General features: G+C 41.2%; 60 protein-coding genes and 1 pseudogene (2 of these 61 cut by a window edge). 17 read left to right on the top strand and 44 right to left on the bottom strand.

Annotated elements, in window-relative coordinates:
* Positions 1-808, top strand: partial view of an NAD(P)/FAD-dependent oxidoreductase gene (locus EZJ28_RS00555; protein ID WP_131393798.1) — the 3' portion only. 401 nt of this gene lie to the left of the window's left edge; only the last 808 of its 1,209 coding nucleotides appear in the window; its start codon lies off the left edge, out of view; its stop codon occupies positions 806-808.
* Here the strand turns inward: EZJ28_RS00555 and EZJ28_RS00550 are convergent.
* Positions 798-1,277: a TspO/MBR family protein gene (locus tag EZJ28_RS00550; RefSeq protein WP_131393796.1), complete on the bottom strand. Its 480-nt coding sequence runs from the start codon at positions 1,275-1,277 to the stop codon at positions 798-800. The genes EZJ28_RS00555 and EZJ28_RS00550 overlap by 11 nt on opposite strands.
* A 97-nt stretch (positions 1,278-1,374) precedes the next feature.
* Between EZJ28_RS00550 and EZJ28_RS00545 the strand changes: the two genes are divergently transcribed.
* The 9 genes and pseudogenes from EZJ28_RS00545 to EZJ28_RS00505 all read left to right on the top strand — a co-directional run bounded on the left by EZJ28_RS00545 (position 1,375) and on the right by EZJ28_RS00505 (position 11,222).
* A complete protein-coding gene (locus tag EZJ28_RS00545; protein WP_131393794.1) occupies positions 1,375-2,466 on the top strand; it encodes a diphosphomevalonate/mevalonate 3,5-bisphosphate decarboxylase family protein in 1,092 nt (363 codons plus the stop codon).
* A 6-nt stretch (positions 2,467-2,472) separates the two neighbouring features.
* Positions 2,473-2,826, top strand: a pseudogene (locus tag EZJ28_RS00540) (four helix bundle protein).
* Between the two features lie 38 nt (positions 2,827-2,864).
* Positions 2,865-3,803 (top strand): mevalonate kinase, encoded by a 939-nt coding sequence (locus tag EZJ28_RS00535; protein ID WP_131393792.1) that lies wholly within the window; start codon positions 2,865-2,867, stop codon positions 3,801-3,803.
* Between the two features lie 9 nt (positions 3,804-3,812).
* Positions 3,813-4,718, top strand: a complete 906-nt coding sequence (locus EZJ28_RS00530; protein ID WP_131393790.1) for a geranylgeranylglycerol-phosphate geranylgeranyltransferase — start codon at positions 3,813-3,815, stop codon at positions 4,716-4,718.
* 79 nt (positions 4,719-4,797) lie between these two features.
* Positions 4,798-5,682, top strand: coding sequence for a pseudouridine synthase (locus tag EZJ28_RS00525; RefSeq protein ID WP_131393788.1), 885 nt, complete (start codon positions 4,798-4,800; stop codon positions 5,680-5,682).
* 277 nt (positions 5,683-5,959) lie between these two features.
* Complete coding sequence (locus tag EZJ28_RS00520) at positions 5,960-7,363, top strand: arginine decarboxylase (RefSeq protein WP_131393787.1); 1,404 nt, start codon at positions 5,960-5,962, stop codon at positions 7,361-7,363.
* 40 nt (positions 7,364-7,403) lie between these two features.
* Positions 7,404-8,279, top strand: coding sequence for an agmatinase (gene speB, locus EZJ28_RS00515; protein WP_131393785.1), 876 nt, complete (start codon positions 7,404-7,406; stop codon positions 8,277-8,279).
* Positions 8,272-9,243 (top strand): deoxyhypusine synthase family protein, encoded by a 972-nt coding sequence (locus EZJ28_RS00510; RefSeq protein ID WP_131393783.1) that lies wholly within the window; start codon positions 8,272-8,274, stop codon positions 9,241-9,243. The genes speB and EZJ28_RS00510 overlap by 8 nt, the downstream gene beginning before the upstream one ends.
* A gap of 203 nt (positions 9,244-9,446) precedes the next feature.
* The gene (locus EZJ28_RS00505) at positions 9,447-11,222 is read left to right on the top strand and encodes a serine hydrolase (protein ID WP_131393781.1); all 1,776 of its coding nucleotides are present in this window, start codon (positions 9,447-9,449) and stop codon (positions 11,220-11,222) included.
* On the opposite strand, the gene EZJ28_RS00500 is transcribed toward EZJ28_RS00505, so the two are convergent.
* The 14 genes from EZJ28_RS00500 to EZJ28_RS00435 form a co-directional block, all read right to left on the bottom strand.
* Positions 11,212-12,648 carry a mannosyltransferase gene (locus tag EZJ28_RS00500; RefSeq protein ID WP_131393779.1) on the bottom strand — a complete coding sequence of 479 codons (1,437 nt, stop codon included), beginning with the start codon at positions 12,646-12,648 and terminating at the stop codon, positions 11,212-11,214. The two genes, EZJ28_RS00505 and EZJ28_RS00500, sit on opposite strands and share 11 nt — an antisense overlap.
* Positions 12,649-12,678: 30 nt before the next feature.
* Entirely contained in the window at positions 12,679-14,154 is a 1,476-nt protein-coding gene (locus EZJ28_RS00495; RefSeq protein WP_131393777.1) for a cellulose synthase family protein, read from the bottom strand.
* Positions 14,151-14,843, bottom strand: coding sequence for a glycosyltransferase family 2 protein (locus tag EZJ28_RS00490; protein WP_131393775.1), 693 nt, complete (start codon positions 14,841-14,843; stop codon positions 14,151-14,153). Before EZJ28_RS00490 ends, EZJ28_RS00495 begins: the two co-directional genes overlap by 4 nt.
* Positions 14,844-14,884: 41 nt before the next feature.
* A complete protein-coding gene (locus EZJ28_RS00485) occupies positions 14,885-16,468 on the bottom strand; it encodes a 4Fe-4S dicluster domain-containing protein (protein ID WP_131393773.1) in 1,584 nt (527 codons plus the stop codon).
* 2 nt (positions 16,469-16,470) lie between these two features.
* On the bottom strand, positions 16,471-17,757 hold the full coding sequence (locus EZJ28_RS00480) for an NAD(P)/FAD-dependent oxidoreductase (RefSeq protein ID WP_131393771.1): 1,287 nt from the start codon (positions 17,755-17,757) through the stop codon (positions 16,471-16,473).
* A gap of 92 nt (positions 17,758-17,849) precedes the next feature.
* The gene (locus tag EZJ28_RS00475; RefSeq protein ID WP_131393769.1) at positions 17,850-18,539 is read right to left on the bottom strand and encodes a TIGR04283 family arsenosugar biosynthesis glycosyltransferase; all 690 of its coding nucleotides are present in this window, start codon (positions 18,537-18,539) and stop codon (positions 17,850-17,852) included.
* Between the two features lie 7 nt (positions 18,540-18,546).
* Positions 18,547-19,347 (bottom strand): DUF547 domain-containing protein, encoded by an 801-nt coding sequence (locus tag EZJ28_RS00470; RefSeq protein ID WP_131393767.1) that lies wholly within the window; start codon positions 19,345-19,347, stop codon positions 18,547-18,549.
* Positions 19,348-19,404: 57 nt separating this feature from the next.
* The gene (gene arsM / locus EZJ28_RS00465; protein ID WP_131393765.1) at positions 19,405-20,373 is read right to left on the bottom strand and encodes an arsenosugar biosynthesis arsenite methyltransferase ArsM; all 969 of its coding nucleotides are present in this window, start codon (positions 20,371-20,373) and stop codon (positions 19,405-19,407) included.
* Between the two features lie 53 nt (positions 20,374-20,426).
* A complete protein-coding gene (locus tag EZJ28_RS00460) occupies positions 20,427-21,239 on the bottom strand; it encodes a purine-nucleoside phosphorylase (protein ID WP_131393763.1) in 813 nt (270 codons plus the stop codon).
* The gene (locus tag EZJ28_RS00455; RefSeq protein WP_131393761.1) at positions 21,239-21,844 is read right to left on the bottom strand and encodes a TIGR04282 family arsenosugar biosynthesis glycosyltransferase; all 606 of its coding nucleotides are present in this window, start codon (positions 21,842-21,844) and stop codon (positions 21,239-21,241) included. Before EZJ28_RS00455 ends, EZJ28_RS00460 begins: the two co-directional genes overlap by 1 nt.
* A complete protein-coding gene (locus EZJ28_RS00450; RefSeq protein WP_242670038.1) occupies positions 21,845-22,396 on the bottom strand; it encodes a rhodanese-like domain-containing protein in 552 nt (183 codons plus the stop codon).
* A complete protein-coding gene (gene arsS, locus EZJ28_RS00445; RefSeq protein ID WP_131393759.1) occupies positions 22,347-23,402 on the bottom strand; it encodes an arsenosugar biosynthesis radical SAM (seleno)protein ArsS in 1,056 nt (351 codons plus the stop codon). The genes EZJ28_RS00450 and arsS overlap by 50 nt, the downstream gene beginning before the upstream one ends.
* A gap of 48 nt (positions 23,403-23,450) precedes the next feature.
* Complete coding sequence (locus EZJ28_RS00440) at positions 23,451-23,786, bottom strand: arsenosugar biosynthesis-associated peroxidase-like protein (RefSeq protein WP_131393757.1); 336 nt, start codon at positions 23,784-23,786, stop codon at positions 23,451-23,453.
* A gap of 59 nt (positions 23,787-23,845) precedes the next feature.
* A complete protein-coding gene (locus EZJ28_RS00435) occupies positions 23,846-24,028 on the bottom strand; it encodes a hypothetical protein (RefSeq protein WP_131393755.1) in 183 nt (60 codons plus the stop codon).
* Between the two features lie 296 nt (positions 24,029-24,324).
* Here EZJ28_RS00435 and EZJ28_RS00430 point away from each other — a divergent pair, with 296 nt between their 5' ends.
* Positions 24,325-25,380 (top strand): AraC family transcriptional regulator, encoded by a 1,056-nt coding sequence (locus EZJ28_RS00430; RefSeq protein ID WP_131393753.1) that lies wholly within the window; start codon positions 24,325-24,327, stop codon positions 25,378-25,380.
* Here EZJ28_RS00430 and EZJ28_RS00425 read toward each other — a convergent pair.
* Entirely contained in the window at positions 25,369-26,850 is a 1,482-nt protein-coding gene (locus EZJ28_RS00425) for an SLC13 family permease (protein WP_131393751.1), read from the bottom strand. The genes EZJ28_RS00430 and EZJ28_RS00425 overlap by 12 nt on opposite strands.
* A 149-nt stretch (positions 26,851-26,999) precedes the next feature.
* Between EZJ28_RS00425 and EZJ28_RS00420 the strand changes: the two genes are divergently transcribed.
* Entirely contained in the window at positions 27,000-27,458 is a 459-nt protein-coding gene (locus EZJ28_RS00420; RefSeq protein ID WP_131393749.1) for an SRPBCC family protein, read from the top strand.
* Positions 27,459-27,564: 106 nt separating this feature from the next.
* Here EZJ28_RS00420 and groL read toward each other — a convergent pair whose 3' ends face one another.
* The 7 genes from groL to miaB all read right to left on the bottom strand — a co-directional run bounded on the left by groL (position 27,565) and on the right by miaB (position 34,342).
* A complete protein-coding gene (gene groL / locus EZJ28_RS00415) occupies positions 27,565-29,205 on the bottom strand; it encodes a chaperonin GroEL (RefSeq protein WP_131393747.1) in 1,641 nt (546 codons plus the stop codon).
* Positions 29,206-29,309: 104 nt separating this feature from the next.
* Positions 29,310-29,585 (bottom strand): co-chaperone GroES, encoded by a 276-nt coding sequence (groES, locus tag EZJ28_RS00410; RefSeq protein ID WP_131393745.1) that lies wholly within the window; start codon positions 29,583-29,585, stop codon positions 29,310-29,312.
* Between the two features lie 152 nt (positions 29,586-29,737).
* Positions 29,738-30,082 carry a preprotein translocase subunit SecG gene (secG, locus tag EZJ28_RS00405; RefSeq protein ID WP_131393743.1) on the bottom strand — a complete coding sequence of 115 codons (345 nt, stop codon included), beginning with the start codon at positions 30,080-30,082 and terminating at the stop codon, positions 29,738-29,740.
* A gap of 2 nt (positions 30,083-30,084) precedes the next feature.
* Positions 30,085-30,969, bottom strand: coding sequence for a hypothetical protein (locus EZJ28_RS00400; RefSeq protein ID WP_131393741.1), 885 nt, complete (start codon positions 30,967-30,969; stop codon positions 30,085-30,087).
* Complete coding sequence (locus EZJ28_RS00395; RefSeq protein WP_131393739.1) at positions 30,969-31,472, bottom strand: LptE family protein; 504 nt, start codon at positions 31,470-31,472, stop codon at positions 30,969-30,971. Before EZJ28_RS00395 ends, EZJ28_RS00400 begins: the two co-directional genes overlap by 1 nt.
* 97 nt (positions 31,473-31,569) lie before the next feature.
* A complete protein-coding gene (locus EZJ28_RS00390; RefSeq protein ID WP_131393738.1) occupies positions 31,570-32,832 on the bottom strand; it encodes a sigma-54-dependent Fis family transcriptional regulator in 1,263 nt (420 codons plus the stop codon).
* 64 nt (positions 32,833-32,896) lie between these two features.
* Positions 32,897-34,342, bottom strand: a complete 1,446-nt coding sequence (gene miaB, locus EZJ28_RS00385) for a tRNA (N6-isopentenyl adenosine(37)-C2)-methylthiotransferase MiaB (protein ID WP_131393736.1) — start codon at positions 34,340-34,342, stop codon at positions 32,897-32,899.
* Positions 34,343-34,486: 144 nt separating this feature from the next.
* Here miaB and EZJ28_RS00380 point away from each other — a divergent pair, with 144 nt between their 5' ends.
* On the top strand, positions 34,487-35,713 hold the full coding sequence (locus tag EZJ28_RS00380; protein WP_131393734.1) for an LVIVD repeat-containing protein: 1,227 nt from the start codon (positions 34,487-34,489) through the stop codon (positions 35,711-35,713).
* Positions 35,714-35,770: 57 nt separating this feature from the next.
* Here the strand turns inward: EZJ28_RS00380 and EZJ28_RS00375 are convergent, their stop codons facing one another.
* The 9 genes from EZJ28_RS00375 to mutY all read right to left on the bottom strand — a co-directional run bounded on the left by EZJ28_RS00375 (position 35,771) and on the right by mutY (position 43,641).
* The gene (locus EZJ28_RS00375) at positions 35,771-37,339 is read right to left on the bottom strand and encodes a carboxylesterase/lipase family protein (protein ID WP_131393732.1); all 1,569 of its coding nucleotides are present in this window, start codon (positions 37,337-37,339) and stop codon (positions 35,771-35,773) included.
* 184 nt (positions 37,340-37,523) lie between these two features.
* Positions 37,524-37,784: a 50S ribosomal protein L27 gene (rpmA, locus tag EZJ28_RS00370; protein WP_131393730.1), complete on the bottom strand. Its 261-nt coding sequence runs from the start codon at positions 37,782-37,784 to the stop codon at positions 37,524-37,526.
* Positions 37,785-37,810: 26 nt separating this feature from the next.
* Positions 37,811-38,329, bottom strand: a complete 519-nt coding sequence (gene rplU / locus EZJ28_RS00365; protein ID WP_131393728.1) for a 50S ribosomal protein L21 — start codon at positions 38,327-38,329, stop codon at positions 37,811-37,813.
* A 115-nt stretch (positions 38,330-38,444) separates the two neighbouring features.
* Entirely contained in the window at positions 38,445-38,909 is a 465-nt protein-coding gene (locus EZJ28_RS00360) for a DUF4199 domain-containing protein (RefSeq protein WP_131393726.1), read from the bottom strand.
* 230 nt (positions 38,910-39,139) lie between these two features.
* Positions 39,140-40,045: a DMT family transporter gene (locus EZJ28_RS00355; RefSeq protein WP_131393724.1), complete on the bottom strand. Its 906-nt coding sequence runs from the start codon at positions 40,043-40,045 to the stop codon at positions 39,140-39,142.
* 57 nt (positions 40,046-40,102) lie between these two features.
* Complete coding sequence (gldD, locus tag EZJ28_RS00350) at positions 40,103-40,678, bottom strand: gliding motility lipoprotein GldD (RefSeq protein WP_131393722.1); 576 nt, start codon at positions 40,676-40,678, stop codon at positions 40,103-40,105.
* Positions 40,675-41,997, bottom strand: coding sequence for a gliding motility-associated protein GldE (locus tag EZJ28_RS00345; RefSeq protein WP_131393720.1), 1,323 nt, complete (start codon positions 41,995-41,997; stop codon positions 40,675-40,677). Before EZJ28_RS00345 ends, gldD begins: the two co-directional genes overlap by 4 nt.
* A 21-nt stretch (positions 41,998-42,018) precedes the next feature.
* Positions 42,019-42,489 (bottom strand): single-stranded DNA-binding protein, encoded by a 471-nt coding sequence (locus EZJ28_RS00340; RefSeq protein ID WP_131393718.1) that lies wholly within the window; start codon positions 42,487-42,489, stop codon positions 42,019-42,021.
* Between the two features lie 99 nt (positions 42,490-42,588).
* A complete protein-coding gene (gene mutY / locus EZJ28_RS00335) occupies positions 42,589-43,641 on the bottom strand; it encodes an A/G-specific adenine glycosylase (RefSeq protein WP_131393716.1) in 1,053 nt (350 codons plus the stop codon).
* A gap of 142 nt (positions 43,642-43,783) precedes the next feature.
* Here mutY and EZJ28_RS00330 point away from each other — a divergent pair, with 142 nt between their 5' ends.
* The 3 genes from EZJ28_RS00330 (at position 43,784) to EZJ28_RS00320 (ending at position 46,522) form a co-directional block, all read left to right on the top strand.
* Entirely contained in the window at positions 43,784-44,074 is a 291-nt protein-coding gene (locus tag EZJ28_RS00330; protein WP_131393714.1) for an HU family DNA-binding protein, read from the top strand.
* Between the two features lie 322 nt (positions 44,075-44,396).
* Positions 44,397-45,935, top strand: coding sequence for an Rne/Rng family ribonuclease (locus EZJ28_RS00325; protein ID WP_131393712.1), 1,539 nt, complete (start codon positions 44,397-44,399; stop codon positions 45,933-45,935).
* Between the two features lie 107 nt (positions 45,936-46,042).
* A complete protein-coding gene (locus EZJ28_RS00320) occupies positions 46,043-46,522 on the top strand; it encodes a regulatory protein RecX (RefSeq protein WP_131393710.1) in 480 nt (159 codons plus the stop codon).
* On the opposite strand, the gene EZJ28_RS00315 is transcribed toward EZJ28_RS00320, so the two are convergent.
* From EZJ28_RS00315 to EZJ28_RS00280, 8 genes are all read right to left on the bottom strand, one after another.
* A complete protein-coding gene (locus EZJ28_RS00315; protein ID WP_131393708.1) occupies positions 46,512-47,393 on the bottom strand; it encodes a cupin-like domain-containing protein in 882 nt (293 codons plus the stop codon). The genes EZJ28_RS00320 and EZJ28_RS00315 overlap by 11 nt on opposite strands.
* On the bottom strand, positions 47,390-48,262 hold the full coding sequence (locus EZJ28_RS00310; protein ID WP_131393706.1) for a cupin-like domain-containing protein: 873 nt from the start codon (positions 48,260-48,262) through the stop codon (positions 47,390-47,392). Before EZJ28_RS00310 ends, EZJ28_RS00315 begins: the two co-directional genes overlap by 4 nt.
* A 15-nt stretch (positions 48,263-48,277) precedes the next feature.
* Complete coding sequence (gene bioB / locus EZJ28_RS00305; RefSeq protein WP_131393704.1) at positions 48,278-49,369, bottom strand: biotin synthase BioB; 1,092 nt, start codon at positions 49,367-49,369, stop codon at positions 48,278-48,280.
* 78 nt (positions 49,370-49,447) lie between these two features.
* The gene (locus EZJ28_RS00300) at positions 49,448-50,602 is read right to left on the bottom strand and encodes a beta-ketoacyl synthase N-terminal-like domain-containing protein (protein ID WP_131393702.1); all 1,155 of its coding nucleotides are present in this window, start codon (positions 50,600-50,602) and stop codon (positions 49,448-49,450) included.
* Between the two features lie 57 nt (positions 50,603-50,659).
* Positions 50,660-51,259: an SET domain-containing protein gene (locus EZJ28_RS00295; protein ID WP_131393700.1), complete on the bottom strand. Its 600-nt coding sequence runs from the start codon at positions 51,257-51,259 to the stop codon at positions 50,660-50,662.
* A 76-nt stretch (positions 51,260-51,335) separates the two neighbouring features.
* The gene (gene bioA, locus EZJ28_RS00290; protein WP_131393697.1) at positions 51,336-52,625 is read right to left on the bottom strand and encodes an adenosylmethionine--8-amino-7-oxononanoate transaminase; all 1,290 of its coding nucleotides are present in this window, start codon (positions 52,623-52,625) and stop codon (positions 51,336-51,338) included.
* Complete coding sequence (bioD, locus tag EZJ28_RS00285; RefSeq protein WP_131393695.1) at positions 52,613-53,236, bottom strand: dethiobiotin synthase; 624 nt, start codon at positions 53,234-53,236, stop codon at positions 52,613-52,615. Before bioD ends, bioA begins: the two co-directional genes overlap by 13 nt.
* Before the next feature lie 11 nt (positions 53,237-53,247).
* The gene (locus EZJ28_RS00280; protein WP_131393694.1) at positions 53,248-54,390 is read right to left on the bottom strand and encodes a pyridoxal phosphate-dependent aminotransferase family protein; all 1,143 of its coding nucleotides are present in this window, start codon (positions 54,388-54,390) and stop codon (positions 53,248-53,250) included.
* 35 nt (positions 54,391-54,425) lie between these two features.
* Here EZJ28_RS00280 and EZJ28_RS00275 point away from each other — a divergent pair, with 35 nt between their 5' ends.
* A complete protein-coding gene (locus tag EZJ28_RS00275; RefSeq protein WP_131393692.1) occupies positions 54,426-54,872 on the top strand; it encodes an MgtC/SapB family protein in 447 nt (148 codons plus the stop codon).
* On the opposite strand, the gene mnhG is transcribed toward EZJ28_RS00275, so the two are convergent.
* The 4 genes in view from mnhG to EZJ28_RS00255 are tightly spaced (at most 6 nt apart) and all read right to left on the bottom strand, a layout consistent with a single transcriptional unit that may run on beyond the window.
* Positions 54,869-55,294 carry a monovalent cation/H(+) antiporter subunit G gene (gene mnhG, locus EZJ28_RS00270; protein WP_347562564.1) on the bottom strand — a complete coding sequence of 142 codons (426 nt, stop codon included), beginning with the start codon at positions 55,292-55,294 and terminating at the stop codon, positions 54,869-54,871. The genes EZJ28_RS00275 and mnhG overlap by 4 nt on opposite strands.
* A complete protein-coding gene (locus EZJ28_RS00265) occupies positions 55,291-55,563 on the bottom strand; it encodes a cation:proton antiporter (RefSeq protein ID WP_131393690.1) in 273 nt (90 codons plus the stop codon). The genes mnhG and EZJ28_RS00265 overlap by 4 nt, the downstream gene beginning before the upstream one ends.
* The gene (locus EZJ28_RS00260) at positions 55,560-56,036 is read right to left on the bottom strand and encodes a Na+/H+ antiporter subunit E (RefSeq protein WP_131393688.1); all 477 of its coding nucleotides are present in this window, start codon (positions 56,034-56,036) and stop codon (positions 55,560-55,562) included. Before EZJ28_RS00260 ends, EZJ28_RS00265 begins: the two co-directional genes overlap by 4 nt.
* Before the next feature lie 6 nt (positions 56,037-56,042).
* Positions 56,043-56,942, bottom strand: the 3' portion of a protein-coding gene (locus tag EZJ28_RS00255; RefSeq protein ID WP_131393686.1) for a proton-conducting transporter membrane subunit. Its footprint extends 615 nt past the window's final position; only the last 900 of its 1,515 coding nucleotides appear in the window; its start codon lies beyond the right edge, outside the window; the stop codon is at positions 56,043-56,045.

The following is a 56,942-nucleotide window of genomic DNA, read 5'->3' as shown; positions in this document are numbered from 1 at the left end:
TCACAGCCTGAAGAACTTTAAAAAAGAAGGGGAATACTGGAAGGTCCAGACCAGCAAAGCCGATTTTGAATGCCGAAAACTCATGCTGGCTACCGGAAGTAACGTCAAGGTATGGAACCTGCTTGAAAAAATGGGACATAACATTGTTCCGGCAGTGCCTTCTCTTTTCACCTTCAACATCCAGGATCCAAGAATAAAAGGTCTAGCCGGCATTTCAACCGATGCCGAAGTAACTGTAGAAAGAGAAAAGCTGGAAAGCTCCGGCCCGCTGCTTATCACCCACTGGGGAATGAGCGGCCCTTCTATCCTGAAACTTTCCGCCTGGGGAGCAAGGGAGCTCAATAAATTGGATTACCGTTTTAAGATCAGCGTAAACTGGTTGCCTGGAAAATCTGCCGCAGAACTGCTGGAAGAATTGAAACAGCTTAAATTCTCTTTATCAAAACAGCAGGTAGCAAAGAGATCTCAATTCGATCTGCCAAGGCGATTATGGCAAAGTATAATAAAGGCTTCGGGAATCGCGGAGGAAATAAAATGGGCCGACCTTAACAAGGAACAGCTGAAAAAACTATCTGAAGAACTTACAGCAGCAGTGTTCAGGGTAAATGGAAAAAGCACTTTCAAGGAAGAGTTCGTTACCGCCGGGGGAATAGACCTGAAGGAAATTGACTTCAAGACCTTTGAAAGCAGGATACATAAAGACCTGTATTTTGCCGGGGAGATCCTGAACATAGACGCGATCACGGGAGGTTTCAATTTTCAGAACGCATGGACGGGAGCTTTTCTGGCCGCCAGGGCTATGAGTTAAGGCGCCAGATCTCGAAATTAAAGAGAATGGTTAACAGCACCCATACCGCATAAGGCACGAGAAGGTAGGCTGCAATAACATTCACTATACGGAACCATTTTATGGTAAAAAGTATCATAATAAAAAGCACTACCAGATCCAGTAATGCTATAAAAGGCTTTTCCAGAGCGAAGAAAAGCAGGAACCAGAATCCATTAAGGAATAACTGAAAGCCAAAATGGTAAAGGGCCGTCTTCACCCATTTATGATAGAAACCCTTGCTCCAAACTATCCCGGCAGCCATCCCCATAAAAATATACAGCACGATCCAGATAGCGCTCACTATGTCCTCATGAATGGTGAACCGCGGTTTGGTAAGAGTGGGGTACCACTCTGCCACTCCGGTTTGAGTAGCCAGCGTCCCCATAAAACCAAAAATGAGGCATATCATAACAGCAACAGAACTCCTTATAAAAAGTTTTTTAGTCATAGCTGGCCGGTTGATTGCACTAAAATAGGAATTTTTATGAATTGGAAGGGCATGAAACCAGTCTATAAAAGTTTAACTTTGCCAAAAAATTTTGAGGATGACCCAACAGGAATTTATCCCCGGGCAAGGGATGGAAAATATCGAATCTGGCGACGTAACCTGGCAATCCCCGAGCAACATAGCTCTGGTGAAGTACTGGGGCAAAAAAGAGAACCAGATCCCGGCCAATCCATCTATCAGTTTCACACTGGATCATTGCAAAAGCACCACTACTCTTAAATTCTCAAAAAAGACCAAAGCTTCAGAAGACTTTGATTTCAGCTTCTATTTTAAAGGCAGTAAAAAGGAAGATTTTAAACCTAAGATCCAGAAGTTCCTTGAAAGGATAGAGGCCTACTGCCCCTACCTCAAAGACTACGAATTTGAGATCCATAGTGAGAATTCATTCCCTCATAGCAGCGGAATAGCTTCTTCGGCAAGTGGAATGAGCGCCCTGGCACTGTGCATCATGGATTTGGAACGTAAATTATATCCCGGGATGGAGGAAGGTTTCTTTAACAGAAAAGCCTCTTTCCTTGCCAGGCTTGGATCGGGCAGTGCAAGCAGGAGCATTGAAGGACCGCTGGTAGTTTGGGGTGAACATACAGAGATAAAGGAAACCTCCGATCTTTACGGAGTACGCCTGCCTTACCAAATTCATGAAATTTTCAAGGATTATCGTGACACCATCCTCCTTGTGGACAAGGGAGAGAAAAAGGTAAGCAGCAGCGTGGGCCACAACCTAATGCATGGCCATCCATTCGCCGAAAAACGTTTTGAGCAGGCGAGCCGCAACCTGGAAAGGCTTATCCCCGTTCTCAGATCGGGCAATCTGGAAGAATTCGTGAGGATAGTTGAGAGCGAGGCACTAACGCTACACGCGATGATGATGAGCAGCGAGCCTTATTTTATCCTTATGAAGCCAAATACCCTGGAGATCATCAATAAAATATGGGCATACCGGGAGTTAACCGGAATTCCGGTTTGCTTTACTCTTGATGCCGGCGCCAATGTGCATCTTCTCTATCCGGCAGCTGACGAAACCAAAGTTTTAGAATTCATTAAGAATGAGTTAGTTGCGTATTGTGAGAATGGGCATTATATTTGCGACTTAGTTGGCAGCGGAGCTAAAAAAATTGACAATGGATAATTGACAATGAGAAAAGAAAATGCCATTAAATCTAAGAGTTTTCTATTCTCGGTAAAAGTTGTTAATTTGTACAAGTCTCTAAGTTCCGAAAAGAAGGAATTTGTAATGTCCAGACAATTGTTGAGATCTGGAACTGCAATTGGAGCATTGGTGAGGTAAGCAGAACATGCTGAAAGTAAAGCGGACTTCATCCATAAATTGTCAATAAGCCTCAAAGAAGCTAATGAAACAGAATACTGGCTTGACCTATTGAATGCCTCGGAATATTTAGAGGAAGGTCAATTTCAGGAATTCAAAAAGGATATTAAGGAAATATTGAGATTACTGGTAGCGATCATTAAGACCTCCAAACAAAAGTAATTTTTAATTTTCCATTATCAATTGTCAATTATTGACCTATGAAAGGACCTCTATTTTACTCTAAAATCCTCCTTTTTGGAGAGTATGGGATCATTAAGGATTCCAAGGGTTTATCCATACCTTACAACTTCTATAATGGAGCGTTAAAAGTAGATTCAAACCTAAGCGAAGCAGCCAAAAAGTCGAATGAGAACCTGAAGCGTTTTGCGACCTACCTTAAAACTCTTGAAGATAAGGACCCCGCACTTGTTCAGTTTGACCTGGAAGCTTTGAATAAGGACATTGAAAAAGGTATGTATTTTGACTCGAGCATTCCTCAGGGATACGGGGTTGGAAGCAGTGGAGCTCTGGTAGCGGCAATTTATGACAAATACGCCAATGATAAGATCACAGTTCTTGAGAACCTTACCCGGGATAAGCTGTTAAAACTGAAGAAAATATTTGGTGAGATGGAGTCTTTCTTCCATGGCAAGTCTTCAGGCCTGGATCCGTTGAACTCTTATCTTAGCATTCCTATCCTTATCAATTCCAAAGAAAATATAGAGCCAGCAGGTATTCCGTCACAGACCGAAAATGGCACCGGAGCGGTATTTTTACTGGATAGCGGTACCACAGGTGAGACCGGGCCAATGGTAAGTATCTTCATGGAGAACATGAAACAGGAGCCATTCAGAAAAATGCTGAAAGAACAATTTGTGAAACATACTGATGCCTGTGTGGAAGATTTTCTGAAGGGTGATGTAAAATCTCTTTTCAGCAATGTGAAGAAACTTTCACATACCGTGCTGGATAATTTTAAACCAATGATCCCCGCACAGTTCCATAAGCTTTGGCAAAAAGGGATCGAAACCAACGATTACTATCTTAAACTCTGCGGTTCCGGCGGAGGCGGATATATTCTCGGCTTTACCGAAGACATCGAAAAAGCCAGAAAATCCCTTGAAGGTTATAAACTAGAAGTAGTCTATAACTTTTAAATTAAATTCATGGCGTCCATTGCTAATAAGCGCTTGCTACTGAAAATACTCAGTCTGTTTTCGGTAGTAAGAGGGTATAATATTCTGGTAGTGGTGATCGCCCAGTATCTTACCTCGGCTTTTATCCTGGCCCCTGAAAAACCCCTTAGGGAGATCCTATTTGACCCCAACCTTTTTTTCCTGATCCTGGCTTCTTCCAGTGTGATCGCATCCGGATATATCATCAATAATTTTTACGATAGCGAAAAGGACCTGATCAACCGGCCTCAAAAAACCATGCTTGACCGGGTGGTGAGTCAGCGTACCAAACTTTCGGTATATTTCATCCTTAATTTCGCTTCCATCTTTTTTGCCAGTTATGTATCCTTCAGGGCAGTAGTGTTCTTTTCGGTGTATATATTCGTGATATGGCTATATTCGTACCGTCTTAAAAGGATCCTTTTTCTGGGAAACCTGGTAGCCTCCATACTCACCATCACCCCTTTCTTCATCGTTTTTGTATACTACAAGAACTTCGAGACCGTGATCTTTATTCATGCCATGTTTCTCTATCTTATGATCGTTATGCGCGAACTGGTAAAGGACCTGGAAAATATGCAGGGAGACCTGGCACAGAATTATCACACCATCCCACTGGTTTACGGAGAGAAATGGAGCAAGTTTTTCCTGACCGTATGCAGTTTTCTGGCAATTCTGCCAATATACCTGCTTGTAAACTGGTATGAGATAGGATATATGGACTACTATTTTTATACCTCTTTTCTCCTACTATTCATTTTTCTGCTGTTATTATACTTCAGCAAAGCCAAATGGCAGTACCTGCTTTTGCATAACATCCTGAAACTGATCATAGTCGCCGGGGTTTTCAGCATTCTTCTGATAGATATCGATGAAGTGATAAACCGGGTCTTCTAGATAACTCCCTCATTATAAACTTTTATCAAATGCTTGGCTTCCTCATAAGCTATACCCTATCTTTGCAAAAAAATTAGCGATGAGCAGGCACGACAGATCTTCAGGTAAGAACAATAAAGCTTCGGGGAGCAGAGGTAACAGATCTTCAGGTTCAAGACAGAGCGGAAGACAAGGCGGAGGAGCCAGGAAAAAGTCCTATGCGAGAGGCAATGCGCCCATTGGGAAGAAAATGGAGAAAAGCCCGCTGTCTAATACCGATGGCATAAGACTGAATAAATATGTCGCCAATTCAGGCGTGTGTTCCCGCCGTGAGGCCGATATGTATATAGCAGCCGGAAATGTGACCGTAAACGGAGAAACCGTTACCGAAATGGGCTATCGCGTGAAGCTTGAAGATGATGTTCGCTTTGATGGAAGACGTCTTAATCCTGAAAAACCTGAATATATCCTGCTCAACAAACCCGCCGGCTTCTTTGTGACCGGCAATCCTGAAAAAGGTGGCAGAACCGTAATGGAACTCATTGCAAAAGCCACAAAAGCGAGAGTTAGCCCTGTTGGCAAACTTGACAACCAGGCAAAGGGCCTGCTCCTTTTTACCAATGATGGCACTCTGGCCAAAAAGCTTGCAAAGCCAAAGAATGGCATACGCCAGATCTACCAGGTAAGCTTAAATAAAAACTTTAGCCAGGAAGATATGGACGCCATGAAAAAAGGAGTCTATATAGAAGGATCCAAAGTTATCATCACAGATGTAAGTTATATCGATAACCGCCCTCATACAGAAGTGGGGATCGAGTTAAACAGTATAAAGGAACATATCGTCACCAAGATCTTCAAAAGCCTGGGCTATGAAGTTGAGAGCCTGGACCGCGTGGTTTTTGGAGGACTTACCAAAAAAGACCTGCCTCGCGGAAGACATAGAAACCTCACTAAACAGGAGGTTATCAACCTTGGGATGCTCTAGTGATTTTTTAAGTTTTTCCTTTTATTTTTTTAATACATTTACCGGGTCAAAACAGAGGTCGGGATAGCCGGCTTCGTATCGATTTTTATGTAATTGAAAAGAAACACCTTTTTATGGCCTGAAGCTTTTACAGGTTCAACCTGCAGCAGTGCGCAAAGACCATTCTTTGTTAACCTCTTGTTTCCCCTCCTTCTATTCTTAACATTAATTTACCAGTCGATTTTTTTGACCCTATAAATTATTCTCTAATTTTTAGCCTTTAAAATTTTTTCAAAAATTGAATACCAAGTACAGCGACCTCATTGACCAGACCTATTACTTCCCGCAGGAAGAATTTACCTTAAATGGTAGCCAGTTAAAATTTCACGATATAAACCTGATGGAACTGGTAGAGAAGTATGGAGCTCCATTGAAGTTCACCTATCTTCCCAAGATCTCTGCTAATATAAACCGGGCAAAAGGCTGGTTTAAGAATGCCATTGAGAAATATAATTATCCAGGGTCTTACAATTACTGTTATTGTACAAAAAGCTCTCACTTTGAACATGTTCTAAATGAGGCTTTAAAGAATGACATCCATATAGAGACCTCATCGGCCTTCGATATAAATATCGTTGAAAAGCTAAAACGTGCGGGCAGGATAACTGATGAGACCTGGGTGATATGCAACGGCTTTAAAAGGGATCAGTATATAGAAAATATCAGCAGGCTCTTAAATGAAGGGCACAAGAACTGCCTTCCCATAATTGACAATTATGAGGAACTGGACCTGCTTTCAGAAAACATAAAAGGAAAGTTCCAAGTAGGAATCAGGATAGCCTCGGAGGAAGAGCCGAAATTCGAATTCTATACCTCAAGACTGGGGATTGGCTATAAGAACATTGTTCCTTTCTACAAGAAACAACTGGAAGACAACGAGCAGGTAGACCTTAGGATGCTTCATTTCTTTATCAATACAGGAATTCGCGATACGGCCTATTACTGGAATGAACTGAACAAGTGTCTTAAAGTATATATCGCTCTGAAGCGCATATGTCCTACCCTGGATAGCCTGAACATCGGCGGCGGATTCCCTATTAAGAATTCACTGGCCTTTGAATACGACTACCAGTATATGGTGGAAGAGATCATCAACCAGATACAGCTTGCCTGTGAAGAAGCTGAAGTTGAAGCACCACATATCTTTACAGAATTTGGAAGTTTCACCGTGGGTGAAAGCGGTGGGGCCATCTATGAAGTGCTTTATCAGAAACAGCAGAACGACAGGGAAAAATGGAATATGATCAATTCATCTTTCATTACCACCCTGCCCGATACCTGGGCGATCAGCAAGAAATTCGTGATGCTGGCCATCAATCGATGGAACGATGAATATGAAAGAGTGCTATTGGGCGGACTCACCTGTGATTCTGATGATTATTACAACTCAGAGCAACATACCAATGCGATCTACCTTCCGAAATTCAAACGAGAGAAACCTTTATATATAGGATTCTTTAATACGGGTGCCTATCAGGATACCATTGGAGGTTTTGGCGGACTTCAACACTGTTTGATCCCACAGCCAAAACATATCCTGATAGACCGGGATGAAAAAGGTGAGCTTACATATCGCCTTTTCAGCGAACAGCAGGATGCAGAGGACATGCTGAATATTTTAGGTTACAATAGAAACAATTAATATTTTATAACTTTAAAACAACTAATCAATTTAATTAGCCATGAGCAAAAAGAATTATGCCGGGATACCCGATAAATATGCTCGTATAGACGAAGCGAAAGTGGTATTGATTCCTGTTCCCTACGATGGTACCAGTACCTGGCAAAAAGGAGCCGATAAAGGCCCTGATGCTTTTCTGAACGCCTCCGAGAATATGGAGCTGTTCGATATTGAGACCCGAAGTGAGGTGTATAAGAAAGGTGTTTACCTTGCACCTCCAGTGACCGAAGATTCTTCTCCGGAGAAGATGGTGGAAGCTGTTTACAAGACGACCAAGAACTATATTAAACAGGATAAGTTCGTTACTCTTTTTGGTGGGGAACATTCAATTTCTATAGGAAGCATCAGAGCGTTTAATGAGTCTTTTGAAGATCTTACCGTGGTACAGATCGATGCTCATGCCGACCTTAGACCTGAATATGAAGGTTCCAAATGTAACCATGCCTGCGCCTTACATGAGGCCAGAAAGACCACGAACCTTATCCAGGTTGGGATACGCTCCATGGATATTTCTGAAATGGACCATATGGATGAGAACCAGGTCTATTTTGCTCATGACCTTTATGAAGACTGGCAGGATGATGCCATAGGGCAGATGACGCCAAATGTATTTATCACAATAGACCTTGATGCTTTTGACCCGAGTATCTTACCGTCTACAGGCACACCAGAACCAGGAGGATTATTCTGGTACGAAACCCTGGAATTCCTGAAAATGATGTTCAAAAAGAAGAATGTGGTCGGCTTTGACATCGTAGAGCTTTGCCCGAATGAAAAAGAGAAATCTTCAGATTTCCTTGCGGCAAAACTTTACTATAAGATGCTGAGCTACAAATTCAAATATCAAAATTACAACGAAGACGACGAAGATGAGTAAAGGACAGATATCTCAGTTCATTGAGAAATATTATTTACACTTTAACGCAGCTGCCCTTGTAGATGCGGCAAAGGATTACGAAAAACAACTGGAGAACGGCTCAAAGATGCTGGTTTCCCTTGCCGGTGCCATGAGTACTGCAGAGCTGGGAAAGATCTTTGCTGAAATGATCCGTCAGGATAAGGTGCATATCATCTCCTGTACAGGTGCAAACCTTGAAGAGGATGTGATGAACCTTGTGGCGCATTCGCATTATAAACGAGTGCCAAATTACAGGGACCTTACTCCTCAGGAGGAATGGGAGCTTTTGGAAAAAGGACTCAACCGGGTTACCGATACCTGTATCCCCGAAGAGGAAGCTTTCAGGAGAATCCAGGAGCATATCTTTAAGATCTGGAAAGATGCTGAAGAAAAGGGAGAACGTTATTTTCCTCACGAATTCCTTCATAAACTGCTTTTAAGCGGAGTGATGGAAGAGCATTATGAAATAGACATCAAGGATTCATGGATGTATGCCGCAGCCGAAAAGAACTTACCAATGGTGGTACCCGGATGGGAAGACAGTACACTGGGAAATATTTTCGCCTCCTATGTACTGAAAGGAGAATTAAAGGCAAGCACCATGAAATCTGGTATTGAGTACATGACCTTCCTGGCCGACTGGTATACCGAGAATTCCCAGAATGGGATCGGGTTCTTCCAGATTGGCGGAGGGATCGCGGGAGATTTCCCGATCTGCGTCGTACCAATGCTGTATCAGGATATGGAAAGAACAGACACTCCTTTCTGGAGCTATTTCTGCCAGATCTCAGATTCAACCACCAGTTACGGATCCTATTCCGGAGCTGTGCCCAATGAGAAGATCACATGGGGTAAACTTGATATCAACACCCCTAAACATATTATTGAAAGCGACGCAACGATAGTTGCCCCCCTGGTCTTTGCATATCTCTTGGATATGTAGAGATCCCGACTTTCAATAAGGAAAGCTGTCCGCAATTGGCGGACAGCTTTTTTTATTTTCTTATTTTTAGGTTCGTTTTTGGAACGCAGACCTCTAAGAAAGCCAACCAGAGGAATTTTAAAGGAAATGACATTCAGGTGACACCCTAATGTCGCCTAAATTTCAAGAGCTTAAGTCTAAGTTTGTTCCAAACAAATCAAAGAATGGAAAATAAGAATTCGATTGCCGCTAATCTGGTTTATAACCGAAAGTTAAAAGGCCTCACCCAAAAAGAACTGTCAGAAAAGACCAACGTTACAGTTAGAACAATCCAGCGAATAGAAAAGGGAGAAACCGAACCTCATCTGCAAACAGTTAAACTTCTGGCAGCGGCTATGGAAATTGAAGTGGATGATCTAATTCCACTTGACAATCCAAAAGAGGAAAGCATTCAGAAAAAATGGTTATTACTTTTTCACGCCACTCCGTTTATAGGTTTTATACTTCCTCTTTTTAATGTTTTCATTCCGTTATTCCTGTGGATCCATAAAAAGGAAGATAATATACTGTATTATGAACATGGGAGAAAGGTGATCAATTTCCAGATTACCCTGGTTATAGCAGTAATTCTCGCATTCATAGCATTAATCACTATAGAAGGCGTAGGATTCTTTGTATTTATAGGGATCCTGCCACTCGCCGTGGTTATTATGCTGTTCAATATAATTTCTGTTGTTAACAGGAATAAATGTTATTACCCCCTGTCAATCCCCTTTCTTTCGAAAAAGAAGGGAATCAATTCGAAAAAAGGAAAAACGATAGCCATCCTGCTTCTGCCTATATTTTTAGTTTCATCAACAAGCTATTCACAAACAATTGAGCGACTGGACGGAACTGAAATTTCCAGGGATTCACTATCAAGTCATATTACGTTCCTGATGAATGATGCAAATGTTCCGGGCATGGTAGTAAGTGTATTCAATGATAATAGACTTTCATACTCCAAAAGTTTTGGATTCAGGAACAATAATGAAAAACTAAAGCTTAACGACACTACCAACATCTATGGGGCTTCCCTGAGCAAAGCTGTCTTCAGCGTCATTGTTATGAAACTGGTTGAGGAAAATGTTATTCAACTGGACACCCCACTGGAATCCTACTTACCAAAGAAAATATATGAGTATGAACCTCAAACCAAATGGCATGATGATTATTCAGACCTGAAAAAGGATTCTCTTTACCATAAGATCACCGCGAGGATGTGTCTTGCCCATACCAGTGGATTTCCAAACTGGAGATTCTTTGAACCCGATAAGAAACTCAGAGTGAAACATACACCAGGAAGTAGGTATTTATATTCTGGAGAAGGCATGGTATACCTACAGGTAGTATTGGAAAAGCTCACTGGAAAAGGTTTTGAAGAGCTTGCCAAGGAGATCGTTTTTCAGCCATTAAATATGGAAAATTCCAGTTATAAGTGGCAGGAAGAATTTGAAAAGGGATATGCCCTGGGACATAACTCAATGGGACAGGCCTATGTAAAAGATAAGGATAATGAACCAAGGGCTCCAAGTACGCTGGAAACAACTCTCGAGGATTACAATAAATTCCTTTTAGCTGTGCTGAACAAGAAAATTCTGAAGGCAGAATCATGGGACGAATTATTCAGTCCTCAGGTACGCATACACTCTTTAAGGCAATTTGGACCTCTGGCAGAAAAAGACGGGGATCTGAATGATGACATCAAACTCTCTTACGGACTGGGATGGGGCTTATTCCAAACACCCTATGGCTGGGGAGCCTTTAAAGAAGGCTTCGGAAGCGGTTTTCAGCATCATTCCGTAATCTTTCCTGAATGCGGAAGCGGGATACTCATGATGACGAATAGCGAGAATGCCGGGGGAATATTTAAGGAGTTATTAGAGGTAGCTATAAAGGACACCTATACACCCTGGGAATGGAATTTCTACACTCCTTATAATTCTCAAGTCAACGAATAAATTTAAGGGGTTTTCTACCGAGCAATTCCCATAGCAGATAGGTAAAAACCACTAGATACTCCAGTGCAATAAACCACATATTTTCCTGGTATTCAGCATTTGAATACGCAAAATAACTAAGCACCACAACACCTGTCCATACGATCATATATCTGAATTCGGTAAACACCGAGAGAACCAGCGGGATTGTGAGGTACCAGGGATGAACAGTTGTTGAAAGAAATAGATAAGCAGTGATCGCAAAAAGCATATTAGTGATCAGCTGCTGAGTATTGTTATTTTTTCTGAAAAAACTCAATGCCATAATTATCAGAAAAGTGATAAACGGAAGCACCACACCCGCGGTCCCAATAATATTATAACCTTTCACCTGGTAACCTATCCATCTAATAATGTAGTAAATGCTCGCATTGAACTCAAATTTCCCAAACCAGAGTCCGATGCTTTGAGTGAAATTCTGAATGACTTCGGGAGAAAAGAAGGGTAAAAAGAAGGCTGCAATTACAATGAGTACCAACAAGTAATAAAGTATAAGCTTCCAGAAACCGTCTCTATTTCGACTCCGCTCAGGATGATTCCTTTTTGCATCACTCACCCTGCTTTCGGAATGACTTTCTTTTGTCTGGATGAGTGGAGCTGAAGCCTTAAAATATCTGAACAATAATGGAAGGAACATCAGGGGTAATAATTTCACAGAAACCGAAAGTCCGAATAAGGCTGCACTCCAAATCCATTTCTTTTTATGCAGCAGGTAAAGAGCCCACACCAGGAAAAAGACCATCACGCCTTCAAAATGCAGATTTCCGGTGAGTTCTATTATTATAAAAGGATTGAGAATATACCAGAAAATTCGATGATCGGGAAGTCGCAGGGCTCTTAATAGCTGTGTTCCAAAGTATAATGTACCAAAGTCTGCAGCAATTATCACTATCCTGAGGAAAATTACAGAGAACAGGATATTTGTGGGCGCAAGCCATCCGGCAACCGAAAAAATGAACTGGTTTAGCGGTGCATAGTTCGTAAAATTACTGGCACTAAGACTTCCCATCCCCTCGAGCAATTGCCGGGCCTGAGCAACCATGAATTCGGGATCTGAGATCAGTTGCCCAGGTACATGTTCATAAGGATTCCAACCGGCTGCCAGAAGTCGGCCATCCCATATGAAACGAAAATAATCCTGGGATAATTCCGGTATTGAAACAATGAAAAGCAACCTAAAAATAAGGGCCAGCGAGACCAGGATCCAGTAATTATGCTTTTGCACCTGTATAAGCTTAAAGCTCATAAAGAACAAAGTTCCATAGAGTCCTGCTAGCTTTACAAAATCAATGCGCTCCAAGTCATAAGCAAAAGAAAGGTAAAAAGCGATACACCCAAGACTAAAAATGATCGGGGTCTGGTAAAGTTCTAATTTCCGGAAATCCATAAAAGTTGGGTCAGCTTCCCGCTAAAATAATCAAACTTCCGGTTTCAGACTTTTAAAAACCACGAAACCGAATCCGCTGAAAAGCATAAGATGGAAGATCAGTAATCCGTATTCATTCAGTTTAAAGGCACTGAATATAGCAAATCCAAAATAGAGAAACAGGAGGGCTTCAATAATCAGGTTGCCTGAAATTTTTTTGCTCAGGTATCTGTTTCCCTTCCAGCTGTCTTTTAAAGAATTTATATTGAATTTCGGAGTCCTTATGAATTCAGATTTCTTTCCAAAGTGCCCTTCCAGAACGGCCAGCGAATTATGAACGGAGAATCCCATGGCAATGGAAAAGAAAGTGAGGAACATTCCAATAAATTTGAAGAAGCTCCTGATCCCCTTTCCATGTATCCTGGCGTAGGCCACATAATAACAGGCGAAGAATATTAGCGTGCTAATGGCAAATGCTCTCAGTACATTGAAATACCAGCTGAAATCCGGGTTTGTAGTCTTAATGTACAGTACGGGCACGCTCATTATCGCGAGTAATAGAACAATAAGGAACATGCTCGAATTCAAAAGATGGAAGAATCCGTGGAACTTTGTACTTAAGGAAACCGAAGGATCCTGCAGAAGTTTTCCGTAGTTCTTCCTGAAATTCTCAGCCGCGCCTTTGTTCCACCTGAACTGCTGACTCCTCGCCGCGCTTATTACGACCGGCAATTCGGCAGGGGTTTCCACATTTTCGAGATACTTGAACTCCCATTTCTTCATCTGTGCCCTGTAACTAAGGTCAAGATCTTCGGTAAGCGTATCGCCGCTCCAGTTACCCGCATCAAGAATACACTCCTTGCGCCAGATTCCTGCAGTTCCATTGAAATTGATGAAATTACGACCGAAATTTCTACCGGTCTGTTCAAGTATGAAATGAAAATCAAGTGCGAAGGCCTGTATCCTGGTAAGCAGCGAATAATCCCTGTTCAAGTGTCCCCAACGAGTTTGAACCACACCTATTTTTTTATTCTTAAAATAAGGAAGTGTTCTGAAAAGCCAGTTTTCCCCCGGCATAAAATCGGAATCAAAAACCGCTATGAACTCCCCTTTGGCAATTTTAAGGCCTTCCTTTAAGGCTCCTGCCTTAAAACCGGTTCTTTCCTTTCTCCTTATATGCTGAATATCGAAGCCCTTAGAGGCGAGCTCGTCAACAATTACTTTCGTCTTTTCTACTGAATGATCGGTAGAATCATCGAGTACCTGGATCTCAAGTTTATCTTTCGGGTAATTTATTCTTGCAATATTTTTCAGTAAACGCTCCACCACATAATATTCATTATATAATGGCAACTGAATGGTGACCGGCGGTAATTCATCTTCCCCGGAAAAGTCATATTTCTCCGAATCGTCTGTGGTCTTAGTAGCCCGTAGATAATTCACCAATAAATGAAGCTGGGAAAGGCTGTAAATAAATATAACGAGTAAAGCAAGAGTGTAAATGGTAATTACCGCTAAATCTATCATTTAAAACTATATTTAAAAATCCAGCCGAGGATCTTTACTCCTGCAAAGATAGCACCTTTCACCGTTCCTGAAACCTTGGAGACACCAATGCGATTCTTATAATGTACCGGCACCTCGGCATAGCTTAGCTTTTGTCGTAAAGCCTTGAGTTGCATTTCAACCGTCCAGCCATAAGTTTTATCCTGCATCTCCAGCTGCAGCAGTGTTTGGTATTTGATGGCCCTGAACGGCCCCAGGTCGGTGAAGCTGGAACCAAAGAAAAGTTTCATAAGAGTTGTGGCTAGCCAGTTTCCGAAGATCTGCGGAAAGGTCATTGAACCTTTTTCTCTCCACCTCTTCACCCTTGCTCCCACTACCAGGTCCTTGTTATCTTCTATGATCGGTTGAATAAGTTTCTCCATTTCCTCCGGGTAATCAGAATAGTCCCCGTCAAGGAAGACAATGATATCCGGCTCGGGATCCTGTGTAGCGATATACTCCATTCCCTTTAAACAGGCATAACCGTATCCCTTTCTGGACTCGGTAAGCACCGTTGCGCCAGATTCTTTAGCGTTCTTCTCGGTATCATCGGTAGAATTATTGCTCACAACGATCACCTCGTCTACGAAGTCTGGAATATCGTTAATTACATGGGATATGGAATCGGCCTCATTATGGGCAGGAATAATAACTTTAATCAGCGATGGCATCGGGTAGATTCTCTTTCAAAATTTGAATGCAAGATTACAAATTATTTACTACTCTCCCTGATTAAATCCATCAGATCAACATTATCGTCCATCACAGGCTCTTCAGATCTTATCCTGTCATTTCTTGATCCGTTTTCAAGTTTAAGAACTCCTCTGGGACAGACCGCAGAACAAATTCCGCAGCCAACACAGCTGGAACGGACTATATTCTGACCTTTCTGAGCGTATGCACGAACATCGATACCCATTTCACAATAAACAGAACAATTCCCACAGGAGATACACTGCCCTCCATTCGTGGTTATTCTGAATTTTGAAAAAAGCCGTTGCTGCATTCCCAGGATCGCAGCCATGGGACAACCAAAACGGCACCAGACACGGCTACCAAAGATCGGGTAAAACCCAACGCCAATAACTCCTGAAAAAGCGGCCCCGATAAGAAATCCATACCACTGTCTCAACAGGTAGGCATCAAAAAAAAAGATCTTATAATTCCCGCTGAAATAATTGATCCCGATGATTGACATTATAATAACGAAGTAAGAAACAGCACCAATTTTAGCATCTTTTGCCAGCTCTTCCCGCTTAAATATCATAATGAGCGCAAAAATGATTGTAAGTAAAAGGGCGCTTCCCCAAAGGAAAACATCTTTTGTTAGCAGGTAGCCCTTTGATTCGTCACCCAGAAATGAGTAGACCACAGCGATGGTCATTACTGTAACGAAAACAAGAACACTATGTATCACCCAGCGCTCAACCTTCCATGCGAAAAGTGATTTATCTGAGAGATGACGATAAGGATCGCCGGCAGTTTCAGCAAGACCGCCACAACCACAAACCCAGGAACAATACCAGCGTTTTCCGTATTTATAAGTAAGTATAGGAGTGATTACAAATATAGATACCACACCAAAGAGCAACATAAACATTCCCAGGTTGCCGGCAGAGAGAAATTCCTGGATCTTATAGCCGGCAAAAAGATCATAATTGAGCGGCCATATATTCTTGAAATCGTAATAGGGTTTATTTAGCCTTATGAGTATCTCAGGGATCAGAAATGCAAAACCAAGCTGAAAGAACATCACCGAAAAGGTTCGTATCACCTCATACCTGTTGTGCCGGTACTTGAGAATAAACTTATAACCAAAGATGAGGATGGCAAGAGTATAAAGCGTTCCGTAAACGAACCACTGACTCGCAGGGCCACCATTGATAAGTTTGCTCAGGGGATCAAAAAGGGCTATGATCCCTGTGTTCTCACCGTCTGAATTCAGTCCGAGGTACTGAGGGAACCAGTAAAGTACAATGTAGAAAAGTGTTAGAGCAATCCCCAAAATCCAGGCCCAGAAACCACGGCCCGTCATTGATTTAAACCACACACCATCATTCTTTATCCCTTCGTGTTTTCCCAGGTAAGCATCATTGGCAAAGATGATGGTTCCTGCAGCAATGAGCCCCAGGGAAAGAGTAAGGAACAATGTTTTATTCGGAAAATTGACATTGGCTATGGCCAGGATCAGGATAAAGAGTCCGGTAAGACCAATCCCGGTCGCCAGTTTCTGTTTGCCGGAAAGTGCTGCCGGAGAATCTCCAGTCATTGCCATATTATGTTCTAGTCTGCTCATTTTTATGCTTCCTGTAGATTATTCTTAAAACTTCCGAATATTTCCTTTTCATGGTGGTCGTAGAATTCGGGATCGAAATTGGCCAGTTTCAGATTCTTCAATACAAATTCGATACTTTTCTTCTCATTAAGCCATGTATCAATCACCTCGTGACGCATCCTTATCCCAAAGGTATTTATCCCGAGGAATTCCCCGGAAGCTTTATCATAAGCTATGGTGATCGCTTTAGGTTCCTTATCATGCCGCCAGTGAAAATGGGCTTCGTTATTCGTTGGCTCAGGCCAAACCCAGCCATAGGTCTGATATTCTATATCAAAGAATTTAGCAGAATTGAACCAGTTGCCGGGAGTATATTTCATGGGTTTTCCCGTTAAAGTTTGTGCGAGTGTTTCCCCCATGATCCTGCCGGTATACCATACCTGTTCAACAGCTTTTCTTCCACCAGAGATCTGGCGATGCTGCACACAATCACCAATGGCATATACATCAGGAATATTCGTTCCCAGATATTCATTGACAAGTATGCCTTTATCTGTTTCCAGCGGAGTACCGCTTAAAAACTCAATATTAGGCCGTACACCTGTACATAAACCTACAAACTGGCATTCAATTTCTTCACCTTCACTAGAAGTTACTGCCATCACTCTGCCGTTTCCGTCAGAAAGGATCTTATCAAGTTCAACATTATGTCTTAGATCTATGCCATGGGCTTTAATATGATCGGATATCATCTCACCTTCAGGAAGGGGCAAAACATTATGCCAGAAGGCCTTTTCCCGCACCAGGAACGTAACCTCAATATTTCTTGTTCGCAGCATTTCTGCCAGCTCAACACCTATAAGGCCACCGCCAACGATAACCGCTCTTTTGGTAGATTTTGTATTTTGTTCCAGCAGTTCAAGATCCTGCTTGCTCACCAGACCCTGAACCCCGTCGAGATCTTCACCTTCCCAGCCAAATTTGTTATATACCGAACCTGTTGCAAGTATGAGTTTATCATAACTCATGGAACCACCTTCAGCAAAATGGAGCTCCTTTTCATCAAAACTAATATTCTCTACCCACGCCTTCTTCAGTTCTATCCTGTTCTTCTCCCAGAACCAGTCTTCGTAAGGCTTCAGATGATCCCATTTCATATGTCCCATATAAACATACATCAAAGCGGTACGCGAGAAAAAATAATCAGATTCCCCGGAGATCACGGTGATCCTGTTATCCGATCTTTTGCGGATATGCCGGGCAGCGGTGATACCCGCAATGCCATTTCCAATAATTACGATATGTTCCATATTCTCAAGGCTTCAAAAATAGCCATTCTTAAGGTAGATTCATCAGAGTAAAGAAAGAGGAAAATAGCCAGAAAGCAAAGTGTAGCCGTTATTTAATACGATCTTACTCGTTTACAATAATGTGCATACAGCTCATCGGCGCCTGCGCCAAATCTTCTTTTCCAGTAGATCTCGGCAAAAAGCCGCTGGGCACGCCACACTCCCATCTTCTCATAAAGACGTGCAGAAGTAGTAAGCCAGCTATTGATTACAGTGAACTGCCTTTGGCTGTAAAGGCGTTTTATGATCTCATTATCCTCATAAATCTTATACGATTCATCAAAACCACCAATATTTTCAAAGAGCTCCTTTTGCACGAAAAGGGACTGGTCACCACCACGACAGGAAATATGATTTATCCTTGTAAACCACCCCATTAGATTAAGCCACCAGTGATCTTTATCGAACCTCATCCGGAAACACCCTGCTTTATTCCCATTCTCAACTTCTTGCAGTATAAGACTATCAAAATTTTCAGGCGGCAAACTATCGGCATGAAGAAAATAGAGTACCTGGGAGGAAGCCATCCTGGCCCCGGCATTCATTTGTACCGCTCTTCCCTTTTCAGAATTTAAAAGCACTATATTTTGAGAGTTACGGACTAATTGAGCCGTTTGATCGGAGCTGCCACCATCCACGATGATGATCTCTGAAACATGGCCTGAAGAGGTTTCCTCCAGGTGAGATAACAGGATTGGAAGCTTATCTTCCTCATTAAAAACCGGTATGATTATACTGATCATCAATCAACTATTTGGCCTCATTGAGATTCCAGTCGTAATCTTTAAAAGAAACTGAAGCATCTGAATTTATCCGGATATTTGAATACCGGTTCACATATTCTATCAGAGACTGTCCATCTTCAGTAAAATCACCCTTATACCAATCGAATATTGATGAAAGCTTAACCGATTTTTCCGAGATCTCGTTCTTATCAGAATTTATGAATTGCCTGGTAGCCTTTTCCAGTTGTTCTTCGATATTTTCAGCAGTAAAAGCCTCGTTCATTAATTTTGGGCAGGAAACAGAGGCGCAATTGATCGCGAAATGTATCCGCGGTTCATTCATCTTCCTAAGAATACTGTGCTCCAGGCCTCCAAGAGATATCCTGGTATCGCCAACCCTGATAAACTCCCTGGTCCAGGGACCATTGAGATCTTTAATACTCTTTAAAGGATAATTTCGAAGGATCAGATCTACCGTATAGGCATTATACAGGTTGATATAATAAGCCAGTAATTCTGCGGTAGACCAGCTGTCAGCCGGAGACTGATCGGACAGCATTGTGAGATACTGATCAAGCTTTTGCCTGTCGGTCTTAAATCCCTTATAATCCACCCATCCATCCTCGGTCACATATTCCTGAAGAAGTGCGTTCCAAACGCTATGATCAATTTGAACAGCAGATTCCACATCCATTGCAATTTCATCTTCCACATCGGGAGTAGGAAGTCCTTTACTGTTAAAACCAGCACTTGAAATCAGGTTGCAGGAAGCAAAAGCAAATGCCCCGGAAATAAGGATCGCAAAACTTAAGATCAGTTGTTTCATAATAATACGTTTTGGATTGGCTCCGCACAACCTGTCAATCCCATCTAAAAATCTGATTTAACAACAGCCGCCACCATCATAATGCCAGGTAGATTCACTGATGAAAATATCATCCCGTTCAAGGGCTGCTATAGCACCAGCAGTTTTATCACAGATAGCCAGAGGCTGATTCTTCAAAAGGACATGTCCTTTCCCGTCATCAAAATAATCCTGGTCACCATAATAGATCGCTGCTTTCCCGGTAAATATACAAGGTCCATCCTCTGGCATCGGATCTTTGATCGCGGCTACTTCAATAGATTCTATATAGATCAGCTCCTCAGTAGGATAACTCTTAGGGTCCAGGATCCTATAAGGCTTTCGCGCCCTTATTTCTATGGTTCCGAAGCCTACATCTGTAAGAGCCTTAACATAATCTTTTATGGGAAGGCTACCGCTAAGACAAAGGGCTCGCAATCTTTCATCATTTCTCAGTTCCTCGTTCATCTCCTGCTCACAGGTAGGATCGCTCATCACCAGCCGGCCATGTGGTTTTAACACGCGATACATTTCCTTTAAGGCTTTGGTAAGCTCTTCTGTCTTGAAAATATTAAAAAGGCAGTTCTGGGCTGCCACATCAATTGAATTATCTTCTACCGGAAGATCGGTGGCATCTCCTTTTTTAAGGTCCACAAATTCAGATCTGAACCAGGGGTTTAATTCTTCAGCTTCCTTAAAATTCCTTCTTGAGGCTTCCAGCATTTCATCCACTACATCCACACCTACAACCCCGGATTTCTGTCTTGAAAAATAAGCAAATTGCAACAGTTCCATTCCGCCTCCAACCCCTACATAAAGGGTTTTCGGGTTATTGGTAAGGTCTCTTGCATGTACGGTGGTCCCACAGCCATAATTCATTTCCTGCATGATCTTTGGAATCTTAAGCCCTGGCAATTCCCAAATAGGATTGGTAGTACAGCAAAGGCCTACATCGGGAGTTAAAGCCGCCTCGCGGTATACATCTTTTGTCGTTTCTAAATAGCTCATCTATAATATTATCAATTGGATAGGTTCCAACAATTTTTCAAACCAGGTTATTCTTAAATCCTCTCAAGTAAGGCTTTAAATAGTTTTACCATATCCGGTTCGGCTTTGGACGCCATTTCCAGGATATCCTGAATATTCACTTTCTCAAGATTATCGGGATCTCCCTGATCGGTTATCACAGAAATCGCCGAGACCGGGATCTCGAGATGATTGGCAACGATCACTTCAGGGACCGTACTCATACCAACGGCATCTGCCCCGATGATCTTTAAATATCTGTACTCAGCCCGTGTTTCCAGTTGGGGTCCCAGAACAGAAGCGTAGACTCCTTTATGCAAGGTAATGCCGTTCTCTTTCGCAGCTTCCTCAAAAAGTCGGTTCATCTCAGGATCGTATGGAGCACTCATGTCCACAAAACGTTCTCCCAGGCGATCCACCCCGTGAAAGGCCAGAGGCGAACCTCCCTGAAGATTAATATGATCATCTATGAGCATCAGCTCGCCTTTTTTGAGATCAAGGTTAATGGCTCCGGAAGCATTGGACACCAGCATCCTTTTAATTCCAAGTTGCTTCATCACCCTTACAGGATATGTAACATCCAAAAGGCTATAGCCCTCATAAAGATGAAACCTCCCCTGCATCACCACTACTTTTTTTCCCTGCAATTTCCCGTAGATAAGTTTTCCTTTATGGAACTCTACTGTGGCAGTTGGAAAATACGGAATATGGTTATAACTGGTCTCTACTTCAATTTCAATTTCATCCAGCAGTTGCCCAAGCCCGGTACCAAGGATTATCCCCACTTCCGGTTCTCCAAATCCACGGCCTTTTAAATATTCTACAGATTCGTTTATTCGATCGGTCATTAGTTAAGAAATTTATGAAAGTCCGGATGGTCTTTGATATCATCCAGCACATCTATATCAGTTTGGGTTCGTAGTAATTTTATATTTGAGCCTTCCATATCTTTCAGAGTATCCCTGAAAACACTGGAGGTGCTCCATTCTTTATTTATAAATATTCCCGAATTTAAGGAATTCATGCCTAATAAATAGTATCCTCCATCACTTGCAGGTCCTATTACATAATCATGGTTTTTTAAATAACTGAATGCCTTCTTTATATCTTCAGTTCTGAGCTCGTAAAGATCTGTTCCTATGATAACAATGCTCTTGTAGCCCTCTTCAAAGCCTGCCTGGAATGCATTCTTCATCTTCTCGCCCAGATCTGCCCCTTTTTGAAGTTTCTTATCAAAATCACCATGATCCCACCGGTCATTTAAGCCAATTTCCTGAGAATAATAGACATGTTTTGTTACGGGTAAAGGAGACGTAACCTCATAAGAATGTGCCAGAAGATACTTATACACCTCAAGAGCCTTATCCTTTCCCAGATCCCTTGCCAGGCGTGTCTTTACCTTACCCCTAATGGGATTCTTGGTGAAAATTATTAGCAGATCCTCTTTGTTCATCTAATAGACTTTTTCCGCATTATTCAGCCATTTTGACCATTGTCTGGAATAAGCGTGCACCTTTTCGGTTTCCTTTCCTTCAGCATTTATCACTTCGTAACCCTTATACTTCCAGAAAAAGATTCCGCCGTAAAGATTCCATACATTGGTGAATCCGGCATCCTGTAGTTTTTCCCCGATTTTTTCAGACCTAACCCCAAGAGAACAGTAGACCACGATCTTAGTCTCTTTAGGATATGAGGCGATTTTAGATATATCAAATTCGTTATATCCTATAAAAGTGGCATGTTTAATATGACTAACTTCAAATTCCTGTGGCTCCCGGGCATCCAGGATAAGAACCTCTTTTTTAAGCTGATGTGTTTTTAGATCCTGCGCAGATATATAAGGCACGCTTCCGGAGTTATATTTTTCCAAAAGATCGTCAAGAGATTCCTGGGCGCGAACATCAGGCATCATTAGAAGTAAAAGGATGAATAAATTGAATTTCACTAATGATGTATTAAGCAACGCTTCCCTGGCAGCTACTTCCGGCACCGGCAGTACATCCATAACAATGTTGAGATATTATAATATTCCTGTCGTTGAGGAGATCCTCATTATATTCACCAATATGCTTTATCTTGCTGTTCACCTTAAGGTCCAGCATCTGGTTGAAATCACAATCATACAACCACCCATCCCAGCTCACAGAGATCGTATTGGTGCACATTACATTTTCCACGGCCGCCGGATTATAGGCATCCACCAGGGCATACATGTAATCCTCATAATTCTCTGAAGCGATAAGGTATTCCAGAAAACGGCTTATAGGCAAATTCGTGATCGCAAAAAGATTATCAAAGACAATATCAAAATCCTCTTTCAATGCCTTTTTAAAATCATTTTCCATTACCTGTTGATCTGTAGGCAGGAAAGCACCGGCGGGATTATATACAAGGTCCAGCCTTAAGCCTGTGCCTTCCCTCCCGTAACCTGCTTCATTAAGCATTTGCAAAGCCCTAATGGATTTGTCAAATACCCCGCTACCCCGTTGCTTATCGGTTCTCTCCCTTTTATAGAAAGGAAGTGAGGATACTACATGAACATTATGCTTCTTAAAGAATTCAGGAAGGTCATGATATTTTTTATTCGCCAGGATAATGGTAAGATTAGAACGCACAATAAAGTCCCTGATGCCGGCCTTTGAGGCTTCCTCCACGAACCACCTGAAGTGCGGGTGCATCTCCGGAGCTCCCCCTGTAAGGTCCAGGGTATGTGCACTTGTATTTCTGATCACCTCAAGACATTGTTTCATAGTCTCCACACTCATTATCTCCTTCCTGTCTGGCCCGGCATCCACATGGCAATGTGAACATGTCTGGTTACACATATATCCAAGATTGATCTGAAGGATCTCCAGTTTTTTAGGTTTGAGAGGAAATTTTCCGGTCTCCGCGATCTTATCCTTAAAAAGAGGCAGTTCACCATCTTTAAAAATTCCGTTACTTAAAAACTCAAGCTGATTCTTAGGATTGGAAAGGTCAATATTTCGGGCTTTTAAAGACTTTACTAGCATAAAGGGATCTTCTAGGATTGTTATTTAGTTCAGAATTCCTGAACAAACTTACATACTCAGCTTTTTATATTTATTCATCATCTGAACTCCGTGTACAAGAGTAGCTCCACTTTCTATAGCTGCCCCGGCATGTACAGCCTCCATCATTTCTTCCTTGGTGATCCCTCTCTGAAGTCCGTCTTTAGTATAGGCATCTATACAATAAGGGCATTTCACCACATGAGAAACAGCAAGAGCTATTAAGGATTTTTCCCTTGCAGATAGCGCACCTTCCTCGAATACCTTTCCATAGTAATCAAAGAATTTTTTACCAAGTTCCTCACTCCATTCGGTAATTTCACCGAATTTTCTAAGATCGGCAGGATCATAATAGTTTTTAGACATAACAGATCTTTTATGCTTTAAGCATTTTTAATATTTACGAAAATTTAAGGCGAGTAGTTTTACAGATTCACCACGCCGGTTATGGAAAGAATGATAAGCAAAAAAACGATAACAATTAGTATAACAACCCATAATTTTGGTCCCGAGCCCCCGGTTCGGGTCTCTGTGGACTGATTTCTTCCTTCTTCGGATTCGCGGTGTTTGGTTGGCACCGGCGAAGACCTGTCCTTTTTTGCACTCATAATACTATTTTTTCATGAAGTTATAATAAAAAGAAGGGAGCTCGAAAAGCTTAAATATATTTAACAAATCATTCTGATTTTATGTTTTTCTCAAAAAAAACCGGATAACAAGCATTAATTAAGGTTTAGCTGCTCGAAAAATAACGTTTTTCACATTACCATTGCCTCAAAAAAAGATATGTTTCCATGCAATTCTTAATTTTTTCACACAAACTATAATTTTACCCTTCGATTTTTTTAAATAGTTTGTTAAAAACAATTAACTTTATTAGGCTTTATTAGTTCCTACCCTGCAAATGAGAATAGATGTAAAAACCCTGCCTGTAAATGAGATTCTGGAGGACATTGCAAGTGCTTTGAACACCAGACTGGAAGATAAAAGTGGCGAACTCAATGTTAATATTCCTTCAGAAATTGGAGAAGGATATATTAGAGGATGTAGCTTTGACTCCGGTATTGGTTATGTTACCTATAACTGCAAGTTCTTCGAAGATGTAGAGATTCATTTTTCCATCAATACCGTTCACCCTTTAAAATTCATTTTCTGTTCTGAAGGGAAGGTGGGGCATAGCTTTCAGAAAAAGGAAAAAATACACACGATTGATACATTTCAAAACATAGTTGTTAGCAGCAGTGGATATGAGGGTCATACTCTCTACTTTCGGAAAAACACTCCCACCCATGTGTCCAGCCTGGAAATAATAAGATCTATTTTCGCTCACAGGTCTAATTATGATTTTAAAGATCTTGACCCAACTCTCAAACAGCTTTTTAAAGATTCGGTCTCTAAAAATCAGTTCTTTTATCAGGGCAATTACAGTATTAAGGCAGCCGACCTAATGGAGGCAATAAACACTAAGGATTATACCGGATTTCTAAGAAACCTCTATTTAGAAGGCAAGGCGTTTGAAATGATGGTTATACAAATAGCCCAGTACGAAGATGATGAAAACAGCGAACACCTGCCAAAGATCCTTAGAAAATCAGATATCCAGAAAGTAGATTATGTAGCCAAACGTATCCAGGGGGATCTAAGCACCAATCATACCGTGGAGTCCCTGGCTAAGGAAGCCGGAACCAATGTCAACAAACTTCAGGAAGGCTTCAAATATGTTTACAATCTTACGGTAAATAAATACATGCAACATGTAAAGCTGGAGGCTGCCAAGAAAATGCTTATGGTTTCAGAAAAAAACATATCTGAGATAGTAACGTCTATCGGACTGAATAACAGAAGTTATTTCTCAAAGATCTTCAAGGAAAAATACGGAGTAAGCCCCAAGTATTTCCTCAAGACAAAGAGAAATAATATGAAGGATAAAATGGAAGGCGCCGAAAATTTAGAAAGCTGACAATTCGAACTTCTTTGGAATAACCTCCGGATAAAACTCCCAAATGACTGGAAGTGCAAAGTAGACCACCAGACTTATAATAATTATAGAAACTATATTCATCCATATTCCTGTTCTTATCATATCTGGAATATGCAAATGGCCCGATCCAAAAACCACAGCATTTGGTGGAGTGGCCACAGGCAACATAAAAGCACAGGATGCAGCTAAGGTGGCTCCTACCATTAAGAAGTAAGGATGGAGATCCAATGCCACCGCCATAGGAGCCAGAATGGGTAACAGCATAGCAGTGGTAGCCAGATTGGAGGTCACTTCGGTTAGAAAATTCACAGCGGCAACAAGGACTATAACTAAAAGGAAAAGAGGTAGATTTTCAAGGTTGGTTAATTGTTCACCTATCCAGACAGCCAGGCCGGTTTCTCCAAATCCTTTAGCCAGCGCCATCCCTCCTCCAAAAAGCAGGATTATTCCCCAGGGAATCCTTACCGCCTCTTCCCAGCTAATAAGTTTTTGCCCTGGCTTGCCAGAAGGAAGAATAAAAAGACATACAGCCGCGGTTATTGCTATTATCGTATCATCAATGAATGGTAAAATAGGTTGAATCAAAAAACTCCTGGTTATCCAGCAAAATGCTGTTAGACCAAAAACAATTAATACTCTTTTCTCCTGTTTACTTATCACACCCAGTTCCTGTAATAACCTTTTTATCTCACTTCTTCCGCCCGGGAATCTATGATGCTTGAAGTCAAAAGCCTGGCTGGTAAGATATTTCCAGCAGAGAAATAATAGGAAAACAGAAATAGGCAGACCTAACATGATCCATTTAGTAAAACTGATCTCGATCCCGTATAGTTCCTCAACTATCCCGGCAAAGACCAGGTTGGGCGGAGTTCCTATAAGGGTTGCTATCCCACCTATAGACGCACTGTAAGCGATTGCCAGCATCAGGGCTTTGCCAAAGCTTTCATTCTGTTGTGTATTCGTCTCCGGGCTGTTTTTCAACTGACTTATTATTGCTATACCTATGGGGAGCATCATTACCGAGGTTGCCGTATTAGATATCCACATGGACATAAAAGCCGTGGCTACCATAAAACCAAGAATAATGTATTTGATATTTGTCCCTATGAGATGGATTATGGAAAGCGCGATCCTTTTATGAAGATCCCATTTTTCTATGGCCACTGCCAAAATAAAACCACCGAAGTATAGAAATACATACTTGTGTCCAAATGCGGCCGTGGTAGTTTCAATATCAACTGCTCCGGTAAGAGGAAAAAGTATTATGGGCAGGATTGCGGTTACCGCTATAGGAATCACTTCAAATATCCACCACAATGCCATCCAGATCGTTACGCCCAATACATCGAATGCTTCTTCAGACATCGACGCCGGTTTACCCACAATTTGAAGTACTATAAAGATCAAAGGTCCTAAAAACAGAAGGAACCTTTTAATATTCTGGTTCATTTAATCGATCGGTTTTGAGACCCAAGATAATTAAAAAAACATGGGTTAAATCCATTTAATCTGCAGAATACTTACCCACCATATATTTTGCTCGCAAGGGGATAAATAGTAATTTAACATGATCCAACCAGAAATATTAGAACTTTACGATGAAAGACCTTGAAATAAAATCAGCATTGCAGATCTCCAAATCTGCAGAAGAAGTTTTTGAAGCGATTGTAGATCCGGAGAAAATGTCCAACTACTTTATTTCAGAAAGTACCGGAGATTTAGAAGAAGGAAAAACAGTTACCTGGAAATTTCCGGAATTTGACGTAAAATTCCCGGTGACCGGAAAAAAGATTATTAAACCCGAATTAATTGAGTTTGAATGGGAGGGTTCACCTGGTAAGACACTTTTGGTAGAGATAAAACTTGAAAAAAAATCTGACAACAAAACTCTGGTTAGGATTACTGAAGGGAAAATGCCGGATAATGAAGAAGGAATTCAGTGGTATGGTCGAAATTCCGGAGGTTGGGCTAACTTCCTGGCCTGTCTTAAAGCCTATCTGGAATTTGGAATCAACCTTCGCAAAGGAGGTTATGACTTTATGAAAGAACCAAAGTAAATCTCAAACAGGCGTAAAAACCAAAAAACCTGCTTCATATTAGAAGCAGGTTTTTTATTAAGCCTGTTAAATCTTTTAGTCTAAGATCTAACGTCTAATGTCTATCTTACATCATTCCTGGCATTCCGCCTCCCATACCTTGTGGCATTCCACCACCTCCGGCATTTTCTTCAGGAATATCCATCAATGCACATTCTGTGGTAAGTATCATTCCTGCAACTGAAGCGGCATTTTCAAGAGCCACTCTGGTCACTTTCTTAGGATCGATGATACCAGCCTTCATCATATCTACATACTGGTCTGTCTTGGCATCGTATCCAAAGTCTTTCTTACCTTCCAGCACTTTATTGATAACTACAGAACCTTCACCTCCGGCATTCTCAACAATTGTTCTTAGAGGAGACTCGATGGCTCTTGCCACAATGTGGACACCTGTAGCCTCATCATCATTCTCCGCTTTTATTTTCGCAAGAACGGCTTTAGCTCTAACAAGTGCAACACCACCTCCGGCAACGATACCTTCTTCTACAGCTGCTCTGGTCGCATGAAGCGCATCATCTACACGATCTTTCTTCTCTTTCATTTCAACTTCTGAAGCGGCACCAACATAAAGTACGGCAACACCACCAGCTAATTTAGCAAGACGCTCCTGAAGTTTTTCCTTATCATAATCTGAAGTTGTAGACTCTATCTGAGCTTTGATCTGATTTACACGGTCCTTGATAGCCTGATCTTCTCCGGCACCATTCACGATCGTGGTATTATCCTTATCTATAGCCACTTTTTCAGCAGTACCAAGCATATCGATGGTTGCGTTCTCAAGAGTGAAGCCTCTTTCTTCAGAGATCACTGTACCACCAGTAAGTATAGCGATATCCTCTAGCATAGCTTTTCTTCTATCACCAAATCCTGGAGCTTTAACAGCTGCGATCTTAAGCGAACCTCTAAGCTTATTCACTACAAGAGTGGCAAGAGCTTCTCCGTCCACATCTTCAGCGATAATCAATAAAGGTTTACCAGACTGAGCTACCGGCTCAAGAACAGGAAGAAGATCTTTCATTGAAGATATCTTCTTATCAAAAAGAAGGATATACGGATCTTCAAGATCTGCGGTCATTTTTTCTGAATTGGTCACGAAGTATGGAGAAAGGTAACCTCTGTCAAACTGCATACCCTCCACAACATCTACATGAGTTTCAGTACCTTTTGCCTCTTCAACGGTGATCACACCTTCTTTTCCTACTTTTTCGAAAGCCTGGGCTATAAGATCACCAATTTTGTCATCATTGTTTGCAGAGATAGCTGCAACCTGCTTGATCTTCTCAGAAGAATCTCCAACCTCTTTGGTTTGTTTTGCAAGGTCTGCCGTAAGAGCCTCAACGGCCTTATCAATACCTCTTTTCAGATCCATTGGATTGGCACCAGCTGCCACGTTCTTTAAACCTTCCTGTACGATAGCCTGCGCCAAAACCGTTGCAGTTGTGGTACCATCACCGGCAAGATCGTTGGTTTTGGAAGCAACTTCCTTAACCATTTGTGCACCCATATTCTCAAGCGCATCTTCAAGTTCGATCTCTTTTGCTACGGTAACACCATCTTTAGTTACGGTTGGCGCACCAAAAGATTTACTGATAATTACATTCCGTCCTTTTGGACCTAAGGTCACCTTTACAGCATTTGCAAGGGCATCTACTCCACGTTTTATCCCGTTACGGGCCTGGATGTCAAATTTTATATCTTTTGCCATTTTATTAAATTTTGATTTTCCTTAGTTAATGAAACTTTGAAAAATATTGGTTAATTGATTTTTTGAATTGTTTCCTGAAAAGGAAAAATTTACTGAAGTGAAACCTATACTATCGCTAGTATATCATCTTCCCGCATAATAAGATAATCTGTCCCTTCAAGTTTAAGCTCTGTGCCGGCATATTTACCATAAAGCACCATATCGCCTTCCTTAACGGTCATCTTGTGGTCTTTTGTTCCTGAACCAACTGCCACTACCTTACCTTTTTGTGGTTTTTCTTTTGCAGTCTCAGGAATAATGATACCAGATGCAGTCTTATTTTCTGCAGCAACAGGCTCAATAACAACCCTGTCTGAAAGCGGTTTAATGTTTAGTCCCATTTTTTTGAATTTTATTTTTAGTTAATCAATTTTTTAAAGTCGGTAAGGGATATTTCTAAAATTATGCCAGTGCCTTATTCCTGCCAATACCAAATAAAAAATGCCAGCTTGTCATAAGCTGGCATTTTTTAATTATTAATATTTTCTTAAATCTACTGAGTGCTGTCAGTATCCATCGGTTGTTGTGCCGGAGTTTGAGTTGCAGGAACTTCAGTTTCCACAGGCTCGTCACTTTCAAAAACCCCTGGCGCTGCCTCTCCCGGAGCATCCATAATGGTCACGTTAGAAAGTAAGATCAATACCAGCAGTAAAGTAGCAAGTGTCCAGGTACTCTTATCAAGAAAATCTGTAGTCTTCTTGACTCCTCCCATTTGCTGACCGCCACCGCCGAAAGAAGAAGAAAGCCCTCCTCCTTTAGGGTTCTGAACCATTATCACAACTACCAGCAAAAATGCCACGATAATTATTAAAGCTAAAAAAATAGTGAATGTACTCATTCTTATTCGTTATTAGTATCCTGTAATTTCTCTATTGCCCGAATTTGGTCTGCAAAGAAACCACTTTTTTCGGGATTTTTCAAAATTAATATTTTATATGCCTGGATGGCTTTTTTATAGTTTTTTTGTTCCAGATAAACCTTTGCAAGAGTCTCTGTCATCAGGGATTCGGGGGGTGCAGTACTTTGTTCGGCAAGATTTACTTTGGTCGCGGTTTTACCCGGTTTTATTCTTGGATTCTTTGAAATGAATTCCTCTATAAGCTCAAATTTTCTGGACCTGCTCTCTTCGGTCTCCTCATTTCTATTCTCTTCCTGCTCCCTTTCTACCGGCTGGGCCTTTGTAAGTTTCAGCCATTCGGAAAATGAATGTGACTCTGCCTGATCAAACACAAGCGGTTTCCCCAGACCCAGCCTTTCTTCCGAAGATATCCCTTTTTGACTATCTTCAGAATGCTCTTCAGCTTTCTCATTATTAATTTTTTCAAATAAAGCAGGATCCATCACCCTTTCAGACTCAGACTGCTTCATCTTTATAGCCTCATTGATATCTATACTTCTCCGGCCATGTACTTCTTCGGGTTCATAAACCGTGATCTGTTTAAGTCTTTCTTCCTGCTCACGTATCTGCCGTGCGATCTGATTCTGATTGAATTCTTCGGAAGTTATAAAATCGAAGAGTATACTTCTATCTGTAGTGTATGCCGCCGTCTTTTTCAGTGCCGCATTATAACTGAATTCCTGATGTTCTTTTAGGCCTTTTAACCTGATGGCCCTGGCCGCCTGAAAATAAGGAGCTTTCTCCAGCACCTTTTCCAACTCACGGGTCTGTTCCGCGGTAATTTCACCCGGATTTTCCAACAAATATGTGAGAGTCTTTACATCCATTACCAATCGGTTAAAGCTGCATTGAAGATATCCTGAGTTAAACGGGTATATATTTCATCGAGAGCAGTTTCAAGATTCGCTCCCACCAGTTGTGTAGCGGCCGGATAATCGTAATAAAATGAGAAACGTCTTTCAAAATCCTTTTCCGGCTCAAGAGTATTGTAATAGCGAACATTTATGGAGATAGTCAGCCTGTTCTGAGCAGCCGTATTCTGTGCTGTGGCAGACATGGGAGAGATGTAATATTCTGTGATCTCCCCTTCAAACACCAGATCCCCATTATTGTTCACCAGACTCAGGCTCGTCTGGTTCTGGATAAGGTCCTGTAACGAATTCGTAAACGTCCTGTCTATTCCCGGTTCCACCAGATCTGCATTGTTCTGAAAGAAATTAACCTGAAAGGTTTCTGCAGCACCGGTATCGGCTCCGGTAAAAGAGTAGATACCACAAGAGTGTAGTGTAAATAGTAAAGCGGAGCAAAATATTAAAAGTAGTTTCTTCATTTTTTAAAGCTATAGGCTTTAAGCGATAAGCACTAAGCTATAACAGAACCAAAATAATAAATTCCGGAATACCAGCTTAGAGCTGAAAGCTTTAGTGCTATAAATTATATTGTTTGATCTTTCGGTAAAGCGTTCGTTCACTTATACCCAGTTCTTCTGCCGCAGCCTTTCGCTTCCCATTATGTCTTTCCAGGGATTTTTTGATAAGCTCCAGCTCCTTGTCCTGCAGGGAAAGCGTCTCTTCTTCTTGGATCTCTTCGGCAAAATAATACTTATCCTTTTCCTCCTGTTTTTGAGGGGTATTCTGCTGAGGGATCTGAAGGACTTCCAGCTTATCTTCATCTATATCGGCTTCATCAATATCGTTTCCGCTGTTGCCATAGATCTTCTGAATAAGGCCTTCGTTCTCATCCTGCACCTGCTTGGTATCTCCCTCCTGCATCAGTTTCAAAGTAAGCTTTTTCAGGTCGTTCAGATCGCTTTTCATATCAAAAAGCACCTTATAAAGGATCTCCCTCTCATTACTGAAATCACCTTCCTTCTTCTTATCGGCGATCACAGCAGGAAGATTGCTTCCAACATCGGGAAGATAGTGTCTAAGCTCTTCAGCACTTATACTCCTGTCCTGTTCTAAGACAGAGATCTGTTCCGCAATATTACGAAGCTGACGGATATTTCCACCCCAGCGATATTTCTTCAGAAGCTCTACCGCCTCATCCTCAAGCTTGATGGTAGGCATCTTATATTTCAGGCCAAAATCTGAAGCGAATTTCCTGAATAAAAGATGAATATCGTCCTTTCTCTCACGCAGCGGAGGCAGGTTGATTTCTATAGTGCTTAGCCTATAATAAAGATCTTCACGAAATTTCTCTTTCTTAATGGATTCAAACATATTGATATTGGTAGCCGCCACGATCCTCACATTGGTCTTTTGCACCTTGGAGGAACCTACTTTGATGAATTCTCCATTTTCCAGTACGCGTAAGAGCCTTACCTGGGTTGGCAACGGCAATTCACCTACCTCATCAAGAAAGATCGTACCTCCATCAGCCACTTCAAAATATCCATTCCTGGTTTGGGTAGCGCCCGTAAACGCTCCTTTTTCGTGGCCAAAAAGCTCACTATCTATGGTCCCTTCAGGAATAGCACCGCAGTTGACAGCTATATATTTTCCATGTTTCCTGTGGGAAAGCGCATGGATGATCTTGGGAATACTTTCCTTCCCAACCCCGCTTTCACCGGTTACAAGCACCGAGATGTCTGTTGGAGCCACCTGTATCGCCTTTTCAATAGCGCGATTAAGTTTAGGGTCGTCCCCTATAATCCCGAATCTTTGTTTTATTGCCTGAACTGATTCCATTTACAATTTTTCAGATTTCAGTAGACAGTCTTCAGTTTGAAAAACCAGCAACTGTAATTTCCTTTTAGTTATTATCACTGTAATCTACGGCAGTACCAATGAGAGTCGCACTGGTACAATCTTCGATCTTCACGTTCACAAAATCGCCTACCTGGTAATTCTCTTTTGGAAATACCACCACGGTATTTTGTGAATTTCTACCGCTCCAGTGAGCATCAGATTTTTTTGATTCTTTTTCTATAAGCACCTCAACGGTTTTCCCCAGGTATTTCTCAGTATTATATTTACTGTGTTCCTGCTGAAGATTCACAATTTCTGTCAGCCTTCTTTTCTTGACATCTTCAGGAACATCATCTTCAAATTTTCTCTCAGCCATTGTTCCAGGCCTTTCAGAATAAGCGAACATAAAACCAAAATCATATTTCACATATTCCATAAGGGATAGCGTGTCTTTATGATCTTCCTCTGTTTCAGTTGGGAAACCGGTAATGATATCATGTGAGATCCCGCAATCCGGGATCAATTTCTTGATATTATCAATCAGCGTGAAATATTCTTCACGAGTATGAAGACGGTTCATTTTTTTCAAAATGCGATCGCTTCCACTCTGTACCGGCAAATGAATATACTTACAGATATTCCTGTATTTTGCCATTACCTCTATCACATCCAGGGTCATATCCTGCGGATTGGAAGTTGAAAAACGAATCCTCATCTTTGGCTGAGCTTCAGCAACCAGCTTTAAAAGTCCCGCGAAATTAGTCGCCGTTGCCTTCTGAATTTCTGTAGCATTCTTAAAATCCTTTTTTAATCCTCCACCATACCACAGGTAGCTATCCACATTCTGCCCAAGAAGCGTGATTTCCTTAAAGCCTTTTGCCGCAAGGTCGTTCACTTCTTCAATAATACTTTGCGGGTCACGGCTACGTTCACGTCCTCTTGTAAAAGGCACCACGCAAAAGGTGCACATATTATCACACCCCCTTGTGATGGAGACGAATGCCGACACTCCATTAGATTGCAGCCTCACCGGTGATATATCTCCGTAGGTCTCTTCTTTACTAAGAATTACATTTACCGCGTTTCGGCCTTCTTCAACCTCGTTTATAAGATTGGGAAGGTCTTTATAAGCATCAGGACCCACAACGAGGTCTACTATTTTTTCTTCTTCCAGGAATTTGCTTTTAAGGCGCTCGGCCATACAACCAAGTACACCCACTTTCATTCCGGGATTTATCCTTTTAACGGCATTATATTTTTCCAGACGTTTACGCACAGTCTGTTCTGCTTTCTCCCTAATTGAACAGGTGTTCACTAAAACCAGATCGGCCTCCTCAAGATTCTGGGTGGTATTAAATCCTTCTTTTGAAAGGATGGAAGCCACGATCTCTGAATCACTGAAGTTCATCTGGCAGCCGTAACTTTCAATGAAAAGTTTCCGGCCATTTTCAGCCTTAGGCTCCATAACCAAAGAGTTTCCCTGTTTCTTTTCGTCTATTATCTTCTCCATAATTCTTCAATAACCTTTCGGTTTTTAGATGGGCAAAGATAGGGCTAAAGTGAGTTCTGACAAAGTGACAGAAAAAAATTTATAGGTGAGCACGCAACCTTTTTAGTTTTCGCGCATCTAACAGATAACTAACCGAGCTACAAAATGAAAAAACTCCTATTCCTTCCCTTTTTCATAAGCCTCTTATGGCTGGCCTCATGCAGCAAGGAGGAAGACCATAGGCTCTCTAAAGTAGCCGTGCCCGTCACCCAGTCTATTGCCGATTTTAGAGCTTCCGTAAAGGTTCAGGCTCCAAGGAAGATCCAGGAGTCTGGAAAAATCTATGCATGGCGGGATTACATCTTTGTCAACGATAAGAACGAAGGAGTCCACATTATAGATAATGCCGATCCTTTTAACCCAAAGAACATTAAATTCCTGAAGATCGCCCGGAATACAGACATTGCCATCAAAGATGAGAAGTTATATGCCAATAACGGAATGGACCTGGTGGTATTTGATATAAGTTCTATTGAAAACATCCAAGAAGTTGGTCGCATTCCAGACGTCTTCCCTAATTATTATCATATAGCCCCGGCAGGAGCAAACTATATTGACCTTGAAGGCTTTGATCCCGCAAGGGAGGTAATTATGGGCTATGTAATTGAAACAAGAAAAATAGAATATGCTATTGATGACAGAATTAGTTTTGAATCACGAGGTGATGGCGCAAGTGGGAATATAGGGACTGGAGGAAGTATGGCCAGGTTCAGCATAAAGGATGATTTCCTCTATGTTGCCGACGAGTCCAAACTTTCAACTTTCAACATTTCAGATCCTGCAACTCCCGATCGCGTTAGCGCAGAACATGTAGGCTGGAATATTGAGACAATTTTCAACTACCAGGACCATCTTTACCTGGGAAGCGACAGAGGAATGTATATCTACAGCATAGAGAATCCCACCAGGCCGCAACAGGTATCCTATATACAACATGTTCTTGGCTGTGATCCGGTGGTGGTCAAAGATAATTATGCCTATGTGACCATTCGTGGCGGAAACCTGTGCGGGCAGAATTTCAACCAGCTGGATGTTGTAAACATTTCAGATAAAACAAATCCGTTTATTGAAAAGACCTATCAAATGAGCAACCCTTACGGCCTTGGCGTCAAAGACGACTGGCTTTTTGTATGTGATGGGGATGCCGGGCTAAAGGTCTTTGATATTCAAGACACCCCCGACCTAAGGTTAATAGATCAATTCAGCAACATTAGCACCTATGATGTTATTCCTTTAGGGGAAAAGCTGCTTATGGTCGGGGATAATACACTCTACCAGTACTCCTATAAGGGTGATGAGATTAATTTAATAAGCAGTTTTGCTTTGAATTGATTTTCCCTTTTTGTTTGGTTTTTTGCAAAAATCCCTGTTTAAACAGGGATTTTTTGTTTAGTTATTTCCATAGAACTCATCATGAAACTCATATCTATCCTCTTCCTGAGACTGAATAACTTCGAATTTGGAATCCATGATCATTACCGGAACACCATTGGATTCCTGAAGAGAGGGCCATTTAAGAAGATCCTGGGAATTAGGGTTCCCGGTTTTGATGAAATTGGCGAGGTATTTTTGAATGGTTCCGGAAATTTGAAAATCTTCCCCGGTTAAAAGAGGATTATCTATCAACCCCAGGTTACCCATAAAATATTCAATTTCGGAAGCGTGAGCAGCACCTTCAGGTTTGTGTGAAGGATTTTCCGATGGCCTTATCCTTTTAAAAATATACCTGTACACAGGCTGATCAGAATTATTTACATGAAGATCGGCCCATTTCCACGTGCTATAGGCAATAAACCTGTCAGAAGCCAACGCTGTTGCAGAACTTCCAATTTCATTTTCAGGAGATGCAGGATATAACTCCAGAACCCTATCAAAACTCTCCGGATAGAGCTCTCTAATCTTTTTCTTATAATTAGACCCGGATAATTCCTGCCCCTGCATCAAACTAACCGACGGCATTTCAGCAGAATTCCATCCAACGAGAAGGGGGATTTGCGCCTGGTCTCCATTTTTGAAAATCTCGGGTAGGGACCGAGGAAGAAAATACGAATCTATCACAGGTGGAAAACCGAATCTTCCCGATTCGTTATAAAGCTTAAAAAGTTCATCAGTACTAAGCGATCTTAATTCTTTAAGAGAGGGATGCCCTATATTCGCGGCAAATTGTTTTCCCGTCTTTTCGGCCTCTGCAAGAGAAACCGGACCAAGTGTGGGCTTTATGGAAGCTCCGCTCTCTCCAATCGCCCCGGCAAGGAGATCCCTGGATAAAGGCGACGCCATGTGAGCACTTACTGAAACGGAACCAGCGGACTCCCCTGCAATGGTTATTTTTTCAGGATCACCCCCAAAATCTGCAATATTCTCATATACCCATTTTAATGCTGCATTCTGATCAAGTAACCCATAATTCCCGGAAGAATTATAAGGAGCTTCTTCGGTTAATTCGGGGTGTGCTAAAAATCCGAAAACATTAAGACGATAATTCACTGTAATCGCCACTATTCCCTGTTGGGCCATGGAAGCTCCATCATACCTTGGCTCTGACCCATCACCTGCCACCAAACCACCACCATAAAAATAGACAAGCACGGGAAGCGCTTTATTCTTATTTGCCTCAGGAGTCCATATATTTAAATAAAGACAATCTTCGCTAGTTCCTTTTCCCCGATAAACCATATCTCCAAAAACATTGGTTTGTACCGCTGCCGGGCCAAACTCCTTTGCAGGTTTTACTCCCTGCCATTTCTTAGGAGGCCGGGGGGCTTTCCAGCGTAATTCACCCACAGGCGGTTCAGCGAAAGGAACCCCAAGAAAAAGGTCAATCCCCTTTTCTTTATCATGAAATCCCTCAAGTACTCCGTATTTAGTTTCTACTTTAACAGCCTGCTGGGAATAAGTATGGCTTATTAATACAAAAAGAAAAAGCAGACAGATCTTTTTAGATAAAGAATAGTTCATGATGTGGATTTACCGAATATTAACTACATAAATATAACTTTTAATAATTACACTCTATAATACTCTTTAAATCGCAGAACTCTGCAATTCAAATATCCGGAAGCCGGGGTCTCTCATTAAATAAAGAAAATAAAAAACCCTCTTCGTAATGAAGAGGGTTTATATCTGGTAAATCTTTTTCTAATTAAGCCTGGAAAGGCTCGATAGAAACATATGACTTATCGTCTTTCTTTTTAGTGAATTTTACAACACCATCTACTTTAGCGTGTAATGTATGGTCTTTCCCGGCATACACATTATCACCTGGGCGGTGAGTGAATCCGCGTTGTCTTACAAGAATGTTACCTGCAACGGCAGCCTGTCCACCAAAGATCTTAACACCTAAGCGTTTCGATTCTGATTCTCTACCGTTCTTGGAACTACCAACTCCTTTTTTATGTGCCATTTTATTTCGTTTTTAGTAGTTTAAACTTAGCTTAACGCCTCGATCAATTCGGCTTTCTTCATAGAAGAGTAACCTTCGATTCCTCTTTCCTTAGCCATTTCCTTCAGCTCTACTACAGTGTGCTGGCTAAGGTCTGATTTATTATCAGATTTGGCCTCGGTCTTCTTGGCTTCTTTTTTAGCTTCTTCTTTCTTAGGCTCAGCCTTTTTAGTTGAAGTAGCTTTTTTACCTCCTTTAAGATCAATTCCTTCGATAATGATCTCAGTTAGGGACTGACGATGACCGTTCTTTACACGGTAACCTTTACGTCTTTTCTTTTTGAAAACGATCACTTTATCACCTTTTAGATGACGGTTGATCTTTGCTCCTACAAGAGCTCCTTCTATAGCCGGGGCGCCAACGGTTACATTGTCTCCGTCTGCGGTAAGAAGAACTTTGTCAAAAGAGACACTGTCGCCTTCCTTACCATCCAAACGGTGAACAAATACCTTTTGGTCTTTTGCAACTTTGAACTGCTGCCCTGCTATCTCTACAATTGCGTACATAGCGTATAATTAATTAATTTTAATACAAATACAAGACTCACGTTTTCGCGCAAGCGGGTGCAAATATAATTCTAATTAATTAACTGACAAAGGTTTTTTGTTTTTTAGCTTAGGATTATAAAGTGTGTTTTTTTCCTTCTTTCGTATTCCATGAGTCCTTGAACAATTGCATATACGCCAGGGTAAGAACAAGGCTGGTTGCGAATCCCATGATAGCCACAACAAATAAAACAATACCTATATTGGTACTATAATCTGTAATCCACATAGTAATAAGCTGGTCCAGAAAGTCAGGACTAAATTCAGTTGCATAAAATCCAAAGAAAATGGTGAATATGATAGTGGCGTTAAACCCGGTCAACAGGCTTGCCATAAATCCTTTCTGATATTTGAATTTATTTCCTTTTTGCAGTCGGTAATGTTTAATAGCCTCAAACATCCCGTAAGCCATGATCACCCCATTAAAGAGACTGTAAATAGGATTTACATGTAAGCCAAAAAGGGATAGAATTAAAAAATAAGCGATCAAACCTACCGCAATTGCAATTCCATATTTAATAGGAACACTGGATTTTCCCATAGCATTTTAAGTTTTTTTAGCTAAGTAAATTTCCAAAAAATACGGCGGTTTTTACCTTAATAGCTTGTTAATTTTAACATTATTGCCATAAATACAGCATTTTCACAGAAATTATCTAACTATTTGCTAACGATCCTTATTAATTTATTCCTTTAGACTTCATGTGGAAAATGTCAGAGTGGAAGAAATGGTTCAAATAATTAAAAAAGCTGCATTTACTGAAGTCTTTTTTATATCGCCTGTTTCCGGAATTTCGAAATAATATCCCTGGAACGGTTCACGATAAATACTCCTACAAGAATTACAAAGGCAGAAATCAGTTGCCATAAACTAAAAACCTCTCCATCAAGGACCCCCCAGCCCAAAGCAACCACAGGAATGGTATACGTGACAGAGGTTGTAAAAACAGGATCGGATATTTGAATAAGCTTATTAAAAATGATCATCGCCACTCCGGTTCCTATTATTCCCAGGATCGCAACGTAAAATACCGACCACCCCACTACTGAAGAATATTCAGAAACTTCAAAAAACCCGGTGGAATAAAGTATCACTAATGCAGGAATGAGCAAGGCGGAAAAATTTCCGGCTGCAATTCCAAGAGGAGAGATATCGCTCATTCGTGTCTTTAAAATATTCACATTCAAAGCATAGCACCCGGCAGCGATCACCACGAACAGAGAGTAGAGATAATTCTGATCAGGGTTTATACTGGCACCACTAAAGATAAGTCCCACCGTACCGATCAAACCAATGACCACACCCAGAATCTTATTCTGCGTAAAAACAGCCCGAAAAAAAATTGCTCCTACGATCAAAGTGAGCAATGGAGTCGTCGCATTTAGAATTGAAGCTATCGCGCTATCTATTTCGGTTTCTGCAAACGCGAACAGATAGACCGGAAAGAATGAACCCAGAAAGCCGGAAACGATGATCCATTTCCACTGCCTCTTCGTTAAACGACCTAAACTTCGGAAACCAACCATTATCAGAAAAAATGCTGCAAATATGATTCTGAGAGAACCTACCTGTAATGCATCAAGTCCAACGAGGCCTTTTTTGATCAGGATAAAGGAACTGCCCCAAACCAGGGAAAGTATAATAAGGTATATCCATTTAAGGTTTCCTGAAGCCATATTTACTGATTAAGACCGCAAAAATCGGCAATCTTATGATAAGTGAAAGGAAATTCCCTAATTATTCCTCCATTTCAGACTTTCCATTAAATGCCGAATATCCTTCTTCAGATAATCGGCAGCAGGAACTATGGAATCAAAATTCGGAACAGAGTTGAAGTAAACCGAACCGGTAAGAAAATGCCGGGTACTGTCAGTAAGATAAAACTGTGCCTGGGACGCGGCATCACCCTCTACCTCGTAAAACATGCCATAAGTATTATTGTACTCATTGGTATAAACATCTCCTTCTATGACATCTGCCTTTATTGTATGTTGCAGGGGAAGTTTCTGAGCATCTCTCAGCAAGGAGTCCAGATTATTGTTTACAGTCTGATAGGTAATGAAAATGGTTCCTTTCATCGATCCATATTCCAGATCTATCCAGCATGGAATATTGTTTCTTGAAGGTGATATCTCCGCCAGGTCATTTTTCTCAAAAGTATAGGGACAGCCTATATCAACCCTTCTGTATTCAGGCGAGGGGTACTCCAGAGCCAGAAAGCCTTTAGGCTTTGGTTTTACATCCTCCTTGCAGCCTGTTACACATACTACAGAAAGGACTCCCAGAACAAGCTGACTCAATCTTCTCATACCGGCGCTATACTCAGTTTTATCTGTTTAATTCGCTTATCATCTATCACCTCTATGGTAAAAGCATAGTTAAGAAAGGTGATCACATCATTCTTTTTAGGGAAACCGCCCGAGATCTCCAGCAGGAACCCTGCAAGAGTATCGGCCTCGCCTTTCTGATCTTCAAAAACGGAAGGATCTTCTATCTTGACGATCTTGTAAAAATCCTTTAAGGGTGTCTTACCTTCAAAAACGAAATTATTCTCATCCAGTTTTGAATAGATCAGGTCTTCATCATCAAATTCATCGCTAATATCCCCAACTATTTCCTCAATTATATCCTCGAGGGAGATCAGGCCGCTGGTGCCTCCGTACTCATCTACAACGATAGCCAGGTGATTTTTCTTATCCTTGAATTCATTAAGAAGGTCATCCAGCTTTTTATTTTCAGGAACAAAATAAGGTTCCCGCAACAAGCTGATCCAGTCAAAGTTTTTCTTATCAAGATAGGGCAGCAGATCTTTAATGTATAGTATACCTATTACATTATCTACGTTTTCCCTGTAAACAGGGATACGGGAATAACCATTCTCAATGATCTCCGGGATGATCTCATTAAAAGGACTTTCCTCGTTAAGCGCGAAGATATCCATTCGGGGTCTCATTACCTGTTTGGTATCGGTATTCCCGAAACTAACGATACCCTGAAGTATCTTCTGTTCTTCCCGGGTAGTGTCTTCTTCACTGGTAAGTTCCAGAGCCTGTGAAAGATGATCTATACTTATAAAAGATTTCTGTTTCCCAAGCTTTTCATGAAAATATAAGGTCACTGCCCTCATAGGTGTACTTAGCGGTGAAAAAAGACTGTCCAGAAAATTAATGGGATAGGCCATGAAGTTGGAGAACTGAACCTTATTCCTACTCGCATATACTTTTGGCAAAATCTCTCCGAAAAGTAAGATAAGGAAAGTTACCACTCCCACTTCAAAGAAGAACCGGAGATCCACACCGTAGACTTCGGTATTAACTCCTGCGAAGAGATCATCGGCAATATTATCGAACAGGAGTACAATTGCAATATTGATAAAGTTATTGGCCACCAGGATTGTCGCCAGCAACTTCTTCGGTTTTTCCAGAAGGTTGATAACGATATTCTGGGTTTTGGTCCTCTTTCCGTCTTCAGTAATAAAATTGGCCGGGGTAAGGGAAAAGAATGCTACTTCAGCTCCTGAGATCAAAGCAGAGCACAGTAATAGCACAAATAAAAATATCAAGCTGATAATCTGGGTTATTCCCATTGTGGCCCAAAACAAAAGCAAACTGGGAGGTTCCGAATCCAAAGGCTAAAATTTTAATTAAACTTAGAATGGCAAATCATCATCCTCTTCATCCTGGGAGTATGCCTCATCGCGATTTGAATAAGTATCCTTTTTAGGTTGTGCAGGTTTGCTACCCGAGGCCTGGGAATTACCGGAAGGCTCTGCACCAGATTCATTTTTAGGTGTTAAAAATGTGAATTCGGTACAATGAATCTCGGTCTGGTATCTTTCATTACCCTGATCGTCCTGCCATTTACGCGTTTTTATACGACCTTCTATATATACCTTGTCTCCTTTTTTGAGATATTTCTCGCAGATCTCCGCAGCTTTGTTACGTACCACTACATTATGCCATTCGGTACTGGTTACACGCTCACCGGTAGTCCTGTTAGTATAGCTTTCATTTGTAGCCAGAGGGAAACGCCCTATGGAGCCGCCTCCTTCAAAATAATGCATTTTAACGTCATCTCCTGTATGCCCTATTAGCATTACTTTGTTTAATGTACCTGTCATTTCTGTATATATTTATTTGGCTTCGATTGCTTATTAGAACTAAAATAATAAAAAATTCTGCCTAAATCTTTAAAAACGAGCAAAGATATAAACAAGCATCTATTTATACTCATCGGGAAGATATTCATTAAGAAAATTTTCTATGAGTACCGGCACCGGATATTTTACAAGGGTTTCAATATCTATGGCATCTTTATGAGATTCTGAAGAATTTACCAGCCAAAAGCGGGTATGTAAATGCTGATGTGACAATTTATGAATTACCGGAGTTTCATTAAAAAGTTCGACCGAATATTCCTTATCTCCAGCAATAGCCTTGAATTCACCACTTTTAACAAGTTCCTCTTCATCGATCTGGTTTGACGTTTCAATCAATGGGAACTGGTAAAGTCCGTTCCAGATACCCTTACCATTACGTTTTTGTAGTAACGTCTTATTATAGTCCAGATCGAACACGAGGTAATTAAAAAACCTTTTCCTTATCCTGGTCTTCTTCAGTTTAACCGGCAGATCGCGGGTTAGGCCATCCTTTAGGGCCGCACATTTATCATTAAAAGGACATTTAGCACAAGCAGGATTCTGAGGCTTGCAGTGCAAAGCACCAAATTCCATTAAAGCCTGGTTAAAGGTCCCGGGATCTCTACTGTCCAGCAATTCTGTAGCCAGGGCCTTGAACTCCCTATTACCCTGGGTAGTATTAATAGGCGTATCAACACCAAAAAATCTGGCAAGTACCCGGTAGACATTCCCGTCAACCACCGCTACCGGTTCAGAATAGCATATGGACGCGATGGCACTGGCGGTATAATCGCCTACTCCCTTTAATTTTTTTAAGTCCTTATAATTATCGGGAAATTTTCCGTCCAGTTCATAAGCCACATATCTGGCCGTTTCATGCAGATTACGGGCCCTGGAGTAGTACCCCAGTCCCTGCCAGAGCTTTAGAACCGTCTCGGTAGAGGCTTCAGCCAGGTGAAAAACAGAAGGAAAGGCTTCCATGAATTTATTATAATAAGGTAAACCCTGTTCAATCCTGGTTTGCTGAAGCATAATTTCGCTTAGCCAAATTTGGTATGGTTCATGAGATTTTCTCCATGGGAGATCTCTTTTATTTTGCAAGTACCAATTAGTGAGACGCTTGGAAAATTCCATAGTTAAAACTGAATCTTGGCAATAATAAGAGTTTATTCGGTTATTATTAGTGGATTAGGTTTGAAATATTGCAGATTTAATTCTTATATTTGCCCCCTTGAAAAACAGGAACCCCAATTAATAAAATTTAAACAATACGAAAATGACTAAAGCAGATATCGTAGCAAACATTTCGGAGAAATTAGGAATGGAAAAAGGAGACGTTCAGGCTACTATTGAATCTTTCATGGACGAAGTTAAAAATTCACTTGAAAGTGGAGATAACGTGTACCTTCGTGGTTTTGGAAGCTTTGTGGTAAAGACCAGAGCTGAGAAAACCGGTAGAAACATTTCTAAGAACACTACCATCAAAATTCCTGCTCATAACATTCCAGCATTCAAGCCTGCAAAGATTTTTGTAGAAGGAGTAAAATCGAATGTTGAAGTAAAATAATCGAATCCTCCCGTTCTGTGCGGGAGGCTTCTGTAAAATAATTAATAATTTAAATGACCGTACACTATGCCAAGTGGTAAGAAAAGAAAAAGACATAAGGTGGCTACGCATAAGCGTAAGAAAAGAAGAAGAGCTAATCGCCACAAGAAAAAGTAGTGTGACAACTACTTTTTTTATTTAAATCGTTCTTTGAAATCGAAACCCCCGGCAGGATGTCTTTGCCGAGATGAGGTTTCTTCAGGATTCAAAAACCTGTGAAAATTTTAATGTTTAATCCATCTGTGTCTGTATTTATACAGGTATGGATATAAAATCTGGAAGTGTGGACAAAGAATTAATTATTAGGTCCGAACCTTCTGCTGTAGATTTTGCCTTATTAAAAGATGGAAAACTTGTAGAACTTAACAAGGAAGAAGACAGCAACAAATTCAATGTTGGTGATATTTATATTGCTAAGATAAGAAAGGCTGTCCCGGGGTTGAATGCTGCATTTGTAAATGTAGGATACGAAAAAGATGGTTTTTTACACTATCACGATCTGGGCCCTCAGGTTTCCTCCTTATTAAAGTTCATAAAACGTGTAAGCACAGGTAAACTAAAAGATTATTCTTTAAAAAACTTTTCTTTTGAAAAGGATATAGACAAACACGGCGCAATTGCCGATGTCTTAAAATCAAACCAGTCGCTACTGGTTCAAATCGTAAAAGAACCTATCTCTACAAAAGGTCCCAGGATAAGCTCAGAGCTATCACTACCAGGCCGTTATATTGTACTGGTTCCTTTTTCCAGCCGGATTTCGGTCTCTCAGAAGATCGAAAGCAAGGACGAAAAGGAACGTCTGAAGAGACTGGTCAAAAGCATTAAACCCAAAGGATTTGGGATTATTGTAAGAACCGTAGCACAAGGCAAAAAAGTAGCAGAACTGGACAGAGATCTTCAGAATTTAGTAGATCGCTGGACAGCCATGTGTAAAAAATTGTATAAACCGCATCATCCCTCCAAAGTCTTGGGAGAACTGAACAGGGCTTCTTCCCTGTTAAGAGACATTTTTAATGACTCCTTTACTTCCATAGTTGTAGACGATGAAACGCTTTATACTCAAATTACCGATTATTTGAGCGAGATCGCTCCTGAAAAAGAATCAATCGTAAAACTGCATCAGTCCAACCAGCCCATTTTTGAAAAATTTGGTATCGAAAGACAAATCAAAACTTCCTTTGGGCGCACCGTATCCATGAGTAAAGGCGCCTACCTGGTGATAGAGCACACTGAAGCTATGCATGTTATAGATGTGAATAGCGGAAACCGCTCCAACAAATCCAAAAACCAGGAAGATACCGCACTGGAGGTGAATCTGATTAGTGCTACCGAAATTGCCCGACAGTTGCGACTTCGTGACATGGGAGGCATTATAGTGGTAGACTTCATAGATATGAACAGAGCTGAAAACCGAAAGAAGCTCTACGATCACCTTAGAAAAGAAATGAGTGATGACAGGGCAAAACATAAGATTTTGCCACCAAGTAAATTCGGATTGGTTCAAATAACGAGACAGCGCGTAAGGCCAGAAATGAATATCAAGACCCGTGAGGAAGATCCTAACGGAGACGGTGAAATTGAAGCACCAATTAGTTTGGTGAACAAGATCAAAGTTGACCTTGAAAAGCTGATCAAGAAGGAGCATAAAAAGATCACACTTACTGCTCATCCATTTATTGCAGCCTTTTTAACTAAAGGCTTTCCATCTCCCCGATCTAAGTGGTTTGTAGACCATAAACGTTGGGTGAAAATTTTACCTCGAGATGCTTACACGTATTTAGAATATCACTTTCACGATAAAGACGGAAAAGTGATCAAATAACAAAAACGCCTTTCAAGCAATTGTAAGGCGTTTTTTTATATCCAAACTTTTCAGATATTGCTTTAGTCCACTCTCAATTACCCATTCAAAATCATTATTTTCGTGTAATGAAGCAGTTCAATCAGAGATCCTATAAAGTTGAGGAAGCACTTCAAAAACTTATGCATTTTTGTGCATATAGGGATCGTTCCCAACAAGAAGTAGAAGACAAATTAGAAGGAATGAGGATGATCCCTGAAGCAAAAGAAAAGATCATCATTTCTCTTATGCAGGAAGGGTTTTTGAACGAAGAGCGATTCGCCCGCAATTTTGTGAGAGGAAAGTTCAGAATAAAGAAATGGGGACGTATCAAGATCACCCAGGAACTAAAAAAAAGAGGCATTTCCTCACCAATAATAAAACTGGGACTTTCTGAAATAAATGAAAGTGATTATCGTGAAAGCCTCTATGAACTTGCCGGGAAACAATCGGAAAAAATTAAGGAGTCCAATTCCTTTAAAAAGAAAAAGAAACTGGCCGATCATCTCTTACGAAAAGGATATGAAAGCCATCTTGTATTTGATTGCGTGAACGATCTTACCGACTGACTTCGTGCTTCTTATGGGTTCGTTTAATAGCCTGTTCATTTTTATAATCTATCCACTTCTGTCCGCGAAGTTTCCTCATATAATTATCAAAATGACGCATAAAGATAAGGTTATAGACCGCCTTTGAGAAATTTGTAAGTGTACGTGGCGTTGCCCGAAGGCTCATGGAGAACCCCGCAGTAAGGTAAGTCATATGATGCCAGTAACCTTCAGGCATATATAAGGTTTCGCCGTGCTTAAGTTCGGTAATGTAACCCTTAGCCTTTTTTAATACAGGAAACTTCTGATAATCTGGATTATCAAAATCAATATCCTCCCTGGCAATTAGCGCATGCGGAACCTTGTACAAATGCTTACTTTCAGACGGTGGGAAAAGAATACACTGTTTTTTTCCATGAAAATGAAAATGGAGAATATTGGCGTAATCGATATCATAATGCATAAACACGCTCGAATTCTCACCTCCAAAGAAAAGCATTGGCAGTTGTTTCAGAAAACGAAGGCCAATATCGGGATACCGGAAATCTTTTTGAAGGCCGGGCGATTCTTTCAATAAATTATAAAGAAAGACGCGGTAGTTTGTAGGTCCGGCTTTAAGAAGTTCAATATAATCTGCCATCTTCATATGAGTATGTGGCTCATTGAACTTATATTTAGAAGAAATAGGCCTGTCATCGTATAGCGGCACAGTTTTATCACCTGCGATCTTTTCAATATAGTCCAGGTCCCATTTCTTATATGCCGGCCAGTCTTCTATAAGTTTCTCTATAACCACAGGTTTTTGTGGCTGTACATATTTTCTCCTGAAGTCTTCCTTAGAGATCGTTTTCTCCCTGGGTATCTGTGTTAATTTCATCTTATCCTTCTTCATTTTTCCATACCTGCATTACGATGGGTCCTTTTTATTGCAAGCCTGTTCTTATAATCTATCCATCTCTGGCCCTTCAGCTTTCGCATTATATTATCAAAGTTGCGAACAATTATCAGGTTATTCAAAACTTCAGCGATCTTCTTTGGAGATCTTGGAAGTGATCTTAATGTTAGTGATAAACTGGGAGTTTCATATTTAATGAAATGCCACCAGGAAGATGGGATATACAGCGCTTCTCCATGCTTAAGCCTGGCTTCATAACCCCTAGCCTTTGCCAGAGCCGGGTATTTCTTAAGATCAGGCTTATCCATATCTATGATCTCCATACTAACGATCGAGTAAGGAACCTTATAGAGGAGACCGGTTTGATCCGGGGGATACAGGACCACTCTCTTTTCTCCAACAAAATTAAAGTGGAGGTTATTGGCAAGATCCATATCATAATGCATCACCACCTTTGCGCCTTCACCCCCCACAAAAAGCACCGGTAACTTTTTGAAGAATTTTATTCCAAGGTCAGGATATTTAAAATCCTTTATGAGTTCGGGGCAATTCTGGAGCAGATTAAAAAAGAACATCCTCAGGTCTGTAGGACCCTTTTTTAGTATATCTATATAATCCTTAAACGGGATCTTCATGGCAGGACCATGTGAGTTCTCCCGGCCTTTGGCCGGTTTACCGTCATAGAGCGGCACCTCGATGTCTCCGGCCTTTTCCCTGAAATATCCAAAATCCCATTTCTGATAGGCTGGCCAGTCTCTGGTAAGATCTTCAATTATCACCGGCTTTTTAGGATGAAAATATTCCCTCAGAAATTCTTCTTTTGAAAGATTTCTTCGCCTTGGAATATTTTGAAGATCCAGTCCCAAATAAGAAATTTTAAACTATGCCTTTGTTTTGGCCTTCTGATGAGCCTGTAGGTTACGGTCTATGGTGTGATCAGGTCTGGTCCATTTTGGTTTTTCTCCTTTACTGGTAAAACGTGAATTCTCTGCTTCCACACTTTCTGGCTTGGATTTCTTAGCAAATGCCTTCTGAGGATTGAGTCCCAGCATTTTGAACATTTCCATATCCTCCGCCACATCAGGGTTTGGAGTAGTAAGCAGTTTATCTCCGGCAAAGATAGAATTGGCTCCCGCGAAGAAACACATCGCCTGGCCTTCCCTGCTCATCTGGGTTCTTCCCGCAGATAGTCTTACCTGAGTTTCGGGCATCACTATTCTTGTGGTAGCAACCATCCTTATCATGTCCCAGATAGGCACCGGTTCCTGTTCTTCCATCGGAGTTCCTTCAACTGCCACAAGAGCATTGATAGGAACGGATTCCGGTTGTGGATTGAGAGTAGCCAGTGCTACGAGCATTCCGGCACGATCTTCTTCACTTTCTCCCATTCCTATAATCCCGCCACTACAAACGGTCACATTCGTCTTCCGAACATTGTCTATGGTCTTCAAGCGATCTTCATAACCGCGTGTAGAGATCACTTCTTTATAATATTCTTCTGAAGTATCCAGATTGTGGTTATAAGCATACAACCCCGCTTCTGCCAATCTTTGCGCCTGATTTTCGGTAATCATTCCTAGAGTACAGCAAACCTCCATATCAAGCTTATTAATGGTCCTCACCATTTCCAGAACATTGTCAAACTCTTCACCATCCCTTACGTTTCTCCAGGCCGCACCCATACATACTCTCGAGCTTCCTGCTTCTTTCGCTCTCAAAGCCTGGGCTTTTACCTGATTTACGCTCATAAGATCGTTCCCTTCAAGATCGGTATGATAACGGGCAGCCTGCGGGCAGTAGCCACAGTCTTCCGGGCACCCACCGGTTTTTATTGATAAAAGGGTTGAAACCTGAACCGTATTCGGGTCATGGTGTTTACGATGAACGGTAGCTGCTTCGTACAGCAGCTCCATTAAGGGTTTATTATATATCTCGAGAATCTCTTCTTTGGTCCAGTCGTGTCTTAATGCCATAAAGTCAATTTGAATTTCAAAAATAAAGAAAACTAAGCTTTCCTGATGTCTGCTCGCTAAAGAATTATAAACGGCGAACTAACAATTCCTTCCCACCAGCAGGGAAACAGCATTCCCCCCGAATCCTACCGAATTTACCAGGATATTCTCCAGTTTTTCCGGTTTCTGCTGAAAGTTCGAAAACGGTACCGGTAAAAACTCCTGATGCTGTAGCATCATTACAGCCATTTGCAGGCTTAGAATTCCGGATGCGGCAAAACTATGACCCACTTTCCATTTATTACTGGTGACCGGCGGAAGCTTATCTGCAAAAATTTCCCTCATCGCGTTAATTTCTGAACGATCCCCTCCAATGGTTCCGGGAGCATGCATCACAACCGCATCCACCTCAACTTTACCACTATCCTCTATGGCCATTTTCATTGATTTCTGAAGACATATACCTTTTTTTGAGAGAGAGGCCCCATGTTTCAATTTTTCATTGGCGTAACCCACTCCTTTGATAAAAGCCTCTGGATTAGAGATAGTCGACTCTTCAAGAGAAACAAGACCCGCTGCTTCGCTTAAGATCATGGTATTCACAGTCTTCTCCATATCCAGTGAACGGCATGGATATTTCTGGTTATTCTGCGCATAGATCTTCATCGCCTTCATCTGTGCCAGCGTAAATCCGGTAAGAGGAGCCTCGCTTCCTCCCGCGATAAAAGCTTTTGCCATTCCACTTCTTATCCATGCTACGGAATTTAATATCGAATGCATTCCGGTTGAACAGGTCACACTATGGGAGAACTGTGGTCCCTCAAGCTGAAGATCCTGAGCTACCCAGGAAGAAATATTCCCAAGCGTCGTTGAAGGAGAAGTATAGGTTGAAGTCTTGCCGGTTTTGATATATTCTGAATGATATTTTTCGAAAAGCCCTGTGGCACCACGGCTACTACCAATATTGATCCCGGTGCCTTCCGGAAGAGTAGAGATACTGTTAAGATTCCTGCCGGCAAGGATCGCGCACAACACCGATTTATCCAGATTCCTGTATTTAGAATTCTGCTCTCTGAGGGAATTCACTTCTACCTGCAGGTATTCAGGTAAAAAACCTCCGAGCTCCTGACCATCATCAAATTCAGCTTCCTGAAAAAAATGTTTATCACTCTGGTAATGTTTCCAAATCTCATCGGCTGTCCTGCCTAATGGAGAGATGGTTCCAATTGAAGTTATGGAAACGGGATTTTTCAATAGCTTACTTTTTCAGCAAAAATAAGGCTGAATTGGTGAATGTCTAAATTTTGGATATTAAATTCTGCTTTCTTCCGGTTTACAATAGAGATTTAGAGTAGAGAGCATTCTTTTCTTTCCCGTAGCGACCTTTTTAACCTCATCCTGCACTCCATCAGAAAGCAATCCGAACATCGGCTGATCCTGATTTAGAATACAGGGGAAAAGTTCTTCCAGGACCTCATCCCATTCCTTATAGCATTTCAAAATATCATCCGGATAAACAGTTTTACGGGATGTCCCCTCGTCCTGTGGAGTGAAAGGTTCAGAAAGATTCAAATAACCATAATCATCGGTGAGTTCCTCCCCGGTCTGTATGTCTCTTATCGCGATCTCAAAATTATAGGCGGTGGAAAGGCAGTTCGATCTAAAACTATGATTTACATACTTGGCAAGATCCCAGCAAAGGATATATTCTCCTCTGTGATTCCGAAAGCTATACTTATCCAGGAGTTGCCTGGTAAGGGGTTTGAGATCCAAAGCTTCATCCGCCCGGAACACCCTGTCCAGTTCATCCTGAACCCAGGTAATACTACCCTTAGGGATCAATTTAGTAGCCACGATCCCAAAACCCTTTTCCTCATTTATCCACCTTAACTGTGTAGCAGGATGCATCATAATTTTCAGATTAACCTATCTAAATTAGATAAAAATCGAATCCAAAAATTAAAAATATTGACTGATTAGCTACTTTTTAAAACACTGTAAGTGAATCCTCTATTACAGCATATACTTTCTGAAGTTCTTCTTCTGAAATGGTATATGGTGGAACTATATAGATAGTATTGCCAAGAGGCCGAAGGAACACCCCTTTATCCATAAAGAACTTAAAGATCTCGTTCCGCAGATTACCATATCTTTCCATCTTCACATCTAACTCAAAGGCCATGATCACACCCTTTGATCTGGCATTCCCGACTTTAGGATTAGAGCGTAGCATTTTTACAAACTTTTTATTGGCATTGCATATCTGCTGAATTTTTTCCTGAATTTCATCAGAAACAAGTAATTCTACCGCAGCAAGTGCGGCTGAACAAGCCAGCGGATTGGCGGTATAGGTATGACCATGAAAAAGACCTTTCGCTATATCATCAGAATAAAAGGCATCATAGATCTTTTGGCTGCACGAAGTAAGCCCCATAGGAAGTAGGCCGGCTGTAAGTGCCTTCGACATACAGATCACATCGGGCTTCTCTTCAATATGATCTGAAGCAAAATATTTTCCGGTCTTTCCAAATCCCGTCATCACCTCATCTGCCACGAGAATGATATCATTCTGCCTGCAAACTTTCAGGATCTCATTCAGGCCTTGGGCATCATGAAATTTCATTGCTGCCGCTCCCTGGACAAGAGGCTCGTAAATGAATCCTGCGATACTATGTTTTGAAATAAGGTCCTTTAGTATCGCAATGACTTGCTCATTATTCTTACCATTTGGAACCGGAAGCCTTTCAACCCTGATAAAATGATCTTCAAAGGCACCATTATAGACAGATAAGCCTGAAACCGACATCGCTCCAAAGGTATCTCCATGGAAACCTTCTTCAAATGCCAGCATTACCTTGCGGTCATTGCCCAGGTTGTGATGGTACTGTAAAGCCATTTTGATCCCGATCTCGGTAGCTGTAGATCCATTATCATTGAAGAAAAGCTTTTGCTGTCCTTCTGGCAATATTTTTATCAAAGCTTCAGAAAGCTCTATGGCAGGCTTATGAGTAAAGCCACTAAAGACCACCTGGTCCAGCACCTGCATCTGCTTTGCTACCCTATTGGTAATATAGCTGTTGCAGTGACCGTAAACCGCGGTATACCATGAAGAGATCGCATCGATGTATTCCTTACCCTCCTCATCAATAAGTATACTCCCCTTAGCGCTTTTGATTGGCAGCATATCGGGAGAAATCTTATGCTGTGTTAGCGGATGCCAAAGATGTTTTTTATCTCTGTCTGCCAGGTTTTCGTTCACCGTTCTTATATCTCGCATAATTTCTTTCTGAATTTTTCGGCGTATTCACTCACCACCATTTCATCAAAATAAGGTTCTTCCTCGATCCTTCCAATAACTTCAACCTTCCCAATTTTTCTGATCGCATCTTCTGTTGAAGGATTCTCTTCACCACTAAAAATGATTCCTATTTTATCAATTCCCCGGTTTTTAAGAGCTTCAATACTCAGCAGGGTATGATTTATACTCCCCAGGTAATGTCTTGAAACCAGGACCACGATATGATCCTTAGAAATGAGATCTATTATGGTCTCCTTATCATTCAGTGGAACCAGCAAGCCGCCGGCACCTTCAATCACCAGATCCTTTTCTGTCTTAGGTGGCTTAATATCTATCACCCTGATCTTTACATTATCAATGTCTGCCGCCGCATGCGGACTCATGGGAGTATTGAGCGCATAGGCATTATCATGAAAAACCGTTTCGTCATTTTTAACCAGTCGACGAAGCTTATGGGTATCTGAATTATCCAAGTCCCCGGCCTGCACCGGTTTCCAGTAATCGGCTTTTAAAGCTTCGGTCACTATTGCCGAAACTATTGTTTTGCCAACTTCGGTTCCTATACCCGTAATAAAATACTTTCTGGACATTCTCAGGAATTTTAGACAAAATTAGCCAGGAGTTTTAAGACCTCCGAAATTTCCGGGCGGGAATTATAGCTATGAACACAAAATCTCAGTCTTTCTCTACCACTAGGAACGGTGGGAGAGAGTATTGGTTTTACATTAAATCCTTTCTCCTTTAGTTCTCTGGAAATCCTCTTGACTTCAAAATTCCCCGGAATGATACAGCTCTGAATAGCCGATTCGCTTTTAACAAATAAGTCTTCAAGCGCGTTCTTTTTGATCTCTGATCTGAAATGCTGAATATTCTCCCTGAGCACATTTAGAGCAGTCCGGTCATTTTCTAAAAATCGATAGGCAGCAAATATTGAAGCAATTGAATGAGGAGATAAAGCTGTAGTATAGATAAAGCTCCTGGAGAAATTTATAAGATAATCCATCAGCTGCCTGCTTCCTAAAATCACTGCTCCATGACAGCCCATAGCCTTTCCGAAAGTATGTATGCGTGCAAATATCTCGCGCTCCAAACCTAATTCCTGAAGCAAACCTTCTCCTTTTTTACCAAATACACCCGTAGCATGAGCTTCATCCACTATCAAGTTAAAATTCAATTCTTCTGCCAGTTTCACCAGCATCTGCAGATTGGCCGAATCACCATCCATGGAAAAAACCGATTCGGTCACCACATAAATCTCAGAGGCTTCAGTATTCGGCAATCTTCCCAATCTAAGCCTAAGATCCTCCAGATCGTTATGCCGGAATTTGTAATTCCTGGCCACACTCATTTTCAAACCGTCCCTAATGGAAGCATGCGCTAACTCATCGTACAGAATAAAATCATCTTTTTGCGGAATGGCAGAGAAGAAACCCACATTGGCATCATATCCGGAATTAAAAATAAGCGCCGCCTCAGCATTATGAAAATTAGCCAGCATATTCTCCGCCCTTTCAAATAAAGGATGATTACCCGACAGCAATCTTGAACCGGTAGAACCATTCAAATTTTGAGAATTCTTTAAAACATCGTTCGAAAATTCTAAGATATTTTTGGATTTAGAGAACCCCAGATAGTCGTTAGAGAAGAAGTCGATTCCCGGGAGTGTTCCAGGCAACTCACGAAAGGAATTATCATCTTTCCTTTTCTGAAGTCTTTTCTCTAATTTTAATGGGAGTTTTTTCATTAGACAAAAATATAAAACCTTAAATTCTGAAGAGCATGGAGATAGTAGGATTCGTAATTAAAACCGTAATCGCGGTAGTGGCAGGTTTGCTTATTGGTCTCGAACGCGAATTCCGCGGCAAACATGCAGGGCTTAAAACCCATGCTCTGGTAGCTCTGGGCGCATCTGTATTCATACTTCTTTCGCTGGAATTCAAAGGCGAAGAATATGCCGATATGACCAGGGTATTAAGCCAGGTAATAATCGGGATAGGGTTTATTGGCGCCGGCACCATCATGAAAAAAGGAGAAGACGTAGAAGGTCTCACCACTGCTGCAACCATATGGTGTAGTGCTGCGGTTGGATGTCTTGCCGGGTTTGGCTATTACAAGGAGATTGTACTCGTAACCGGACTGGTTATCTTTGTGAATTTCTTTTTAAGTAAGTTGGAGAAAAGGCTAATTGAACGATCAAAGAAAAAGCATAAAAAGAAAAAAGATTAGGACTCGGTCTTCTCTTCTTCCTCTTCATCGCGGGTATGATCTATATTATCTTCCGGAGTGTCGTCTACGATACTCTTAAGAACATGGGTGTTCTTCTGATACTTTCCTCTTAGCTCATCCATCACCGATTTATCCCAAAGCTTTATTCCTATAAAATAGGAAGCCCTTCCTATCAGGTGCGCGCTCACCGGAGCCGTAAGGAAGATAAAAAGGATGATCACGAATGCCTGAGAGGTAACATCGGCATTACTAAAGTATACCGTGGTAGCCATCAATACAAGACCTACACCTAAAGTAGCTGCCTTGGTGGTAACGGAGATCCTGAGATAAGTATCGGGCATCCTGATAAGCCCTACTGCCGCTAATAATACGAACAGGGCTCCAAATGTCGCAAGTGCTCCTATAATTATATCTATCATCATTTTCTTCTTCTTTTTTCCAGGTAATATGATAAAGCTACAGTACTTAAAAAAGCAATCAGTGCAAGGATGAGGGCTGTATCCATGAGGGTTGAATGATTGTAAATGATACTGTACACTGCAATTATCCCTATTCCCGTCGTGATAAGCAGGTCAAGTGAAATTATCTTATCGGCAATACTGGGACCCTTCAGGAAGCGCCAGAAAATAAGTACAGCCGAAATTACCAGTACCGGTAGAATAATGTAATATAAATAATCAAATAACGTCATGAGAAAACCTCCAAAATTCTGCGTTCAAATCCTTCTTTTATTCCTTTGATAAATTTTTCCCGGTCTTTAATGTACATGGCATGTACGAAAAGTACCTTCTTATCATTAGACACATCTATGCTCAAAGTTCCTGGTGTAAGGGATATCATATTGGCCAGTACAGTGATGGCGATATCAGACTTCACATCCAGAGGCACCATAATAATCCCCGGGGTCATATTGAGTTTTGGTGTTATCACCTCATAGGCCACCTCGAGATTGGCTTTTATAAGTTCATAGAGGAAAAACAATAAGAGCAGGATGGTTTTTGGAACGATAAGGAAATATTTCGTTCTGCCCCTGCCTACGGTAATGAGCCAGAGAATATGAAAATTCAGGAAAAACCCGAACAGGTAATTCTCAAAGGAAAAATCTCCCGTTAAAGCCACCCAAACGAAGGTGAGTAATATGTTTGAAAGAAACTTGTTCTTCATTCTTCCTTATTTCTTCAAATTTAAAACACTGTCAATATAGCCTTGATTGTTCACCAGCTCATCTGCTATTCTTGCTGAAAGCTCCTGAATATGTTCAGCCCCGAAACCAATGTACAAAGATACAATACTAAGCAGAGCCACCGGAACAATAAACTGTAAGCGTTTATAGGTCTTCATTTTAGTAAAGTACCCAAAGTTAGGCCTGAAGGGTAACTCCTTTCCTTCTTTCCAGAATACTTCAGCCCATAATCTGGCTATTATCACCAGAGTGATAAAACTGGCAAAGATTATTGCCCCTACTGTAATATAAGATCCACCGCTAAAGCCTGCTTTTATCAGGTTTATCTTGGGCCAGAACCCAGAAAGTGGTGGTATTCCCACCAGTGAGAAAAGAGGTATAAATAGCAGTAGACTAATCTTTGGCCATTTCGCATAAATTCCCCCCAGATCTCTCATACTATTGGTTCCTTTAAGCCTGTACACCAAACCACTTAGCATAAAGAGATTGGTCTTCACGATAATGTCGTGGATAAGGTAAAATACCGCTCCGGCAATGGCAACTTCTGTGAACATCCCCAAACCGGCGATCATATATCCTATATGACAAATAATAAGGTAAGAAAACACCTTTCGCATATTATTCTGCACAAGGGCTCCTATTCCCCCACTTACAAGCGTAAGAATTGCAATGACCATCAGGATATTATCAAGAAAGGCATCACTTGTAAATATCAATGTAAAAACCCTAATTAAAGCATATACCCCTACTTTAGTAAGTAATCCGCCAAAAATGGCAGATACCGCAAATGGCGGAGTATGATAGGATGCCGGTAACCAGAAATATAAGGGAAACACCCCGGCCTTTATCCCAAAGCCGATCAAAAAAAGAATTCCAGTGATCTCTAC

The sequence above is a fragment of the Gramella sp. KN1008 genome, assembly GCF_004332155.1.
Classification (GTDB): domain Bacteria; phylum Bacteroidota; class Bacteroidia; order Flavobacteriales; family Flavobacteriaceae; genus Christiangramia.
Note: the sequence above shows the minus strand (reverse complement) of the source record. Positions and strands in the feature narration are given on the sequence as shown.

Bases quoted from the DNA above. Each gene is read 5' to 3' on its own strand.
- EZJ28_RS00550 (WP_131393796.1), bottom strand. From the start codon at position 1,277: ATGACTAAAAAACTTTTTATAAGGAGTTCTGTTGCTGTTATGATATGC.
- EZJ28_RS00545 (WP_131393794.1), top strand. From the start codon at position 1,375: ATGACCCAACAGGAATTTATCCCCGGGCAAGGGATGGAAAATATCGAA.
- EZJ28_RS00535 (WP_131393792.1), top strand. From the start codon at position 2,865: ATGAAAGGACCTCTATTTTACTCTAAAATCCTCCTTTTTGGAGAGTAT.
- EZJ28_RS00530 (WP_131393790.1), top strand. From the start codon at position 3,813: ATGGCGTCCATTGCTAATAAGCGCTTGCTACTGAAAATACTCAGTCTG.
- EZJ28_RS00525 (WP_131393788.1), top strand. From the start codon at position 4,798: ATGAGCAGGCACGACAGATCTTCAGGTAAGAACAATAAAGCTTCGGGG.
- speB (WP_131393785.1), top strand. From the start codon at position 7,404: ATGAGCAAAAAGAATTATGCCGGGATACCCGATAAATATGCTCGTATA.
- EZJ28_RS00510 (WP_131393783.1), top strand. From the start codon at position 8,272: ATGAGTAAAGGACAGATATCTCAGTTCATTGAGAAATATTATTTACAC.
- EZJ28_RS00505 (WP_131393781.1), top strand. From the start codon at position 9,447: ATGGAAAATAAGAATTCGATTGCCGCTAATCTGGTTTATAACCGAAAG.
- EZJ28_RS00500 (WP_131393779.1), bottom strand. From the start codon at position 12,648: ATGGATTTCCGGAAATTAGAACTTTACCAGACCCCGATCATTTTTAGT.
- EZJ28_RS00495 (WP_131393777.1), bottom strand. From the start codon at position 14,154: ATGATAGATTTAGCGGTAATTACCATTTACACTCTTGCTTTACTCGTT.
- EZJ28_RS00490 (WP_131393775.1), bottom strand. From the start codon at position 14,843: ATGCCATCGCTGATTAAAGTTATTATTCCTGCCCATAATGAGGCCGAT.
- EZJ28_RS00485 (WP_131393773.1), bottom strand. From the start codon at position 16,468: ATGAGCAGACTAGAACATAATATGGCAATGACTGGAGATTCTCCGGCA.
- EZJ28_RS00480 (WP_131393771.1), bottom strand. From the start codon at position 17,757: ATGGAACATATCGTAATTATTGGAAATGGCATTGCGGGTATCACCGCT.
- EZJ28_RS00475 (WP_131393769.1), bottom strand. From the start codon at position 18,539: ATGATCAGTATAATCATACCGGTTTTTAATGAGGAAGATAAGCTTCCA.
- EZJ28_RS00470 (WP_131393767.1), bottom strand. From the start codon at position 19,347: ATGAAACAACTGATCTTAAGTTTTGCGATCCTTATTTCCGGGGCATTT.
- arsM (WP_131393765.1), bottom strand. From the start codon at position 20,373: ATGAGCTATTTAGAAACGACAAAAGATGTATACCGCGAGGCGGCTTTA.
- EZJ28_RS00460 (WP_131393763.1), bottom strand. From the start codon at position 21,239: ATGACCGATCGAATAAACGAATCTGTAGAATATTTAAAAGGCCGTGGA.
- EZJ28_RS00455 (WP_131393761.1), bottom strand. From the start codon at position 21,844: ATGAACAAAGAGGATCTGCTAATAATTTTCACCAAGAATCCCATTAGG.
- EZJ28_RS00450 (WP_242670038.1), bottom strand. From the start codon at position 22,396: ATGGATGTACTGCCGGTGCCGGAAGTAGCTGCCAGGGAAGCGTTGCTT.
- arsS (WP_131393759.1), bottom strand. From the start codon at position 23,402: ATGCTAGTAAAGTCTTTAAAAGCCCGAAATATTGACCTTTCCAATCCT.
- EZJ28_RS00440 (WP_131393757.1), bottom strand. From the start codon at position 23,786: ATGTCTAAAAACTATTATGATCCTGCCGATCTTAGAAAATTCGGTGAA.
- EZJ28_RS00435 (WP_131393755.1), bottom strand. From the start codon at position 24,028: ATGAGTGCAAAAAAGGACAGGTCTTCGCCGGTGCCAACCAAACACCGC.
- EZJ28_RS00430 (WP_131393753.1), top strand. From the start codon at position 24,325: ATGAGAATAGATGTAAAAACCCTGCCTGTAAATGAGATTCTGGAGGAC.
- EZJ28_RS00425 (WP_131393751.1), bottom strand. From the start codon at position 26,850: ATGAACCAGAATATTAAAAGGTTCCTTCTGTTTTTAGGACCTTTGATC.
- EZJ28_RS00420 (WP_131393749.1), top strand. From the start codon at position 27,000: ATGAAAGACCTTGAAATAAAATCAGCATTGCAGATCTCCAAATCTGCA.
- groL (WP_131393747.1), bottom strand. From the start codon at position 29,205: ATGGCAAAAGATATAAAATTTGACATCCAGGCCCGTAACGGGATAAAA.
- groES (WP_131393745.1), bottom strand. From the start codon at position 29,585: ATGGGACTAAACATTAAACCGCTTTCAGACAGGGTTGTTATTGAGCCT.
- secG (WP_131393743.1), bottom strand. From the start codon at position 30,082: ATGAGTACATTCACTATTTTTTTAGCTTTAATAATTATCGTGGCATTT.
- EZJ28_RS00400 (WP_131393741.1), bottom strand. From the start codon at position 30,969: ATGGATGTAAAGACTCTCACATATTTGTTGGAAAATCCGGGTGAAATT.
- EZJ28_RS00395 (WP_131393739.1), bottom strand. From the start codon at position 31,472: ATGAAGAAACTACTTTTAATATTTTGCTCCGCTTTACTATTTACACTA.
- EZJ28_RS00390 (WP_131393738.1), bottom strand. From the start codon at position 32,832: ATGGAATCAGTTCAGGCAATAAAACAAAGATTCGGGATTATAGGGGAC.
- miaB (WP_131393736.1), bottom strand. From the start codon at position 34,342: ATGGAGAAGATAATAGACGAAAAGAAACAGGGAAACTCTTTGGTTATG.
- EZJ28_RS00380 (WP_131393734.1), top strand. From the start codon at position 34,487: ATGAAAAAACTCCTATTCCTTCCCTTTTTCATAAGCCTCTTATGGCTG.
- EZJ28_RS00375 (WP_131393732.1), bottom strand. From the start codon at position 37,339: ATGAACTATTCTTTATCTAAAAAGATCTGTCTGCTTTTTCTTTTTGTA.
- rpmA (WP_131393730.1), bottom strand. From the start codon at position 37,784: ATGGCACATAAAAAAGGAGTTGGTAGTTCCAAGAACGGTAGAGAATCA.
- rplU (WP_131393728.1), bottom strand. From the start codon at position 38,329: ATGTACGCAATTGTAGAGATAGCAGGGCAGCAGTTCAAAGTTGCAAAA.
- EZJ28_RS00360 (WP_131393726.1), bottom strand. From the start codon at position 38,909: ATGGGAAAATCCAGTGTTCCTATTAAATATGGAATTGCAATTGCGGTA.
- EZJ28_RS00355 (WP_131393724.1), bottom strand. From the start codon at position 40,045: ATGGCTTCAGGAAACCTTAAATGGATATACCTTATTATACTTTCCCTG.
- gldD (WP_131393722.1), bottom strand. From the start codon at position 40,678: ATGAGAAGATTGAGTCAGCTTGTTCTGGGAGTCCTTTCTGTAGTATGT.
- EZJ28_RS00340 (WP_131393718.1), bottom strand. From the start codon at position 42,489: ATGACAGGTACATTAAACAAAGTAATGCTAATAGGGCATACAGGAGAT.
- mutY (WP_131393716.1), bottom strand. From the start codon at position 43,641: ATGGAATTTTCCAAGCGTCTCACTAATTGGTACTTGCAAAATAAAAGA.
- EZJ28_RS00330 (WP_131393714.1), top strand. From the start codon at position 43,784: ATGACTAAAGCAGATATCGTAGCAAACATTTCGGAGAAATTAGGAATG.
- EZJ28_RS00320 (WP_131393710.1), top strand. From the start codon at position 46,043: ATGAAGCAGTTCAATCAGAGATCCTATAAAGTTGAGGAAGCACTTCAA.
- EZJ28_RS00315 (WP_131393708.1), bottom strand. From the start codon at position 47,393: ATGAAGAAGGATAAGATGAAATTAACACAGATACCCAGGGAGAAAACG.
- bioB (WP_131393704.1), bottom strand. From the start codon at position 49,369: ATGGCATTAAGACACGACTGGACCAAAGAAGAGATTCTCGAGATATAT.
- EZJ28_RS00295 (WP_131393700.1), bottom strand. From the start codon at position 51,259: ATGATGCATCCTGCTACACAGTTAAGGTGGATAAATGAGGAAAAGGGT.
- bioA (WP_131393697.1), bottom strand. From the start codon at position 52,625: ATGCGAGATATAAGAACGGTGAACGAAAACCTGGCAGACAGAGATAAA.
- bioD (WP_131393695.1), bottom strand. From the start codon at position 53,236: ATGTCCAGAAAGTATTTTATTACGGGTATAGGAACCGAAGTTGGCAAA.
- EZJ28_RS00280 (WP_131393694.1), bottom strand. From the start codon at position 54,390: ATGAAAAAACTCCCATTAAAATTAGAGAAAAGACTTCAGAAAAGGAAA.
- EZJ28_RS00275 (WP_131393692.1), top strand. From the start codon at position 54,426: ATGGAGATAGTAGGATTCGTAATTAAAACCGTAATCGCGGTAGTGGCA.
- mnhG (WP_347562564.1), bottom strand. From the start codon at position 55,294: ATGATGATAGATATAATTATAGGAGCACTTGCGACATTTGGAGCCCTG.
- EZJ28_RS00265 (WP_131393690.1), bottom strand. From the start codon at position 55,563: ATGACGTTATTTGATTATTTATATTACATTATTCTACCGGTACTGGTA.
- EZJ28_RS00260 (WP_131393688.1), bottom strand. From the start codon at position 56,036: ATGAAGAACAAGTTTCTTTCAAACATATTACTCACCTTCGTTTGGGTG.